Raw genomic sequence first — 54,767 nt, 5'->3', positions numbered from 1 at the left:
GTACGTGGGCGCGCGCGCCCCGCCCCGCCGCCCGCGCGCCCACGTACTGCGCTCCGTCCGCCCGTTCTTCTCGCCAAGTGCACCCGAACGGGCGGATTTCTTGCCAAGCGCACCCACGTCCCGGTGCACTGAACGAACCCGTTGTCAGGTGCACTCATCAAGTGCACCCGTGCCCCAGTGCACTTGCGTGCAAAACCCCGCTTTTCGGTGCACTTGAGGTGATTTTGCCGCCGGTCCGAGTGCACTTGACGCGATCGCCGGAGGTAGCGGGTGCACTTGGCGATGCCGAACCGCGCCGGCGGGTGCACCTGACGCGATTGCCGGGGCGCCGGGTGCACCCCCTGCTGCCCGCACGTCCTTCTCGCCCCTGCCGCGGCCGGACGGCCCGCTTGCCGAATGTCCCGATAATCAAACGGAAACCTCCGCGAAACGTGGGTAGGATGAGGAAATGGGACCACGACCGGGAGGAAGACATGGGACTTTTCGATAAGATCAAGAGCACCTTCGCCTCGTCAAACGGTACGATCACGCCGCCGGCGGCCACGTTCGCCACGCGTCCCGACACCGTCTACGCCCCGATCTCGGGCGTCCTCGTGAGCCTCAAGGAGGTCAACGACGAGGTCATCTCCGCGGGCCTGCTCGGCGACGGCTACGGCATCCTGCCCACCGGCGCGGGCGTGCTCTACGCGCCGGTCAGCGGGCGCATCGGCGCCACCACGGTGACCAACCACTCCATCGCCATCCGTACGGAGGAGGGCATGGAGGTCCTCATCCACATCGGCATCGGCACGGTCAACATGGGCGGCAAGGGGTTCACGCGGCTCGTCGAGGCAAACGACGAGGTGCGCGCCGGTCAGCCGCTCATGACCTTCAGCGTGGACGCCATCAAGCTCGCCGGCTACGACGAGGTCGTCGCGTGCGTCATCTCCAACCCGGACGCCTACGCGCGGATCGACCACGTGGGCGAGTCGGGCACGCTGCTCGGCGGCCGGCCGCTCGTCAAGATCGGCGACCCGCTGCTCGTGGCACGGAAGTAGCAGGGAAGGAAGCGGTCTTTCAGGCCCCGCGTGCTCCAGGGCGCGGGGCCTTGTCACGAAGGAGAGAGAGGAACCTGCATGGCACGCATCTTCATCAGCCCGTCCAAGTACGTCCAGGGTCCCGGCGAGCTCGCCAAGCTCGGTGACTACGTCAAGACCTACGGCACCCATGCGCTCGTGGTCATCTCCGCGGGCGGCCTGCGCCGCTCCGGCGACGTGATCTCTGCGAGCATGGGGGCGGCCGGCGTGGCGCTGACCTATGACAACTTCAACGGCGAGTGCTCCCAGGCTGAGATCGACCGCCTCGTGGGGGTCTACCGCGAGGCCGGCACCGACGTCGTGGTCGGCGTGGGCGGCGGCAAGATCTTCGACACCGCCAAGGCCGTGGCGGCCGCCGTCGACGCGCCGGTGGTCATCGTCCCCACGATCGCCGCGACCGACGCGCCGTGCTCCGCGCTCTCGGTGATCTACACCGACGAGGGCCAGTTCAAGGAGTACCAGTTCTTCAAGCAGAACCCCAACCTCGTGCTCATGGACACCGACGTCATCGCCAAGAGCCCGGTGCGCCTGACCGTCTCGGGCATGGGAGATGCGCTGGCCACCTACTTCGAGGCCCGCGCCTGTATGCGCTCCGACGCCACCACCTGCGCCGGCGGCCACGTCACGAGCGCCGCCATGGCGCTCGCGCGCCTCTGCTACGAGACGCTCATGTCCGACGGCCTCAAGGCCAAGCTTGCGCTTGAGGCGGGCGCCTGCACCGAGTCCGTGGAGAAGATCATCGAGGCCAACACGCTGCTCTCCGGCCTGGGCTTCGAGTCCGCGGGCCTGGCCGGCGCGCACGCCATCCACAACGGCATGACCGCGATGCCGGAGACCCACGCCTACTACCACGGCGAGAAGGTCGCCTTTGGCACGCTGACCCAGCTGGTGCTCGAGGACGCCGACGAGCTCTACGAGGTGCTCGACTTCTGCGTGGAGGTGGGCCTGCCGGTGACGTTTGCCCAGCTCGGCGTCGAGGACGCGAGCTACGAGCGCGTGCTCGAGGTGGCCCGGCTCGCCTGCGCGCCCTCCGACACCCTCGGCAACATGCCGTTCGAGGTCACGCCGGAGAAGGTCGCCGCGGCCATGCTCGCCGCCGACGCCTACGGCCGCGCCGCCCTGGCGGAGTAGCGGGATGCCCCCTGCCCGGGCCGTCGCGGCGGCCCGGGCGAGGGGGCCTGGGCGAGAAGTACCTGGCGAGAAGTGCGCGGACGAGAAGAACGTGACGAGAAGTACCTCGCGAGAAGAACCTTGTGCGCGGGCGAGAAGTACCTCGCGCGCGACGAAAGCGGGGCCGGCACCTGTGCGGTGCCGGCCCCGTCTGCGTGAACTCTGTGTGAGCGGAGGTTTCTGGCCGCTGCCTTACGCGTCCTTCTCGCCCTTGAGGGAGGCGTAGAACGTGGCGTGGTCGAAGGCATCCTTGATGGTCTGGCCGTTGACGAAGGGGAGCGCCAGGAACTCGTCGACGGTGGGAACGAGCTCGGAGCAGTCGACGAAGTGGTTCTTCTCGTTGCGGCGGCTCGTGTCCTGCGCGCGCCAGGACTCGTAGTTGCAGTCCGTGAGGTAGTAGACGTCAGATCCGATCTTCATGTAGACGGAGTGGTTGCAGTGCAGATACTCGGCGAGATCCTCGTAGTTGATGTCGAGTGCCTCGGCAGCCTTCTTACCCATGGCGGCTCCTTTCGTCGGCCAACCAAACGGACGTTAGGAAAGACTATAACCCGCAAGCGGGTCGGTTATGCGCGTGTTTGCCGAATGTTAGGCGAGCGTCGGTTGGCGGCGTTGCGGAAGATGCGCGTTGGCGTCGCGGGAGGGATTGGGCGGCGTCGGGAAAGGGTCCGGGCAGCACCGTGTCGGCATTGCGGGAGGTGCCAGGCGGTCGCGCGGAAGAGTTCCGGCGGTGACCTGCGCGCTATGCCTCGGCCAGGAGAATGCGCCCCAGCTCGCTCGGCGTGTCCGCTACCACGGGAGCGCCGTCGGCAAGCAGCGCCGCGCGCCCGCGGAACCCCCAGGCGCAGCCCACGCACGGGCAGCCCACGTTGGCGGCGGTCGCCACGTCCACCTCGGAGTCGCCCACGTAGACCATGCCGTTGCGCTCGGCGCCCATGTGCCGGAGCGCCTCCTCGACCATGTCCGGCGCGGGCTTCTTGCGGATGCCGCGCTCCTCGCACTCGCCGATTACGGCGTCGAAGGTCCCGGGGAACTGCCGTGCCACGAGCTCCTGCACCGCGAAGTCGGCCTTGTTGGAGACCACGGCAATGCGGACGCCGGCCGCCTTCAGGTGGGCAAGCAGCTCGGGGACGCCGGGGTAGGGCCCCGTGTGGTCCTCGCAGTGCGCACCGTAGTGGGCCTTGAACGACGCGAAGGTGGCGTCGACGACGTCGGCGGGGGTGTCGTCGGGCACGGCGCGCTCGATGAGCAGACGGATGCCGTTGCCCACGAATCGGCGCACCTCGTCGAGGGTGCGAGGGGGCAGGCCGTTCGCGGCTAGCGCCGCGTTGGTGGAGAGGTGCAGGTCCTCGAGGGTGTCGAGCAGGGTTCCGTCAAGGTCGAAGACGACCGTCTCAAAGGCTGGCATGGCTTTGCGCGTCCTTTCGTTCTTCTCGCCGTCTGCGAGGGTAGCACAGGGCGCGGGCGCCTGGTCCTGATGCGTGATTCGGCGCTCCCGTGCGCTGCGCCAAAAACGGCGCCCTTGCGCGCTGCGCCAAAATTCCGGGGAGTGTGCGTTTGGGCCGCGAGAAACATCGGGAGTGTGCGCGGTCCTGCGCACAGGGGCGACAAATCCGGCGCTGTTTCCGCGCACTCCCGACGATTCTCGCGCGGGGTGTGGGCCGCGGGGTGTGGGTGCGGGCCGCGCTCCGCCCACCAGGTTTCCGTCTGCTTTCCGGTTCTTCTCGCCATGCGTGCGTCCGTAGTACAATCGCCTGTACGTGCGACGCTGCGCTGTCTACGCCACGTCGCCGTCTCTGGCAGTCGCCGCCCGACCGACACGGGGCGGCCGAGACGAAAGGCATCTATGGACTCCCACACCATGCACACCCACACCTGCGGCGAGCTGCGCCGTGAGAACATCGGCCAGCAGGTGACGCTCACCGGCTGGGTCTGGCACCGTCGCGACCACGGCGGCCTCATCTTCGTGGACCTGCGCGACCGCGACGGCGTGACGCAGGTCTCCTTTGACCCGGAGCACTCCGGCGGCGAGGCCTTCCACACCGCCGAGACCATCCGTTCCGAGTGGCCGATCAAGGTCACCGGCACGGTTCGCGAGCGCCCGGAGGGCATGGAGAACCCCAAGCTCGCCACCGGCCAGATCGAGGTCCTCATCGACGCCATCGAGGTGCTCAACTCCTCCAAGACGCCGCCCTTCCAGATCGAGGACCGCCTCGACTGCGCCGAGGACGTGCGCCTGCGCTACCGCTACCTTGACATCCGCCGCCCGCGCATGATGGCCAACCTGAAGCTCCGCTCGGACTTCACCTTCGCCATCCGCGAGGCGCTGCACGGTCGCGACTTCATGGAGGTGGAGACGCCGGCCCTCTTCAAGTCCACCCCCGAGGGCGCGCGCGACTTCCTCGTGCCCTCGCGCACCCAGCCGGGCCACTTCTACGCCCTGCCGCAGTCCCCGCAGCTCCTGAAGCAGCTGCTCATGGTCGGCGGCGTGGAGCGCTACTACCAGGTGGCTAAGTGCTTCCGCGACGAGGACCTGCGCGCCGACCGCCAGCCCGAGTTCACGCAGGTGGACATCGAGATGAGCTTCGTGGACGAGGACGACGTCATGAGCGAGCTCGAGGACGTGCTCGCCGACGCCTTCGCGCGCGTGGGCGTCGAGATGCCCACCCCGCTGCGCCGCATCGAGTACTGGGACGCGATGGACACCTACGGCACCGACAAGCCGGACACGCGCCTGGGCATGGAGCTCCACGACGTGACCTCGATCTTCGCCGAGTCCAAGTTCAAGCTCTTCGCGGGTGCGGCGGCAACCGAGGGGCAGTACGTCAAGGCCATCAACGCCAAGGGCGCCGGCGCCTGGCCGCGCGCGCAGATCGACAAGCTCGCCGACGTTGCCGCCGGCTTCGGCGCCAAGGGCCTCGCGTGGATCGCCTTCCGCGAGGACGGCTCCGTGAACAGCCCCATCGTCAAGTTCTTCTCTGACGAGGAGATGGCCGCCCTGCGCGCCGAGATGGACGTGGAGCCCGGCGACCTCGTGATGTTTGCCGTGGCGGACCGCAAGCTCGCCGACGAGATCCTGGGCGGCATGCGCGTGCACATGGCGAACGCCCTGAACGTCCCGCGCGAGGGCCACGACTTCCTCTGGGTGGTCAACTTCCCGCTCTTCCACTGGGACGACGAGGCCAAGCGCTACGAGGCCGAGCACCAGCCCTTCACCCTGCCCACCGAGTCCGACGTCGAGAAGATCAAGGCCGACCCGCTGGCCGCGGGCTCGGCGACCTACGACTTCGTTATGGACGGCTACGAGGCCGGCGGCGGCGGCATGCGTATCCACAACGCCCAGATGCAGCTCGACATGCTCGAGCTCCTCGGCTACACCGTTGAGGACGCGCGCGAGAAGTTCGGGTTCCTGATGGACGCCCTCGAGTACGGCGCGCCCCCGATGGGCGGCTTTGCACTCGGCCTGGACCGCGTGTGCATGCTGCTGGCCGGCGAGGACTCCATCCGCGAGGTCATGGCTTTCCCCAAGACCTCGAGCGGCTCCGACCTCATGTCCGACGCCCCGAGCGAGGTCACGGGCAAGCAGCTCAAGGAGGTCGGCCTGCGCCTGCTGTAGCGCGGCCCGGCTTACTGACGGCCGTCCTGGCGCATCCGGGGTCCCGTGCACCCGGGTCTCGCGCTCCCGGCGTCCCGCACGGCGAGAAGAACCTGGGGGTGCCTGGTGAGAAACACTTTGCGGCGCCCGTAAGGCAAGACGAACCTGGCAGCCCGTCCCCTCTGGGGGCGGGCGCCTTTGTGTGGGCTGCCGGCCGGATGCCCTCCGTGCGGGTACCTCACTTAGGTGCACTCCTCAAGTGCACTCTGCCCGCCAGCTAAATTGCGTCAGGTGCACCGAAAAGCGCGTGTTTGCCGTTAGGTGCACCCCTCCTCGGGTGCACCTAACGAGGGTCCGTGACCCGCAGCCCGCGGTTCCGCACACGTGTGCCGCATCGACCCCGCCCCCCACCACGTTCTTCTCGCAAGGACTTTGTAAACCCTTGACAAGTCAAGCAAACGGCCTACCCTTGGGCAGGGAATGGTTGACATGGCAAGGAGATTGACATGGCCGATAACCCGACCGCGGGCGTCCGGCGCGGGCGCTCGCTCGAGGACTTCCACATGCGCCTCATGCGCGCCTTCCACGCGCAGCGCACCTACTTCAAGCCGCGCGTGGACGCGCTGGGGCTGGGCCCGGGGCAGGCCAAGGTGCTCGTGTACCTGGCGGTGAGGGGGCCGGCCAGCCAGCGCGAGGTGGCCGACTACTTTGAGTGCGACCCGGGGGCGGTCTCGCGCATGCTCGACACGATGGAGCGCGCGGGGCTGGTGACCTCGGCGCCCGGGCGTGACCGTCGCGTGCGCGAGGCGAGCGTCACCGAGCGCGGCCTCGCCGCGGCGGACGGCTGGGAGCTCTTCTGCGACGAGGAGCAGAAGGTCATGCTGAGGGGCTTCTCGCCGGCCGAGCGCGAGCAGTTCGCCGACCTGCTCGGTCGTGCCCGGGCGAACCTGCGCGCGGCGATCTCGGACCCTGGCCCCGCCTCGTCCGACCCTCATGGCGAGAAGAACCTCGCGCCCGACCCCGACAGCCAGAAGGGGGGCGATCGCTGATGGACGGCGTCCGCCTGATCGCACGCTACCTGGGAAGCTACCGGAAGGACTTCCTCCTCGCGGTGCTCTGCGTGGCCCTGGAGACCTCGCTCGAGCTGGTGATCCCGCTGCTCATGGCCAACGTGATCGACGACGGCATCATCGGGCGGGACCTGGGCGCGGTGGCCGTGAACGGTGCGCTGATGCTGGTGTTCGCCTTCGGCGCCCTCGCGCTGGGCTTCACCTACGCGCGCTTCTCGGCGCGGGCCGCGATGGGCCTGGGCGCCAACCTGCGCGAGGCCGAGTACGCCCACCTGCAGGAGTTCTCGTTCGCCAACCTCGACGACTTCGAGTCGTCCTCGCTCGTCACGCGCCTCACGACCGACGTGACGGTGATCCAGAACGCCCTCGTCTCGGGCACGCGCCCGCTCACGCGCGGCCCCTCGATCCTCATCCTGGGGCTCGTCTTCGCCGCGGTGATGTCGCCCGAGCTCGCGGTGGTGTTCTTCCTGGTGCTGCCGGTGCTTGCCGTGGCGATGTTTCTGGTGGTGCGGCACGTGGGGCCGCTCTATCGGCTGCTGCAGTCCGCGATGGACCGGCTGAACGACGCGCTGCAGGAGGACCTCGCCGCGATCCGCGTGATCAAGGCGTACGTGCGCGAGGGCCACGTGGCCGACCGCTTTGCCGAGGTCAACGAGAGCCTGGCCAAGACGGGCACGCGCACCTTCCGCACGGCGGTCCTCAACACCCCGATCTTCCAGGGGACGATGTACGTGACCTGCGTGGCCATCCTGTGGATCGGCGGGCAGATGATCCTTGCCGGCACCCTCATGGTGGGCACCTTCACCGGCTTCATGAGCTACATCTTCCAGATTGTGAACTCGCTCATGATGATCTCCAACGTGTTCCTTCTCCTGGCGCGCGCCGTCACGAGCGTGGAGCGCGTGGGCGAGGTGCTTGACGAGCAGCCCACGATCACCTCGCCGGAGGACGCGGTCACGGAGGTGAGCGACGGCTCGGTCAGCTTTGACCACGTGAGCTTCAGGTACGCGGCCGACGCCGAGCGCGACGTCCTGGAGGACGTGTGCCTGGACCTGGCGGCGGGCTCGACGGTGGGCGTCCTCGGCGGCACGGGCTCGGGCAAGTCGACGCTCGTGCAGCTGATCGCGCGCCTCTACGACGTGAGCGCGGGTTCCGTGCGCGTGGGCGGCCGCGACGTGCGCGCCTACGACCTCGCGGCCCTGCGCGACGCGGTGGGCGTGGTGCTGCAGAAGAACGTGCTGTTCAGCGGCACGGTGCGGGAGAACCTGGCCTGGGGCAACCCCGACGCCACCGACGAGCAGATGCTCGAGGCGTGCCGCCTGGCGCGCGCCGACGAGTTCCTGGACCGCATCGGCGGGCTCGACGGCGACCTCGGCCAGGGCGGCGCGGGCGTCTCCGGCGGCCAGAAGCAGCGCCTCTGCATCGCGCGCACGCTGCTCAAGCACCCGAAGGTCCTCATCTTCGACGACTCCACGAGCGCCGTGGACATGGCCACCGACGCGCAGATCCGCGAGAACCTCGCCGCGCTCACGGGCGTCACCAAGATCGTCATCGCGCAGCGCGTGGCCTCGGTCATGGACGCCGACAAGATCGTGGTGCTGGACGAGGGCCGGGTACACTCGCAGGGCACCCACGAGGAACTTCTCGCCAGCGACCCCATCTACCAGGAGATATACGAGTCCCAGATTGGATCTGGAATCAGCGGGGAGGTGGCCTAGATGCCCTCGCGCCAGTCTGCCGCGCCCGCGCGGCCCAAGAACCTGCTCTCGACGCTGCGGAGCCTGCTCGCCTACATGAGCCATGCCCGCTGGATGCTTCTTGTGGTGGCGGTGCTCGTCACGCTCTCGGGGCTCGCCAACCTGATGGGCACCTACATGATCAAGCCCGTGGTCAACGCCGTGGGCGCCGGGGACGCGGACGCCCTCGTGCGCGGAGTTGCCCTGACCGCGGTGATCTACGTGGTGGGCGTGGCCAGCGCGGCGGGCTACACGCAGACCATGGTGTGCGCGGCGCAGAAGGTGGTCTTTGACATCCGGCGCGACCTCTTCGCGCACATCGAGCGGCTGCCGCTCTCCTTCTTTGACCGCACGCGCCACGGCGACGTGATGAGCTACTTCACCAACGACGTGGACACGGTCTCCGAGGCGCTCAACAACAGCTTCGCCAACCTCGTCCAGGCGGCGGTGCAGATCGTGGGCACGCTCACGCTGCTCTTTGTGCTCGACTGGCGGCTCACGCTCATCACCGTTGCCTGCGACCTTGCGATCGCGCTCTACGTGCGCTTCTCGGGCGGCCGCTCTAGCAAGTATTTTGCGCGCCAGCAGGCCGAGCTCGCCGGGCTCGACGGCTACGTGGAGGAGATGATCTCCGGCCAGAAGGTCGTCAAGGTCTTCAACCATGAGGCGGCCAACCTCGCGCGCTTCCGCGAGCTCAACGGCCGGCTGCGCGAGGCGGGCACCTCCGCGCAGGCCTACGCCTCCACGATGGTGCCGGTGACGGTGTGCGTGGGATTTGTCAACTACGCCATCGTGACCATCGTGGGCGCGCTGCTGGCGCTTTCGGGGACGATGGACGTGGGGTCGCTCGCGAGCTACCTCGTCTTCGTGCGTCAGGCGGTGGCCCCGATCAATGCGTTCACGCAGCAGGGCAACTTCCTGCTCACGGCGCTCGCGGGCGCCGAGCGCATCTTCTCCGTGATGCGGCTCGAGCCCGAGGTGGACGAGGGTACGGTGGTCCTGGAGCACGCCAACGACGTGGAGGCCGCCCGCATGGCCGCGGGGGCGGCCGGCTGGGCTTGGAAGATTGACGGCGAGCACGTGCCGCTTCAGGGCGACGTGGTCTTCTACGACGTGGACTTTGGCTACGAGGAGGGGCAGACCGTGCTCAAGGGCCTCTCGCTCTACGCCAAGCCCGGGCAGAAGATCGCCTTCGTGGGGTCAACGGGTGCGGGCAAGACCACGATCACCAACCTGATCAACCGCTTCTACGAGGTGCGCTCCGGCGTCATCACCTACGACGGCATCGACGTGCGCGACATCGAGAAGGCGAGCCTGCGCCGCTCGCTGGGCATCGTGCTGCAGGACACGCACCTGTTCGCCGGGACCATCGCGGACAACATCCGCTTCGGCAAGCTCGACGCCACCGACGAGGAGGTGGTGGCCGCCGCCAAGATAGCCAACGCCGACGGCTTCATCCGGCGCCTGCCCAAGGGCTACGACACGCCGGTGGTGGCCGACGGCGCCAACCTCTCCCAGGGGCAGCGGCAGCTCTTGGCCATTGCGCGCGCGGCGGTGGCCGACCCGCCGGTGCTGATCCTGGACGAGGCCACCTCGAGCATCGACACCCGCACCGAGGCCCTCATCCAGCGCGGCATGGACGCCCTCATGGCGGGGCGCACGGTCTTCGTGATCGCGCACCGGCTCTCCACCGTGCGCAACGCCAACGCGATCATGGTGCTCGAGCACGGGCGAATCGTGGAGCGCGGCACGCACGAGGAGCTGCTGGCCCAGCGCGGCGAGTACTGGCAGCTCTGGACCGGCCAGCGCGAGCTCGACTAGCGGCGCGCGGCGGCGCGGGCGAGAAGGACCTGCAGGCCGCAGGTTCTTCTCGCCGTGCGATGGCCGCCGTCCGCCCGCTAGTAGCCGCGCTCGGCCTGGCGGCGGATGCGCGCGTACTCCATCACGAGCAGCACGAGCAGTATGGCCATCGAGACGAGCGAGCCCATGACCGCGCCGGCGAGGCCGGAGAAGTTGACGAGCAGCATCGAGACCGGCACCGCGAACACGATTGCGATCAGGTAGAGCTTGGAGACCTGTTCCTGCGCGCGCAGCACGGTGACGATCTGGTAGAGGAAGTCGATGCTCGCGCAGACGCCGCCCGTGGCCACCATCACGTAGACGAGCGGGCGGAACTGCTCGAAGTCCAGGCCGTACATGAAGCTCATGAGCGGGATGCCCACCGTGCCCATGACGAGCGCCATCGCCGCGGCGATAAGCGCGATTACGCCGACCATCGCCAGCACCAGAAGGTCGAAGCGACGGTGCTTCTCGGGGTCGTCCCAGATGCGGGCCAGGCGCACGAGCTGCGGCTTGTAGATGAACCCCGCGACCATGAGGATCGAGTGGGCGGGGAAGTACATGGCGTTGTAGTAGAGCTGGTTGTCGTAGGAGAGCGCGCCCTCCATGGCGAACTTGGGCACCGAGTCGATGAGGTTGTAGAGGAAGAGGGCCAGAAACAGCGGGAAGCAGTCGACGAAGAGCTCCTTCACGCCGCGCGCCGTCGCCGGCAGGCTGTGCTCCGTCTCGAAGTAGGCGAGCGGCACCGTGAGCAACACAAGCGAGACCACCGCGCCTGCGGCCAGGGCGAAGCTCGCCATAGGGAGGCTGCGCGTGAGCAGGAGCACCGCCGAGAAGAACAGCAGCCCCAGCACGCAGCGCACGGCCTGGGAGAGCCCGGCCAGGTAGAGCTTGTCCTTCTGCTGGAGGCGGCCCTCGTAGACGTCGGCCAGGCCGTCGGCGGCGCGGAAGACGAGCACGCCCATGCAGATGGCGAACATCGACGCGTCGTAGCCGCGCAGGTGGTACCACAGCCAGCCCACCACCAGCATGACGGCGCAGGTGATGAAGCGGTTGATCTGGTAGTCGAAGAAGGAGTGCATGTCGTCCAGGTCGGAGACCTGGTAGGTGCGCACGCCATAGTTGGCCACAAAGAGCAGCAGCATGCCCACCGTGTAGGCCATGGAGAACTGGCCGGCCTGCTCGGGGCCCACGAGCCAGGTGGCGACGAGCGTGAGCAGCGGGAAGAGCGTGCCCCACGCGGCCTGGCCGATGGTGTTGCAGACGTAGTCGCGCTTGGTCTGGTGCGCGAGGTACTGCTCGGTCTGCTCCGAGAGGCGGCCGCCGAAGATCGCGGAGATGAGGCGGTTCCACCAGTTGTTTATCACGCGGGGGAGAAACGCCTGCTGGCGGTCGGGCTGGGCGGCGTCGCGGCGCGGGGCGCGGGCGGCGGCGTTGGTTCCGGCGGCGGCCTTGTCGGCGCGGCCGCGCGCGCGGTTGCTGCCGCGCTGGCCGTGGCCGCCGGTGTGCCGGCTGCCGGTGTGCCGGCCGCCGTGCGCACGGCCTTTGGTCACCACGCCGTAGCGCGGCGTCTTGGGCGAGACGTGGGTGCCCGTCGCGGGACGGACCGGCGTGGCCTCGCGGCGCTTGAACGGGTTGCGCATGTGGCGAGAAGCTCCTCTCGACGTCCTTCTTCCTCTTGACGTCCTTCTCGCCCGATTGTAGCGCCGCGGGCGGACATGCGCGTCAGGTGCGGCTGGGGTGGGGGGTGCACCTGACGGGTGCACGTGCGGGGTGCACGTGGGGCCCAGGCTCGTCAGGTGCACCCGGGGTAGGGTGCACTTGGTCGCAAATCCCCACTTTTCGGTGCACTTGACGCGATTTCGAGGCCCTTTGGGGTGCACTTGAGGAGTGCACCTACGGAAGCCACGTGCTAGGTGCACCAGGTCGAGGCTGCAAGTCGCAGAAGATCCCTTGCGAGAAGAACGCTCGAGGCCGTTTTTCGCCGCACGCGGATTGCGCGAAAACGGCTGCAAGTGTGTGGGGGCGGCTGGGTAGAATCCCCGCACGCCGACGGCACGTAAGTCCCGCTCGCTGGGCCGCGCTCCCGAAGGGGGGTGAGCCCCATGGATACGTTGATAGCTTTCCTAAAGCTTGCTGGCGCACTGGTCAGCTTCGCCGCAGGTATCATCCGGTTCCTGTCCGCAGCGAGCGAGTTTTGCAACCGAGACGAGAAGGACCGCTAGCCCAGTGAACTAGCGGTCCATCCCCATCTCTAACGGGCGCGGCCCTGCCATCCCAAGCGAGCTGTGCCGTCGGTTACATGATACCCCACCGGTGCGTGCCCAATCATGTTGTTGTTGCGCTTTGTACCAGCCGTTGCACTCTGTACCAGCTGATTTTTGCGTTCAGGGTTTGTTGGGGAGGGCGATGGGAAGGAAGCAGGGTGCACCTGACGGGTGCACTTGAGGGGTTGAACGTCAGGTGCACCCGGGGTGGAGTGCACTTGATGGCAAATCCCGGCTTTTCGGTGCATTTGACGCGATTTCGGGGCCCTTTGGGGTGCACTTGAGGAGTGCACTTGAAGGAATGAGCGTCAGGAGCACCCGGGGCGGGGCGCGTAGCGTGAACAATGGGTTTCTCGCCGGGGACTTTTCAGGGGGCGGCTTCCCTGCGGGCATGCTCTTTCGGTATTGTAGAGGTACCGTACGCCAGCAAAAGGAGCAACGTTGGCCGAGAAAAACCTGAACGCTGAGAACGCTTCCGCTACCATGCCCGACCCCGTCGGCTCGGCCTCCCCGGCCGGCCCCGTCGGCGCCGCGACCACAGCCGGCGCCCCTACCCCCGCCTCGGACGCCGCGGCCGCCCGCGCCCTGCTCACGGGCGTCGACGTGCCGGAGTCCATCGCAGAGAACATGGCGCTCTTCCTGCGCCTGGTGCGCAAGGTGCTCGAGGAGTTCGACCCGTCGCTGCTCTCCACCTTCGACGTTCTTCTCGCCGACGCGATACGCGCCAGCGCGGACGAGTCCGCGGAGACGGACGAGGAGCGGGCCGCCTTCGCGGACCTGGAGCGGGTGCTCGAGGGGCTGGACGAGTCCCAGACCACCATGCTCATGCGCGCCTTCGTGTCCTACTTCCACCTGGCCAACATCTGCGAGGAGAACTATCGCGTGGCGTCGCTGCGCACCCGCGAGAGCACGGTGCCCACCTCCGACGCCGAGGACCCCATCAACGACATCACGGTGGCCTACCGCCAGCTCGTGGACGAGTGCGGTCGCGGCAAGGCCATCGCGCTGCTGAACCGCCTGGAGTTCCGCCCGGTCTTCACCGCCCACCCCACCGAGGCGCGCCGCAAGGCCGTCGAGGGCAAGATCCGCCGGATTGCGGGGCTTCTGGAGGAGCGCCCGCGCCTGGGCGGCGTGGCCCTGGCGGAGAACGAGCGGCGCCTCACGCAGGAGATCGACGCGCTGCTGCGCACCTCGCCGATCGCGCACAAGAAGCCGACGCCCGTCGAGGAGGCCGACACCATCATCGACATCTTCGACAACACGCTCTTTGACATGGTGCCGGACGTGTACCGTCGCTTCGACGACTGGGAGCTCGGCGACAAGGCCGGCACGGTGCCGCCCGTCTGCCCGGCGTTCTTCCACCCGGGCAGCTGGATCGGCTCGGACCGGGACGGCAACCCCAACGTCACCGCCAAGGTGAGCCGCCAGGTGGCCGAGAAGTTCCGCACCCACGTGCTGGAGCGCCTGGCTGACGCCACCTACACCACCGGGCGCAACCTCACGCTGGACGCCATCTCCACGCCGCCCTCGGACCAGCTCATGAGCCTCTGGAGCCACCAGGTGGAGATGAGCGAGAAGCTCACGGCGCGCGCCCTGGGCATCTCCGCGAGCGAGCTGCACCGCGCGGCCATGCTCGTGATCTCCGAGCGCCTGCGCGCCACCATCGAGCGCACGGCCGACGTCATGTACGCGAGCGCCGACGACTACATCGCCGACCTGCGCGTGGTCCAGTCCTCCCTGGCGCGCGCCGGCGCAACCCGCGCGGCCTACGGCCCGGTGCAGCGCCTCATCTGGCAGGCGCAGACCTTCGGCTTCCACCTGGTGGAGATGGAGTTCCGCCAGCATTCGCTGGTGCACTCCCGCGCGCTTGAGGACATCCGCGAGCACGGCCGGTGGGGCGAGCGCGGCGAGCTCCAGCCGATGACGCGCGAGGTGCTGGACACGTTTCGCGCCATCGCCCAGATCCAGCGGAGAAACGGCGTGGACGCGGCGCGGCGCTACATCATCTCCTTCACCAAGTCCGCGCAGGACGTGGCCAACGTCTACGAGCTCGCGCACCTGGCCTTCGCGCACGAGTGCGACGTGCCCACGCTGGACGTGATTCCGCTCTTCGAGCAGGTGGAGGACCTCGAGGGCGCGGTCGACACGCTCGACGCGATGATCCGCCTGCCCGAGGTCCAGCGCCGCCTGGGCCAGACCGGCCGGCGCCTCGAGGTGATGCTCGGCTACTCGGACTCCTCCAAGGACGCCGGCCCCACCTCGGCCACGCTCGTGCTGCACCGCGCCCAGGCGGAGATCGCGCGCTGGGCGGAGGACAACGGCATCGACCTCGTGCTCATGCACGGGCGCGGCGGCGCGGTGGGACGCGGCGGCGGCCCGGCAAACCGTGCGGTGCTCTCCCAGCCCAAGGGCTCGGTCAACTGCTGCTTCAAGCTCACCGAGCAGGGCGAGGTCATCTTTGCGCGCTACGGCGACCCCACGCTGGCCCGCCGCCACGTGGAGTCCGTGGTGGGCGCGACGCTGCTGCAGTCCGCGCCGTCCATCGAGTGGGTCAACACGGAGACCACCCAGAAGTACGCCGACCTCGCCGCCGAGCTGGACGCCGCCTCGCGCGAGCGCTACCTCGACCTACTGCACACCGACGGCTTCGCCGAGTGGTTCTCCACGGTGACGCCGCTCACCGAGGTGGGCCTCATGCCCATCGGCAGCCGCCCGGCCAAGCGCGGCCTGGGCGCCAAGTCCCTCGACGACCTGCGCACCATCCCGTGGATCTTCTCGTGGAGCCAGGCGCGCATCAACCTGGCCGCCTGGTACGGCCTCGGCACCGCCTGCGAGCGCGTGGGCGACCTTGACCGCCTGCGCGGCGCCTACAAGGAGTGGCCGCTCTTCACGACGTTCATCGACAACATTGAGATGTCGCTCTCCAAGGTGGACGAGCGGATCGCCCGGCTCTACCTGGGCCTTGCCGACCGCGAGGACCTCTCGAGCAAGGTGCTGGACGAGATGGCGCTCACCCGCCGCTGGGTGCTCGCCATCGTGGGCGACGAGTGGCCGCTGCAGCACCGTCGCGTGCTGGGGCCGGTCATCCGAATGCGCCTGCCGTTTGTGAACGTGCTGTCCGTGACCCAGGCGCTGGCGCTGCGTCGGCTGCGCACCGAGGGCGAGGGCCTCTCGCCCGCGGAGCACGAGCGGCTCATCTACCTGATCCTCTGCACCGTCTCCGGCGTCTCCGCGGGGCTGCAGAACACGGGGTGACGGCTGGCTGCGGGGTTGCGGCGGCGCGGCCTTGGCGGGGCTTCGGCGGCCTCGGCGGTGCCGCGGGGTCACGGCGGGGCGAGAAGGACCTCGTGCCTGTCGCTGCACCGCCGCGACCGCGGCCGGAAAACGCGGCCAGAGCTTCTGCGGACGGAAAGCGCCACGCCTGCGTGTTCCGTTCTCGCAGATGTTCTCGCAGATGCTCCCACAGATAGGGAAATGTGTAGCGGGCCTCGCCTTAGGGCGGGGCCCTTCTAGTTCCCCTGTGCGTCTACGTGCGCAAACGCATCTCGGGGACTGACGAACGGGCGAGAAGGACCTCGCTTCCGTCCTCTTGCGCACACAGATCCGCATCTGTGGAAGCAGCACACAGCTGGGCCCTTTTGCAGCGGGACCTTTTGCAGCGGGGCCCATTGGCGTCGGCCGGCCAAAACGCCAGGCCGCCAGCCAGCCGCACGGCCGCGACCGGCAAAGCCTATCGCTCGCCCTCGTACTCGACCGGGCCGACGGTGTCTATGCCCTGCATCAGAAACGAGATCGTCACGTTCAGGCCTCGGGCGATCTTCTCGATGGTGTCCAGCGTCGGCGAGACGCGGCCGTGCTCAATGTTCACGAGAAAGGACTTGTCCACCCCAATGGTGAGGGCAAACATCCGCAGCGAGAACTCGCGCTCCATGCGCAGGAGCCGCACTCGCTGTCCGAAGGCCTGTCTCGTAGAAATGCTCATGGTAGCAGCGTAGATACCTTTTTCTTGCGAGCGTCAGGCTATAGACGTACACTCGACTCCTAACGGCAAGAGGGAGTGAAGGGGAGTGCTCGCCATGGCAGTTGAAGAGAGCGGCGCCGCATCCGCCCAGGAGCCCGTCCTCGATGGCGAGAGGCCTGCGGCCGCCGCAGCCCGCCGTAAGGTTCCTGCGTCCAAGCGCATACGTCAGACCCCCGGTGGCCCCGTCCGTCTGACCCCCACGGAGATGCTCATCATTTCCTTCCTCCAGCGTCATGAGGGCTACCCGTGCTCAAAGTCTCAGATTGCCGCGGCGATCGGCCGCAACGAGAAGACCGTGGACCGGCTGCTCTCCCGTCTTCGCCACCACGAGCTCGTGACCTCCGAGGCAGCCTACGCGGAGAGCGGCGCCCAGCTTCCCAACATCTACCGGCTCACAAAGTGGGCAAAGACCGATGCGCGCTCAAGCGTGTGGGCTGGGGAGAAAAGCTGATACCCCCTCCCACCGATTGAGCGATGACTTGACGTATTTGATACCCCCTCCCATCAACAATTTACATAACCGCAGCCGTTTTTGATTAACGTTACCTGAAGTACGTTGGCGTCCCGGAAGGCATCCGCGCGCCAGCGGAAAGACATCAGGAAAGGTATCTGGAGGCTGTCTGCACGCGAACGAAGTCCGACCGCGCGGGTCGTTCGGGAGATGGAAATGACCGATAAGGAACTGCGACATCTGAGCCGGGCCGAGCTCCTTGAGATGCTCCTGACCCAGGCCGAGGAGAACGAGGGGCTGCGGCGTCGTCTTGACGAGGCCGAGCAGGCCCTCGCGGACCGCGCCATAGAGATTCAGCGCGCCGGCTCCCTGGCCGAGGCGTCGCTGCGTCTCAACAAGGTCTTCGCCGCCGCCGACCAGGCGGCCCAGCAGTACCTGGAGAACGTGCGCCGCTTGGCGCAGGAGGGGCGGCTCACGGCATGAGCTTGGCGACGAACATAGCCGCACCCATGCCCGTCGCGTCCGCCCGCCCGTCCCGTAGGGCATCCGGTGGCAAGCACTTCCGTGCCGCCGAGGTCGCCACGGGCGTCTCGTCCCCCGCGTCCAGCAAGAAGGACCTTACGGGCGAGAAGAACCCCGACGCCACGGGCCGCCTGCGCCGTCCGGCGCCGCGCGCCACGGCGGCTGTCGCCATGCCGATGCGGCAGGGTGCCGCCCGCCTGCGCCCCACGGCCGCCCAGCTGCGCGCCGAGCTCACCCGTGAGCGCCGCGTGCACCGCACCGTGGCCATCGCGCGCAGCACGGTCTACGCGCTCGTGGTGGTCGCGGCAGGCGCCGTGCTGGCGTCCACGCTCTTCCTCCCGGTCTTCCGTATCTACGGCACCTCGATGAACCCCACGTTCACCGAGGGCGACATCGTGGTGGCCACACGCGGGGGAGACCTCGCGCAGGGCGACCCGGTGGTCTTCTACTACGAGAACAAGGTCCTCGTGAAGCGATTCATAGCGCGCGCCGGCCAGTGGGTGGACATCGACGACGACGGCAACGTCTACGTCGACGGCCAGAGGCTGGACGAGCCGTACGTGGCCGAGCTGGCAAAGGGGCAGTGCGACATCAGCTTCCCCTACCAGGTGCCGGACGGCCGCATCTTCGTTCTTGGCGACAACCGCGCCACCTCGGTGGACTCACGAAGCACATCGGTGGGGTGCGTGTCTGAGGAGCAACTAGTGGGAAAGATCGTGTTCCGCGTGTGGCCGCTCTCCGGCCTCGGGACCGTCTAAGAGAGAGGTCGGTGAAGGATATGGGAAGACAGGGTACGCCGCGCACTGACGCATCGCGCGCGGGCCTCGCGCACCGCGTGGGCGCGTACGTCAGGGCCCATAGGCAGCACAGGCGGTGGCTCGCGCTGATGGGCGTGCTCGCGGCCGTGGTGGTTGTGGTCACGGCTGGCGCGCTCACCATGCCGGCGTCCACAATGACGGCGGACGTGGCCTCGCTGCCCGAGGGTGCCCAGGTGCCCGAGGGCTACAGCCAGCAGTACACGGCCAAGGACGAGCAGAACGGCGTCATTGTGACCGCCTACGCCCCCGAGGGCGTGGTCCCGGAGGGCGCGACGCTCACGGCTCAGCTCCTTGCGCAGGATAGTGACGAGTACGCAGCCGCCAGGCAGGCAGCCGGCGTCACCGACGAGGAGGGCGCCGGCTTTGCCGCGATGGACATCTCCTTCGTGGACGCCGAGGGCAACGAGGTCGAGCCCACGGGCGACGTGTACGTGAACATCGACGCTGCAGGCATCCTGCCCGAAGACGCCGATCCAGAGAGCGTGACCGTCCAGCACCTTGCCGAGGACGAGTCCGGCAACGTGGCGAGCGTTGACACCGTGGCCGACGCTGGCGACGCCGCCGAGGGCGTTGCCGGCGTGGCTACCGATGACGCGACTGCCGTGCGGGCAGCGTTCTCGACCGATGGGTTCTCCACCTTCACCATCACGTGGAGCGGCAACCGCAAGACCTACTTCAAACTGACCGTGCACTACGTGGACGAGAACGGCAACGAGATCCAGGGGACCCGCAACCAGAACGCCTCGATCTCGCAGAACCGGACGATCACGTTTGCCGACTACGCGGGCCAGATCCAGGGCTACACGTACCAGGCAGCCCACTACCAGGCCGTGGACGGCGCGGTCATCACGAGCGTGCGCGCCACGAGCAGCGGCAGCGGCTTGGGCGTCCAGCGCACGCTGACGTTCTACAACGGCAACCAGGTGGTGCCGACCGACAACAACACCGCGGGGGCGCTCAGCGATACCAAGGAACGCGACATCTACCTGGTGTACAAGCAGGACTCCACCACCCCCGGTGGTGGGGATGAAGGCGGAACTGTTACCGAGAGCGCTAAGGTGAGTACGGGCAAGACCGCCGTACTCCGCGAAGACGGCAACTATGACCTGACTCTTACCGTTTCCGGAGACCGCGGCACGAGCAGCAGCCCCGTGCCGGTCGACATCCTGTTCATCGTCGATCGTTCCGCCAGCATGAACTACAAGCTTGACGAGGATGAGGACGCAGGCAGGGGGGATCAGAGCCGCATGGACGCCGTCGAAGGCGCCGTCAGCTCGTTGGTGACGGCCGTCGAGGGCAACGACGGTATCGACGCGCACTACAGCGTCATCGGCTTCGCCGGCTCCAGGCCGTATAACGGCGGGAGTTACTACGACTACGGTACCGAGGTCGCGCAGGGGTGGACCGACAGTGGTCAAGACGCTATTTCGTCTGTTCAGAATCTTGATCTCGGTGGCGGCACGAACTACCAGCAGGCCATCCACACGGGCAAGGACCAACTTTCAACTGCATCAGGGCACCGGTCGAACGCGACCACCTACGTGATCTTCATCTCCGACGGCCTCCCGACGTATCGCGGCATCAACGTGACCAACAGCACAAACGGTAGCGACCGCAATCCAAACGGTACAGGTAACGGTCAGGATGACGACAAGGGCTATAACATCGCCGCTGCCGTCGAAGAGATCAAGGGCATGTCCTGCGACTACTTCTACGCGATCGGCATGGGCTCGGACTTCGGTCAAAATTCGTGGTGGCCTTATGAAGATAAGCAGGGCACGAAGAATCTGAAGCAGCTTGCGAACGCGGTGAGCGCCACTTCGAAGGGCGATGACAACGTGTTCTCTGCAAGCAGCACGGATGCCCTCGAAAACGCATTCGACAGGATCGCTGGCGACGTTTCATTCTTCGCCGCGAAGGACGTGGCGATCACCGACCCGCTGAGCAAGTATGCCGAGATCGTCCCAGGCGAGAACGGCCAGGTCATGTTCACGGTCAAGTTGGAGAAGCAGAACGAGAGCGGGGGCTACGAACAAGTTGACGAGGCCCAGACGGTGCAGAGCGGCTCGCCAGCCACGTTCACGACCCAGGCGCCGAACGACGAGGGGACGATGGTGGATACCACTTTCACCATCACGCCCAGCTTCGCCGACGGGACGATCACGGCCGTGCTGGCCGGTGAAGGCGGCGCATCCTACGAGCTCGCCCCGGGTTACCGCTACTCCATCAGCACGGTGATCACGCCCAGTCAGGCCGCGAAGGATGCCGGCATGGACAGTGACGCCGCCAAGCAGAACCCCGACGACAACACGGGCACGCACTCGGAGACCGACCCCAAGCAGCAGGGCTTCTGGTCGAACGACAACGACAACGCCAAGGTCACCTATACCGCCAACGGCGAGGAGGGCTCCGAGAACTTCCCCAAGCCCGTCATCCAGGTACCGGAGGTCAAGACGGGCAGCCTGACCATTAACAAGGAGATGAGTGGCCTCGACGAAGACGGAACTACGTCGAAGGACTTCACGTTCACAATTGAGGCGTCTAATCCCGATAACGTTGCAGGCAAGACTTTTGGCGATGCCGTGTTTGACTCGAACGGTCAGGCAACCGTAACCCTAGAGGCCACCTCGGGTCAGGCTGATGCGGACGGCTCAGTCACCATCGATGGTCTTCCCTTGGGTGCATATACGGTGAGCGAGATCTCGGACAGCGTGGCCATTGACGGCTATGTCTGGAAGGGAGTCTCCTATAACTTCGAGAATGGCGTCGTCACGCTTAGCGAGGAAGTCCCTAATCTGACGATTGTGGCAACCAACACCTACGCCAAGCTTGCTGACATCTTCATTGACAAGGTCGACGCGAGCTCGCCTACCACTCTGCTGGACGGCGCAAAGTTCCAGCTCAAGGACTTCAGTGGGCAGGTCGTAAAGCTCGTGAAGGAGGGCGACGTGTATGCGGTCGCCTCGGGCGATGCGGCCGGGGCGGTGGAAAGCTTTGTCGTAAACGGCGAGCTCCAGATCACAGGCCTTGACCCGTCCAAGACATACCTTCTTGCCGAGACCGACGCCCCCGAGGGCTACAACCCGCTGCCTGGCGAAATCACCATCAGCTGGGATGCGGCCGGGACCCTGAAAGCAAATCTTTCCGGCGGCAGCGACTCGCTTATTTCTAAAGTCGAGAGCCACAGCGGTCACATTTCCGTTCCCAACGAGACGGGAGCTGCCCTGCCTGATACCGGTGGTTCCGGTAACACCCCGCTCATCCTCGGTGGCTTGCTTCTCATGGCAGCTGCCGGATGTGGATACGGACTGAGGCGCAGCCGTGAGAGGAGGGGAGAGCGTAGCTAGGCCTCGTCCTCGCACGAGTCTGGCCCCGCGCCGGGCCCGTATCAAAGCAAGAAATCTGTTCGGAAGAAAGAAAGGAAGTTGAGCATGAAGTTCCAGAATTTGGCTAAGGGCTTCCTCGGCGCCGCCCTTGGCCTGACCCTCGCCTTTGGCATGGTCACCCCTGCATTCGCTGCGGACATCAATATCGGCAACGCCGTTGAGGGCCAGACCTACAGCGCCTACAAGCTGTTTGATGTCACCACCTCCACCAGCGGGGACAAGACCAACTACTCTTACACGCTCGACGCTAGCGAGACCGCTCTCAAGACCCTGCTCGAGAAAGCCGGTCTTACCTTCACCGCTTCCGGTGACGGTTCCGTCTACATGGTGACCGACGGTCTTGATGACGAGACTGACGCCGCCAGCCTGGCCAAGTACCTGAAGCAGAACATCGATCAGCTTGGCGATGCTGACGGCACTGCACCGGGTTCTGAGAGCGGTTCTGCCACCATCACCGATCTTGAAGAGGGCTACTACTTCGTGGATACCACGACCGGTACTATGTGCATCCTCAACACCACCGGTGCTACGGACATTGTGGAGAAGAACGAGACTCCGACCGTTGAGAAGAAGGTTACCAACGACGACAAGGACTCCGCGCAGGTCGGCGATACGGTGAACTTCGAGATCACCATCAACGCAAAGCCCGGTGCTGAGAACTACGTCCTGCACGACGACATGTCCGACGGCCTTACCCTGACCCAGGACTCCATCGTCGTTAAGGCTGGCGAGACCACGCTGACCAGCCCTGCTGACTACAGCATCGCCTACCCGACGGGCGAGGGTACTGATGGCTGCGACTTCGAGATCACCTTCACCAAGACGTATCTCGACAGCATCACCACTGACACCACCATTACCGTTACCTATAGCGCCGTTCTGAACGAGAACGCCGTCACGGGCACCGATCCCGAGACCAACAAGGCCATTCTCAACTACGGTGAGAACAACGACGTGACGACCACGCCGGCCGAGACCAAGACCTACACGTATGACTTCGATCTGACCAAGACCGACGAGAACGAGCAGCCTCTTACCGGTGCTGAGTTCTCGCTCTACAGCCAGGAGGAGGGCGGTACCGCTATCAACCTCGTTGACCTTGGCAATGGCAACTACCGCGTTGCTACCTCCACCGATCAGAACACGACCACTACGATTGTGGTGAACAGCGAGGGCAAGGCCACCGTTGACGGTCTCGCGGGCAAGAACTACTGGCTCGAGGAGACCAAGGCGCCCAACGGCTACAACATGCTGACCGAGCGCAAAGTCGTTACCTTCAACGACACTAACACTCCCGCGACCGATGATTTTGCTGCAGTCACTGTTGAGAACCACGCCGGTACCGAGCTCCCCTCCACTGGCGGAATGGGCACCACGGCTCTGTACGCTGTGGGCGCGGCTCTTGTCATTGGCGCTGGCGTGACGCTGGTCGTGCGTCGTCGCGCCTCGCACGAGGCCTAAGCCTCAAGGTTCTTCTCGCCAGCCTTTGAGCTAGGCGAGCGTTAACCCCGTCGTTCGGAGGGGAGGGAGGCCTCCCCTCCGGCGGCGTTGGGGATTTGGGATTCACAACGGCAAGGAGAGCCCTCCGAGCACCATGAGAAAGCCAAGCAAGAGAACGGTCTCAACCATCGCCCTGGTGGCGGTCTTTCTCGTAGGTCTCTCCCTGCTGCTGTACCCGACGGTCAGCGACTGGTGGAACTCCATGCACCAGTCGCGGGCGATTGCGAGCTACTCGGGCGAGGTCGCCGAGATGCAGGCGGAGCAGCGGCAGGAGCTTCTTGACCAGGCGGCCGCGTACAACGAGCGCCTGGTGGGCAAGCCCGACCGGTTCACCCTGAGCGACGAGGAACTGGAGGAGTACAACAGCCTGCTCAGCGTCGACGGAACCAACGTGATTGGCTACGTGGACATTGACAAGATTGACTGCCACCTGCCCATCTACCACGGCACCGACCCCGACGTGCTGCAGGTGGGCGTGGGGCACCTGGAGGGGAGCAGCCTCCCGGTTGGCGGGCCGAGCACGCACGCCGTGATCACCGGCCACAGAGGGCTGCCGAGCGCGCGGCTCTTCACGGACCTGGACCAGATGGAGGTGGGGGACACCTTCACCGTCTCCGTGCTGGACCAGACGCTGACCTATGAGGTGGACCAGATCAGGATCGTGGAGCCTACGGACCTGAGCGACCTGGCCATTGAGGAGGGACAGGACCTATGCACCCTGGTCACGTGCACGCCGTACGGCATCAATACGCACCGACTGCTGGTGCGGGGGCATCGCGTGGAGAACACCTCCACGGTGCGCGTGCCGGCCGACGCACTACAGGTGGACCCGACGCTCGTGGCGCCGCTGGTTGCGATTCCGCTGCTGGTGCTGCTCGCGGCGGGGGTGCTGTGGAAGACGCGGCGACGGCCGGGGGCTGGCGTCGGCGCCGTTGGACGGTCGGTCGGCGTGGGAGCGGGCCGCGGGCCTGGGAGCGGGCCCGGCGGCACGGGCTTCTCGCCAGGCGTGCGGGGAGGCTCGCAGGACGGCCGACAGGATGGGCCGAGACGAGGGTTTGCTCCGCCCGGCCGTGACGGCCGAGCGGCGGAACGGAAGAGGAACGGTGGCGGACACGCCCGCAGGTGAGGGCGAGAGAGGGAGGTACCTGAGATGAGGAAGAGAAGGGGGCTGCTCGCGCTTCTTGCCGGCGTGGTGGCGGTTGCGCTGTGCGGGCTTGCGACGGTTCCGGCGTTCGCGCACGAGGCGGTCGACCTGAGTCGGAAGGGCTCCGTCTCTGTGACGATGACGTACGAGGGCGACCCGGTGGGCGGGGGCTCGCTGGAGCTGTACCGCGTGGGCTCCGTGGCCGAGGATGACGGCAACTTCTCCTTTGAGCTGACGCCGGCGTTTGCGGGCAGCGGCGCCGCGCTTGATGACGTGACTTCGGCTGACCTGGCGACCTCGCTGGCCGAGTATGCGGAGACGCAGGGTGTGGCTGCCGATGGCACGTATCAGATTGCCGACGACGGGACGATGACGGCGCCCGGGCTGGAGCTGGGGCTGTACCTGGTGGTGCAGAGCGAGCCGGCCGAGGGCTACGAGCCGTGCGTGCCGTTTCTGGTGAGCGTGCCGATGAACGAGAACGGCGTGTACGTCTACGACGTGGACGCGACGCCGAAGGTGGAGCCGGGCGGGCTTGTGCCCGTGGAGCCTCCTGCCGAGGAGACGCCGACGCCGGGCACCTCCGCCGAGACGGAGACCGACCTGCCGACGACCGGCGACGCCACCAACTTTGTGCCCGTGATCGCGTGCGTGGGTGTCGGCGTGGTGCTTGTTGGCTGCGCGGTGGCGTTCCGCAAGCACGGCGGCAGCCAGTAGGCCTTGGCCTGTTGGACGATTGCGAGCGATTGGCTGTGAGGTACGTACGGTGAGCGGCCGTCTTGGCCGGGCTCTGATCGTGGTGGGGGCAGCGCTTCTGGTGGGGGCGCTGTCCCTCTTTGCGTGGGGCTCGTGGGACGACGCGCGTGCCCGGGACGCAGCGGCGGGCGTTGTGGAGGCGCTTGAGCCACTGCTGGGGACCGTTGACGCAGCCGAGGGTTGGGACATGGCCGCGGTGAGCGTCGACGGGCAGGACTACGTTGGCGTTCTTGCGATTCCCGCGCTGGGGCTGGAGCTGCCGGTGGCGAGCACGTGGTCGTACGAGCAGCTGGCCGACGGTCCTTGTCGCTACTTTGGGTCTGTGGCCGGGGGTGACCTGGTGATTGCCGGACGCAGCTACGACTCGCACTTTGGACGGATCGGCAGCCTGGGCGTGGGGGACGAGGTGTCGCTCACGTGCGCGGACGGGACGGTCTGCGTGTACGAGGTGGCCGAGATCGACTCCGTGGGAGCTGACGACATTGACGCGATGACGTCGGGCGAGTTTGCGCTGACCCTGTTTACGGACACGGGCGGCGGGCAGTCGCGCGTGGCGGTTCGTTGCGACCGGGTGGCGTGAGCGGCTCGATGGTGGCTGCGGGCGGCGCCTCGCTCCCCCGAATGCCCCGCGCATGCAGGCCTACAAACGGGGTACAATCGGTAACGAACAGGGGCTTTCGCCCTCCTGTTTAACGGTGAGTGGGCTTAGTCGCCCGGGTCTGCCGTCGGTCGGGGCGGCTGTTCCCATGTAAGAGCGACTAAGCCCACGAAAACCTTATCTAACGATTAAGATAAGGATGCTCAGCATCGCAAGGAGCGCGGTGCTGGATAGGACGAGCATCGTGAGCTTGGTCATGGGAACCCTCCAATCTTCCTGCGAGACTCGGAGGGCGCCTTTGCCCGCCACCCGGTTATTAAGCGGATGTAATATGGGTATCATCGCAGTACAGCAAGGTTTTACGACGGGCAGGCGTGGTCGGGGGACGCGCCTGCCCACCAGGGTTTGGTTGCCTTTGACGCTCACTGACCACCGCTCGCGCCGTTCACCCGCCCTTGCAGACTCCACTTCATGACAGACAAACGGCTCGCGGGTTCTTCTCGCCGGGCGTGATACACTACCTCCTGACAACGGGGGGCTGGCGCACGCCGGCTGAGATTGAGCCTAGGACGTCCCTGCGGGACACGCGGCTCTGACCCATAACCTGATCCGGGTAATGCCGGCGTAGGGAGAGACCACGCGCTTGCGCGGCACCTACGGAGGACGGGGTGCCGCGGCACCCAGAAGGGAGGGCGCGTGAACTGCTCGGTTGCCATTCAGTTCCTGCCCATGGACGCCACAACTGACGACGCCACCTGCGACGCGGTGGACGCCGTCATCGCCTACATCGACTCCACGGGGGTGGACTACTTTGTGGGCCCGTTTGAGACGGCCATCGAGGGCGACTACGAGACCTGCATGGAGATCCTCAAGAACTGCCAGCTCGTGGGCGCCAAGGCGGGGTGCAAGCACATGATGACCTACGCCAAGATCAACTTCCGTCCGGACGGCGACGTCATGTCCACGGAGCACAAGGTCGGCAAGTACCACCCCGGGGACCCCGAGTTTGCCCCGAAGAGCGCGGACGCGGCGGCGTAGCCCATGCCCGCGCCCAAGCCCAGACCTGCCTCCGGCCCCGCCCGCGCCCAGGCGCCCACGCGCGCCCGGCGCGTCCTGATGCCGCTCGCGGCGGTCGTCGCGCTGCTCGTGGCGTGGGAGGCCGTCGTCGACCTCGGGGTGGTGCCCAACTTCCTGCTGCCGACGCCGGCGCAGGTGGTCGCCGCGCTCGCCGAGGACGCCGCGCTTCTCGCCAGCCACTCGCTGACCACGCTCGCCGAGGCGGCGGTCGGCCTTGCCGCCGGCGTTGCGCTGGGGTTCGTCTTTGCCGTGCTCATGGACCGCTTCGAGGCCTTCTACCTGGCCTTCGAGCCGCTCATGACCATATCGCAGACCATCCCCACCGTCGCCATAGCGCCGCTTCTGGTGCTGTGGCTCGGCTACGGCGCGCTGCCCAAGGTCGTGCTCGTGGTGGTCTCGACGTTCTTCCCGATCACGGTGTCGCTCGCCTCGGGCTTCCGCTCGGTCGACCCGGACGTCGTGGACCTCATGCGCACGATGAACGCCTCGCGCTGGCAGGTCTTCTGGTACGCCAAGCTGCCGGCCGCGGCCGACCAGTTCTTCAGCGGCCTCAAGATCTCGGCGACCTACGCCATCGTGGGCGCCGTCATCGCCGAGTGGCTCGGCGGCAACGCGGGCCTGGGCGTCTACATGACGCGCGTGCGCAAGTCCTTCTCGTACGACCGCATGTTTGCCTCGATCATCATCATCTCCGTGCTCTCGCTGGGGCTCATGAAGCTCGTCGAGCTGCTCCAGCGGGCGTGCATGCCCTGGAAGAGGGCAGAAAGGAACAGCAATGAGCGATAAGAACCTCTCCCGCAGCATCAGCCGTCGTCAGTTCGTCGCCGTCGCCGGCGCCGCCGGTGCCACCGCGGCACTCGCGGGCTGCGGGACCACCGGCGACGACGCCGCCCAGGGTGACGCCCAGGGCGCCTCCGACAGCGCGAGCGGTGACAAGACCAAGATCTCCTTCGTGCTGGACTACACCCCCAACACCAACCACACCGGCATCTACGTGGCTCTCGACCAGGGCTACTTCGCCGAGGAAGGCCTCGAGGTCGAGATCGTGCAGCCGCCCGCGGACGGCGCCGACGCGCTCATCGGTGCGGGCGGGGCTCAGATGGGCGTCTCCTACCAGGACTACATCGCCAACAACCTGGCCTCCGACCAGCCGATGCCCTACTCCGCCGTGGCCGCCGTCATCCAGCACAACACCTCCGGCATCATGAGCCGCGCCGAGGACGGCATCACGCACCCGGCCGCCATGGAGGGCCACACCTACGCCACCTGGAACATGCCCGTCGAGCAGGCCACCGTGCGCCACTGCGTGGAGGCCGACGGCGGCGACTGGTCCAAGGTGGAGCTTGTGCCCTACGAGGTGGACGACGAGGTCAGTGGCCTGCGCGCCAACATGTTCGACACCGTGTGGGTCTACGAGGCCTGGGCCGTGCAGAACGCCGTGGTGCAGGACTTCCCGTACAACTACTTCAGCTTCATCTCCATCGACTCGGTCTTTGACTACTACACTCCGGTCATCGCCGCCAACGACGACTTCGCCAAGGAGAACCCCGACGCGGTGAAGGCCTTCCTGCGCGCGGTGAAGAAGGGCTACGAGTACGCCGTCGAGAACCCCGACGGCGCGGCGGACATCCTCTGCGCGCAGGTGCCCGAGCTGGACAGCGACCTCGTGCATCAGAGCCAGACCTATCTTGCCGGCAAGTACGTTGACGACGCCGAGAGCTGGGGCGTCATCGACCCGGACCGCTGGGCGGCCTTCTACCAGTGGCTGAACGACAACGACCTCGTTGAGAACAAGCTGGACGTCAACGCCGGCTACGACCTCTCCTTCCTGGAGTAGGCGTGGGCGCTGGCGAGAAGAACGGGCCCCCCGTGGCCGCGGGCGCGCAGGCGACTCCCGCGCTCGCGGCCGAGGGGCTCACCCTCTCGTGGGACGGCGAGCACGTCATCGTGCGCGACGTCGACGTGACCGTGGCGCCCGGCGAGGTCTGCTGCCTCGTGGGCCGCTCCGGCTGCGGAAAGACCACGATTCTGCACGCGCTCGCCGGCCTGACGACCCCCGTGGCCGGCCACGTCCTCCTGCATGGCGAGGACGTGACCGGCCGGCCGGGTCGCGTGAGCTACATGCTGCAGAAGGACCTCCTGCTGCCGAGCCGCCGCATCATCGACAACGTGTGCCTGCCGCTCGTGCTCGCGGGCATGAGGAGGGCCGACGCGCGCGAGAAGGCCGCCCCGCTCTTTGAGCGCTTCGGCCTCGCGGGCTGCGAGCTCAAGTGGCCGAGCGAGCTCTCCGGCGGCATGCGCCAGCGCGCGGCGTTCCTGCGCACCTATCTCATGGGCGCTGACGTGACGCTGCTCGATGAGCCCTTCTCGGCGCTTGACGCCCTCACGCGCACGGACGTGCGCCGCTGGTTCGTCGGCGTGGCGGCCGAGCTGGGGCTCTCCGCGCTCGTCATCACGCATGACGTGGACGAGGCCGTCTCGATGGCGAGCCGGATCTACGTGCTCACTGGAGCGCCTGCCGCGGGCGAGCCGAGCCATGTGGCGGGCATCGTGCCCGTGAACCGCGTTGCCAGCGAGAGCTTCGAGCTCACCGACGAGTACCTCGCCGCCAAGCGCCAGGTCATGGCGCTGCTGGGCTAGGCGGGGCGTCGGGCGGGACCCCGCTGGCGCGCGCTCGCCGCACCCGCACGCCCCCGCCCGGCCGCGCGGGCGCGTCACGCTTGCGTAAGGCCCGCGTAATGCTCGCGCAAGGCTCGCCCCCGGCGCCCGCCCGCGCACCCTCCCCGGACGTATCGTTGTGGTAAGGATGCGTTCAGGTGGGGGAGGTGGCGTGGGAGCTCGAGCCAAGACGCTGATCGCCGGCGTGGCCCTCATCGTCGCCGCGGTCGTGGTGGCGGGCGCCATCGCGCTCCTGTCCGGCGAGTCGGGCGGGGGCTCTCCGTCCCCCGAGCCTTCGACCGACCAGGCCGAGGAGCTCACCGTCGTCCGAGGGGTCATCGGCTCGGAGAAGGAGTCTCTCTTCGCCGACCCCGAGGCCCGGGCCATCTTCGCCCGCTACGGCCTCGACGTGCAGGTCACGACCTCGGGCTCCTGGGCCATGGCGGAGCGCCCCGGCATCGAGGAGGCGGACTTCGCCTCCCCCTCCTCGGAGATCGCCGCCGCGCACCTCGCCGACGTCCACGGGGACGAGGTCCTCTCCACCACCCGGCCCTTCTACTCGCCGCTCGCCCTGGCGACGGGCGACGCCGCCCTCGACGTCCTGTCGCAGAACGGCATCGCGGAGCAGCGCGACGGCGTGTGGTACCTCGACATGGCGGCCTACCTCGACGCCGTGGCGGAGGGCAGGCGCTGGACGGACCTCGTCGGGTCGGACGCGTACCCCTCGAGCCGAAACGTCATGGTCACCACGACCGACGTGCGCTCCTCGAACTCGGCGCTCATGTACCTGTGCCTCGCGAGCTACGTGCTCAACGGCAACGCGGTCGTGACGAGCGAGGACGCCGCCCGGCGGCAGGCCTCCGACTCGCTCGCCCGCCTCTTCCTCGACCAGGGGTACTCGCAGTCGTCCTCCTCGGGGCCGTGGGAATCCTTCCTCTCCAAGGGGCCCATGAACCAGCCGCTCACCCTCATCTACGAGAGCCAGTACCTCGAGGCGCAGATGAACGAGCCCGCCCGCGTGACCTCGTCTATGAGGATCTGCTACCCCTCGCCCACGATCTTCTCGGACCACGTGGTCGTGGCCTTCTCGGAGGCCGGCCAGCGGGTCCAGGACGTCCTCGAGAACGACGCCGACATGGCGCGCATCATCGCGCGGCACGGCTTCAGGCTCAACGGCGCCAACTCGGCCGCCTTCGCCGAGACGGTGAGCGGGGCGTCCCTCACCGGGTACGCGGAGGACGGGACCTTCATCGACGCCGCGCAGGCCCCCAGCTACGAGGTGGCCGACGCCATGCTCCAGACCATCGAGGCGCTCTACTAGCGCGAGGGGAGAAGAACCATGAGACCAGCACCCGCCCCGCGTCGCCGCGCCCTCGTCGTCCTTCTCGCCCTGCTCTGTGCCATCGCGAGCGCGCTCGCGCTACCCGCCTGCTCGGCGCCCGACGAGCTCGCCGATGACGCCCCCGCGACCCAGGGGGCGTCGGGCGGTGACGGCCCCTCCGTCGACGGCGCCACGCTTCGCGTGCTCGCCGGGTCCGAGGTCAAGGACATGGAGGGCATCCTCGAGGACGCCCAGGACGAGCTCGGCATCACGGTCGAACTCGAGTACATGGGCACGCTCGACGGCACGGAGGCCGTGATGGCGGGCGAGGGCGACTACGACGCCACGTGGTTCCCGTCAAACGCCTACATGTCGCTCTTCGACGAGAAGGGCTCGCTCGTGAGCCAGGAGACGTCGATCATGCGCACGCCCGTCGTGCTGGGCGTGCGGGCCGATCGCGCCGCCGAGCTGGGCTGGGACGAGCGGAGCCCGACGTGGGCCGAGGTCGTCGACGCCGCCGACTCGGGGGAGTTCCGCTACGGCATGTCGAGCCCGGTCTCGTCCAACAGCGGCTTCTCGGCGCTCGTGGAGCTCGCCACGGCGCTCTCGGGCACGGGTGCGGCCATCACCGCCGACGACGTCGAGACGGTGGCCGCGGACCTCACGCGCTTCGCGCAGGGACAGGCGCTCACGAGCGGCTCGTCGGGCTGGCTCATGGACGCCTACGGCAACGACCCCTCGGCGGTGGACGGCGTCTTCAACTACGAGTCCCTGGTCCTGGCGGACCCCGGCCTCGTCGAGGTGATCCCCCAGGACGGCGTCATCACCGCCGACTACCCGCTCACGCTGCTCTCGGGCCGTGGCGACCGGGCCGAGGCGGCCTACCGCGCGCTCGTGGACTACCTGCGGCGCGACGACGTCCAGCGGCGCATCGCCGACGAGACGCTGCGCCGGACCGACGCCACCACGGCCGACGACGCCACGGAGGCCTTCGAGATCCCCTTCCCCAACCGCCTCGAGACGGTGAGGGCGCTGCTCTCGAGCTGGGTCTCCGACGTGCGCAAGCCCGCCAACATGGTCTTCCAGATCGACACCTCGGGCTCGATGGAGGGTTCGCGGCTCGACGCCCTCAAGGCGGCGCTCGGCTCGCTCACGGACACGGGCGCCGAGGGGACGGGCTCGCTTCTGACCTTCCAGCCGCGCGAGACGGTGCACTTCGTGGAGTTCGCCACCTCGGTCAAGGACGAGCGCGACATCACGGTCGGCGAGGACGGGAACCTCTCCGACGTGGGCGACTACGTCCGGGGGCTCGTCGCGTCCGGCAGTACCGCGATCTACGGGACGCTCGAGCGTTCCCTCGAGCTTGCGGCACGGACCCGCTCCGACGCGAACGTGACCTCCGTCGTGCTCTTCTCGGACGGCGAGAACCTCGAGTCGCCGGACCTCGCCGCGTTCAGGTCATGGTACGAGGCCACGCCCGAGGTCCATGGCATCCCGGTGTACGCGATCTTGTTCGGCGAGGCGAGCAGGGACGAGATGGAGCAGCTCGCCGAGCTCACGGGTGGGCGCGTCTTCGACGCGGCGGACGGGGACCTCACCGCCGCCTTCAAGGAGATCCGCGGCTATCTGTAGACGAGGGCGGGTGCCGGGTCGGGCGAGGAGAGAGCGGGAGGGATCGATGCGGGGCGAGAGGGTCATGGCGATCGGGGTGTCCGTGGCGGTCCTCGCGGTCTTCTGCGGCGCCGCCCTTCTCGTCGCGGGCGTCGCTGCCCGCGTGGGGCTCATCGCGGCGGGCGCCCTCATGTCGGCTGGGTCGTGGCTGCTGCTCACCTCGCTCAACATGCCGAGCCACGTGGCTGCCATTGACCTTGAGGCGCTCGTGGGCGCCGACCCCGCCCTCAAGGAGTCTGCGGAGGCCGTGAACGAGATGGCGGCGCGCATCGAGGGAGCGTGCGCGGCGGACGAGCCCCGGGGCATCGCCGCCGAGGCCGAGCCCCTTCGCGCCCTCGTGGCGTCCATGGTCGAGCTCGTGGGCCTGCCCGAGCTCGCGTCCGCCGGGGCGGAGGAGGACCGTCGCCTCGTGCTCTCGCTCGCGACGACCTGGCTGCCGGGCGCCTGGGAGCAGCTCGTCACCAACGTGCGCTACCTCGGCTTCGGCGGGCGCGCGAGCTCTCGCGCGCGCCGCAACGTCACGGCGCTCGACGGGCAGTGCGCCGACGTGGCGGGCGCGCTCGACCTCGTGCGCGCGCGCATCGTGGAGGGCGCCTCCACCCAGATCGAGACCGGCGCCGACTACCTGAGGCAGCGCCTCGGGCACCGCCCGAGCGAGCTCGACGTGAGCTGACGTCCCGCGTGGCCCGACCGCCTCGCGGCCGCGGGCGCGCCTGCCGCCCGACCCCACCTGCCCCCATGAAAGGAGACCCCATGTCCGATGACCTTCTCAGCGCGCCCGATGACCGCTTCGACCTCGAGGCGACCCCGGCGCCCGAGCCGGTGCGCGTCGAGGGCGCGCTCTCGCAGGTGCCCGCCCCTGACGCCGCGGAGCTCCGGCGCCTGAGCGACAACGCCGGCTCCTGGGTCGCGCGCGTGGCGACTCTGCCGCCCCAGAGCCTCGAGTTCAAGCAGGAGGTCGACGCCATCTACGAGGTGGGCGCCGACGCCTTTCGCGAGACCAGCAGCACCTCGAGCCGCTTCCTCGAGCAGTCTCTGGCCACGTCCAGGTCCGGGGGAGCGCAGCAGGAGGTCTCCAGGAGCCTCGTCGACCTGCGCAACGAGGTCGACGAGCTCGCGCCGGGCGAGGACACCTTCGCCGAGCGCCTGCTGGGGGCGCTGCCCCTCGCGAGTCGCGTGAGGCGCTACTTCCGGCGCTACGAGTCCAACCAGGGCCAGCTCAACGCGATTCTGCTCGCGCTCGGCAAGGGGCAGGACCTGCTGCGCAAGGACAACGCTGCCCTCAACGTGGAGCGGCGCAGCCTCTGGGGCAACCTCGGGACCCTGAGGCGCGCCTACGAGCTGCTGACCGGCATCGACGACGCTCTCGTGGAGCGCATCGAGCGCGAGCGGGCCGCGGGCAACGCCGAGCTCGCCGCCTCGCTCGAGCGCGACGCGCTGTTCGCCGTGCGTCAGCGCCGCCAGGACGTGCAGACCCAGGCGGCGGTGACCATCCAGGCCTACCTCTCGATGGGAATCATCCAGCAGAACAACGACCAGCTGGTCCGAGGCGTCGAGCGCGCCAAGACCACCACGGTGACCGCGCTGCGCACCGCCGTGATCGTCGCGCAGTCGCTCGAGAACCAGAAGCTCGTGCTCGACCAGATCGACGCCGTCAACAGGACCACCGACGCCATGATCGACCGCACGAGCAAGCTGCTGCAGGAGAACTCCCTGCGCACGCAGCAGCAGGCCGTCTCGAGCGGCGTCTCGCCCGAGACGCTGAGGCGCGCATACGACGCGGTCTTCTCGACGCTCGACGGCATCGACAGGTTCCGCGAGCAGGCCAACGAGTCCTTCGCCAAGACGATTGACGTGCTGAGCGAGCAGCTTGAGCGGGCTCGCGACTACGCCGAGCGGATGAATCGCGACGGGGAGGGCGCCTCGCTGGAACCGGGGGAGTGACGCGACGGAGTGGGACACCGGGGACGGAGCGGTGACAATCCCTCCGTCCCCGTGTCACACCCGTGTCACAGGGTCGTGACGCCCGCCGCGGCGAGCTCGCCGCGCGCCTCGTCGCTCAGGTGGGGGTCGGTGATCACGCAGACGTCCTTCTTGCCCAGCGCAAGCGGGACGGTGCCGCGCCGGCCGAACTTCTCGCTCTCCGTGAGCACCACCACGCGCTCGGCGTGCTCCGCCATGTCGCGGACGGCCTGCGCGCGCATCTGGTCGCTGTTGGTGAACCCGGTGCGGGCGGAGAAGCCGTCCGTGCCGGCGAAGAGCAGGTCAACGTAGAAGCCCTCGACGCAGGACCGCACCATGGGCCCCACCATGACCTGCGAGTCCTTCTGGTAGATGCCGCCGATGAGCACGACCCTCACCGTGGGGTCGTCGCGCACGGACGAGGCGATGAAGGCGCTGTTGGTGATGACCGTGACCTCGCGTCTCTCGGCGGCGAGCTGCGCCACGAGCAGGGCGCAGCAGCTGCCGCTCTCCACCATGACGGTGTCCCCGTCGCGCACGAGCTCCGCGACGTGCCGGACGTCCTGTGCTCCGCGCTCACGGACGACTGTATCGGTCGCGGCAAGACCATCAAGGAGGGCGGCGCGGTCTACGACTTCATCTCAGGCCTCCAGGTGGGCATCGCCAACATGGCCGACTCCCTCGCGGCCATCAAGAAGCTCGTTTTTGACGAGAGGCGCATCACGCCGGCCGAGCTCGCCGACGCGCTGGAGACAGACTTCGCGGGCGAGAAGGGTGAGCAGATCCGCCAGATGCTCGTGAACGACGCCCCCAAGTACGGCAACGATGACGACTCCGTGGACCAGCTCGTAGTGGACGCCTACCAGTCCTACATCGACGAGATTGCCAAGTATCCCAACACGCGCCATGGCCGCGGCCCCATCGGCGGCATCCGCTACGCCGGCACCTCCTCGATCAGCGCCAACGTGGGGCAGGGAATGGGGACCATGGCCACGCCCGACGGCCGCCACGCCCACGAGCTGCTCGCCGAGGGCTGCAGCCCCGCGCACAACGCCGACACCCACGGTCCCACCGCCGTCTTCAAGTCCGTCTCGAAGCTTCCCACGGAGAAGATTACGGGCGGCGTGCTGCTCAACCAGAAGATGGCTCCCACGATGCTCGCCTCCGAGCGCAACAAGCAGAAGCTCGAGATGCTCATCTCAGCGTTTTTCGACCGCCTGCACGGCTATCACGTGCAGTACAACATCGTGAGCCGCGAGACCCTGCTTGACGCGCAGGCCCACCCCGAGAGGCACAAGGACCTGATCGTCCGCGTGGCCGGCTACTCCGCGTTCTTCAACGTGCTCTCCCGCGCCACCCAGGACGACATCATCGCCCGCACCGAGCAGACCCTGTAGCGTGCAAAAGGGACAGGCACTTTTGCACGCTTCCACACCCCAAGCGAAAGGAACCAGTCATGAAGCTCATCATCGACGACGCCGACGTCAATGCCATCAAGCGCCTGGTGGAGTACTACCCCGTTGACGGCGTGACCACCAACCCGTCGATCCTCGCCGCCTCCGGCCGCGCGCCCTTCGAGGTCCTGCATGAGATCCGCGACATGATCGGGCCCGAGATGGAGCTCCACGCGCAGGTCGTGGCCCGCGACGCCGAGGGCATGGTGGCAGACGGCAGGCGCATCGTGGCCGAGCTCGGCGCCCACACCTTCCCCAAGGTCCCGAGCGTCCCCGAGGGCTTCAAGGCCATCCGCATGCTCGCTGCCGAGGGAATCCGTACCACCGCCACGGCCATCTACACCCCGATGCAGGCCTTCCTCGCCGCCAAGGCAGGCGCCTCCTATGCCGCGCCCTACATCAACCGCATAGACAACATGGGCTATGACGGCGTGGGCGTTGCCATGGAGATCCACGACATCTTCCGCGCCAACGACCTCCCCTGCGAGGTGCTCGCCGCGAGCTTCAAGAACTCCCAGCAGATTCTCGAGCTCGCCCGCTACGGCGTCGGCGCCGTGACGGCCGCCTCCTCCGTGATCGAGGGCCTCGTCAAGAACGCCGCGATCGACGCTGCGGTGGACGCCTTCACCGCCGACTTCGAGGGTCTCGTTGGCGCCGGCAAGACGATGGCCGACCTGTAGGGGCGGGCGAGAAGAACCTCGGCCCCGGACCTCCACGCGCAATCGGGGATTTCCAACATCCGCGTTAGCGCGTGACAGAAGTTGAACTACCGAACGCGTAGCTTGGGAAACGCGGCCGTCTAGCCGCAGAATCCCGAGCTACGCGTTCTTCTCGCCATGCGCAATCCGAGATTCCGGCAAAGGGTCCTGCCCGGCCGCCCTGGCCCGCGACGTAAGCGTTGCGCAAGGGATGCCGGCCAAGCCAGCATTTCCCCTTGCTTCGGGCTAACGTTGTCTTGAGAGCGGGGGGGTACATGGAAGCGCACGAGGACGATACGTACGCGAGGCTCAAGGCGGCGATGGAGGAGGCGGAGGCGAGCGAGTCCCCCGTGGAGTCCGCCCGTGACCGCCGGCGCCGCTATCTGGCGATTTCCTTGATAGTTCTTGTTCCCCTGGCCGTGGTCAGCTATGTCGCGTGGGGACTCATCGGCCTGTTTACCTTGGGCAAGACGGACGAGGGGCCGATCGCGGTGGCGTATCGGCTCGTGGGCGTTCCGGGCTGGCTTGCCATCTTTTCCTTTGGCGTCGTGGCGGTGGCGCGGCAGCTGCGCGACGACTTCAAGGGCGTGGGCGAGCGCATCTTCGGGGCGGTCATCATCGCGCTCATGGTGTGTACCTGCTACGTCTTTGTGGGGCAGCCGCTGCTGGACATCCCGTACCTCTTCGACCCCGTGCGCGTCGAGCTGCACGATGTCGAGACGAGGGACGTGAGCGGCGAGAGCGGCGCGACGTACTACCTCAGCGGCGTCGACGAGTCCGGCAAGGAGTGGGAGTTCCGCATCAACAGCGATACGTTCCTCAGCTGGGACCGCGGCCGCACCACCGCCACCGTGACCGGCCTCCCCAACACCCAGGTGACGCTCGCCATCGAGTGACCCTCCCCGCGCCCTCCAGAGGGTGGAGGCCCTGAGCGACGGCCACCAGGAGTTCCTCACGCCGCTGCAGACAACCGTGACAGCAAAAGGCCGCCCCTCCGATTCTCTAAGCAAGGATCTTCCGCGAAGCGCAGTCCTTGCGTGAGAATCGGAGGGGCGGCCCCCGTTGCCGTAACGAAGTTTCCTACGCGAGCTTGAGGAACTCCTGGTAGCCGCGGTACGCCTCGTAGACGTCGGCCTTGCTCGTGGCCTCCCACGGCGCGTGCATGGAGAGCACGGGGACGCCGCAGTCGATGACGCTCATGCCGTAGGTGGCGAGGATGTAGGCGATCGTGCCGCCGCCGCCCGCGTCGACCTTGCCGAGCTCGGCGGTCTGCCAGGCGACGCCGCCCTCGTCCATGACGCGGCGGATGGTGGCCACGTACTCGGCGTCGGCGTCGTTGGAGCCGGACTTGCCGCGGCTGCCGGTGAACTTGTTGAACGTGAGGCCGTGGCCCAGGTACGCGGAGTTCTTCGGCTCGAAGACGCTCGCGAACGCCGGGTCGAAGCCGGCCGAGACGTCGCTCGAGAGCATGCTCGAGGCCGCGAGGCAGCGGCGCAGCGCGAGCGCGCCCGTCTCGCCGGCGAGCTCGAGGATCTCGGCCATGGTGTCCTCGAAGAAGTGGCTCGTCATGCCGGTGGCGCCCACCGAGCCGATCTCCTCCTTGTCGACGAGCAGGCAGACCGCGGTGCGCGCGGGCTCCTTGCAGTCGAGCTGGGCCACGAGGCTCGTGTAGGCGCAGACGCGGTCGTCCTGGCCGTAGCCCAAGATCATGGAGCGGTCCAGGCCCAGGTCGCGGGCCGCGCCGGCGGGCACGATCTCGAGCTCGGCGGAGAGGAGGTCCTCCTCCTCGATGCCGAGCTGCTCGCGCAGCAGGGCGACGACGCCGGCCTTGACGGGGCTCTTCTCGGCCTCATCGTCCTTCTCGGCGCCCTCCTCAACGACGATCGGGCGGTTGCCCACGAGCACGTCGAGCATCTCGCCCTCGATGACCTCGCTGGCCTTCTTGGTCATCTGCTGGCTTCCGAGGTGGGGGAGCAGGTCGGTGATGCAGAAGACGGGGTCGGCCTCGTCCTCGCCGATCACGACGTTGACCGTGGTGCCGTCCTTCTTGCAGACCACGCCGTGGATGGCGAGCGGCATCGTGACCCACTGGTACTTCTTGACGCCGCCGTAGTAGTGCGTGTCCAGCGTGACGAGCTCGTTGCGCTCCTCGATCGGGTCCTGCTTGACGTCGAGGCGCGGCGAGTCGATGTGCGCGCCGAGGATGTTGACGCCGCGCTCGAGCGGCTCGGTGCCCATGTGGACGAGCATGAGGCTCTTGCCGCGGTTGACGGCGTAGACCTTGTCGCCGGGCTTGAGCGGCTCGCCGGAGGCGATGCGGTCGGTCAGGCTGACGTAGCCGGCCTCCTCGGCCATGCGGACGCTCGCGGCGACGCACTCGCGCTCGGTCTTGTTGTCAGAGATGAAGGACTTGTAGCCCTCGCAGAGGTAGTGCAGCGCGTCGAGCTGCTCGGCGCTGTACTCCTTCCAGGCGTTCGGACGCTCCATGTGGGTGAGACTCCCTTTCTCGCGTGGCTTTTGCAACGGCACACGATTCTAGCGCATGGGTCCGGCGTGGGCTTGCTGGCGACGGGGCTGCGGCGTGCCGGGGATGGCGACGAGGGCGGGACGCTGCCCGGCGGCGGGGCGGCGGCGCCCGCGGCGCGCCGGGGCTAGTTGCCGGAGGTCGGCGTCGAGCTGCTGCCGCCATCCGGCGCAGGGGAGCCGGAGCCGCCTTCCGACCCCGTGGTGGGGGCGCCTGTCGAGCTGCCGGAGCCGGAGCTCCCGGCGTCGTCGCCCGTGGCGTGCCCGTCGTCCTGTGCGGACTGTGAGCCTTCGGTGCTTCCGTCAGCGCCCTGCCCGTGCTCCTGTCCGGGTACGGCGGGTGAGCTCGTGGCGTCGTCTTCGCCTGAGCCGCCGTTGCCGGACGTGGTGCTGCCCGTGGGGGTCGACGGTGCCGGGCTGGTCTGGGTCTGCGTGGGCCCCTCGGGATTGGCGGGGCTGGCGCTGCCCTGGGCGTCCGGTTCCTGGGCGGCGACGTCCTCCGGGGCCGCCGCCTGCGGGGCGGGGCCGATGCCGGACCCTTGCGTTGCCAGGCTCACCGCAAGCGCAAACACGAGCACCGCGGCCACGGCCACCGCCGTGGCGACGATCGCGGCGCGGCGACGGTTGCGCGCCTGCTCGCGGGCGCGCGCAGCGTAGCGCACCTCACGGGGCGCGATGGGCGTGCCGGACTCGGCGACCTCCTCGACGCTCGCGTTGCCGGAGACGGACCTGGCGCGGCGGGCGGAGACGGCCGTGCGGTCTGCCCCGGATTGCGCAGGGGCGGTCATGCGGCCTGCCGTCGGGCGCCTGGCGTTCCCACCGGTCTCGCCGCCTCCCGCCAGCCCGTCCTGACCAAGCTCGCGGAGCTTCTCGGCAGAGGAGTGGAGGAGGTTGCGATAGAGCTGCGTGGCCACCGACGACGCCACGGCACCGATGACGGCGCCGATGATCGACCCGGCGATGCCGATCTGCGCCGAGAGCGCAAAGGAGGTGGCGGCGGCAAGCCCGGTCGCCAGGATCTGCGAGACCGAGAAGTCGCCCAGCAGGCCCCGGCTCTGCTCTCCTGAGCCCCGCTCTTCCGGGTTCTTCTCGCCGTTCTTTCGGGTGCCTTGCGCCATGCGTCCTCGCCTCCTCCACCTCACCGTACCCACCACGCGGCAGCCCCTGCGCGCGGCTTGCGCGAACCCACGAAGACCTTACAAGCCCGCGGTCCAAAAAGGCCGTGCGGCATGTCATTTGCGGGCTGTAAGCGGTATGATAGGTGCGTCCTGAAACTCAGGCCTGACTATGTATGGAGGTCAACATGCTCGTCAACGCAACTGCCATGCTCAAGAGCGCCGAGAAGGGCCACTACGCCGTCGGCGCGTTCAACACCAACAACCTCGAGTGGGCGTCCTCGATTCTTGACGCCGCCGAGGAGCTCCAGTCCCCGCTCATCATTCAGTGCACGAGCGGTGCCGCCAAGTGGCAGATCAGCTACAAGGTCGTCGCTGACCTCGTGAAGCAGCTCCTTGAGGACAAGAACATCACCGTGCCGGTTGCCCTGCACCTTGACCACGGCACCTACGAGGACGCCTTCAAGTGCATCGAGGCCGGCTTCACCTCCGTCATGTACGACGGCTCCCACGAGCCCGACTTCGAGACCAACCTCAAGCGCACCGAGGAGGTCGTCAAGGCCGCCCACGCCAAGGGCATCTCCGTTGAGGCCGAGGTCGGTGGCATCGGCGGCGTCGAGGACGGCGTTGCCTCCAACGGCGAGCTCGCCGACCCGCAGCAGTGCAAGGCCATCGCCGACCTGGGCGTTGACTTCCTCGCCTGCGGCATCGGCAACATCCACGGCATCTACCCGGAGAACTGGGCTGGCCTGTCCTTCGACCGTCTCCAGGAGATCAAGGCCCTGACCGGCGACCTGCCGCTCGTCCTTCACGGCGGCACCGGCATCCCCGTTGACCAGATCCAGAAGGCCATCTCCCTTGGCATCTGCAAGATCAACGTCAACACCGACCTCCAGCTCGTCTTTGCCGAGGCCACTCGCAAGTACATCGAGGAGGGCAAGGACCAGCAGGGCAAGGGCTATGACCCGCGCAAGCTGCTCAAGCCTGGCCGTGACGCCATCAAGGCCCGCACCGAGGAGCTCATGAAGGAGTTCGGCTCCGAGGGCAAGGGCTGGGCGTAGCCTTTCCGCCACTCGCTCAACAGCGGTGACCCCCAGGGGCCCGGTTCCGGCAGCGCGCCGGGGCCGGGCCCTTTGCGTGGGCGAGGGCGCGCGGGGGCCGGGCCGGCGCGTCGGGAACCCGGCGAGAAGCCTCCGTTAGGAATCCGGGGACCTTTGGCTCCCGAGGCACTAACTAGCGCCCAAACCTAACCGTAGGGGCCCTTTGTGCGCTAAGACGCCGAGATTCCTAACGGATGCGCGGCTGCTCGCTGTCGGCGAGAGGCGCGCCCTGGCGCCCGGCCGCGGGCGGCGGCCCTGCTGCGGGCGGCGCGTGGGAACAAGACGACGTCTTTCTTGCCAGAAATGTCGCCTGGGTCCTACGAGGCAGAGTCGTAGGAGGTGGGCGACGGTTTTGACCAGCAATACGTCGTCTGGGTCCTACGGAACTGGGTTGTGGGAACCAGACGTCACTTCGGGTCTCGAAAATGTCGACAAGCCCCTACGGACCAGAATCTCACCCGACCGCCCTTCAGCCTTCTTTATCATTTCTTGCGCCTTTGTGCCGATGCGCTGCCCCTCGGCCCGCCTTGCGCGGACGGGCCTACCATTCCGGTCGAGTCCACATGCGGCGGGGAGGCTGGGATGACTGGGACAAACGCACTGCTCGAGGCCGTCGAGAAGAACGTGAGCCTGACGCCGGACGCGCCGGCGTTCGTCGAGGGCGAGACCGGTGTCGTGACGAGCTATCGGGAGCTGTGGGATGCCGCCTCGCACCTCGCGTCTGGGCTGGCCACGTGCGTGGATGGCGACGGCCCCGTGCTCGTGCTCGGTCACAAGGACGCCCTCACGGTGGCGGCGTTTCTCGCCTGCCTGATGAGCGGGCACGCCTACGTCCCCATTGACGTGGAGCTCCCGCCCGAGCGCGTGCGCAACATCGCCGACCAGATTCCCGGCGCCACGCTGCTCGCCACCTGTCCGGTGCGCGCGGAGCTTGCCGGCGTGCTTGCGGGATGCGTGCTGCTTGACGCGCGGAAGCTATCCGCAAGCGTCGCGCAAGCCCCCGTTCCCGATCGCAGCTCCTGGGTTCATGGCGAGCAGACCCAGTATGTGATCTTCACCTCCGGCTCAACCGGGCGCCCGAAGGGCATCGAGGTCACGGCGACCGACGTGGGCAACTTCATGCGGTGGCTCGTCGGCTTCCCCGTGGTGCGCGAGGGCGGGCGTACCTTCCTGGACCAGGCGCACTACTCCTTTGACCTCTCGGAGTACGAGCTCGTGGGCGCGCTTGCCACGGGCGGGTGCCTCCACGCGGTCTCGCCGGCGCTGCAACAGGACTTCCGCGCCCTCTTTGACGACCTTGCGTCCTCGGGCGTGGAGGTGTGGGTGTCCACGCCGTCCTTTGCCGACCTGTGCCTTGCCGACCCCTCCTTTGACGAGCGCCTCCTGCCGCAGGTGCGCCTGTTCCTCTTCTGCGGCGAGACGCTCCACCACGGCACGGCGCGTCGCCTCCGCGAGCGCTTCCCCCAGGCGACCATCGCCAACACCTACGGACCGACCGAGTCCACCGTGGCCGTGACCTACACCGAGATCGGCCCGGACGAGCTGGCAGATTCCGCCCCGCTTCCCGTTGGCCGCCCGCGCCCGGGCACGGAGCTTGCAATCTGCGACCACGAGACGGGCGCCGAGCTTCCGGCCGGCTCCGTGGGCGAGATCGTCATCCGCGGAGACACCGTGGCCAAGGGTTACTTCCGCAACCCCGAGAAGACCGCGGCGGCCTTCTTCGAGACCGCGCTCTTCGATGGCACGCCCTGTCGCGGCTACCGCACGGGCGACCTCGGCTCCCTCGACGTCACGGGGATGCTGCGCTGCGAGGGCCGGCTTGACTCCCTGGTGAAGGTCAACGGGTTCCGTGTGGAGCTCGGTGAGGTGGAGGGTGCACTCGCGGAGCTTGCCGGCGTGCAGGAGGCGGCGGTCGTCCCCGTTCGGCGCGGAAGTCGCGTGACGGGGCTCGGCGCCTTCGTCGTGCTTGACGCGGCGTCCGTGCCGACGGAGCTTGCCGGCGCGTCGCCCTTCGAGGTGGCCCGCGCCCTCAAGGCCGCCCTCGCGCGCACGCTGCCGACCTACATGGTTCCGCGCCAGGTGCGCGTGGTGGACGAGCTCCCCCTCACCGCAAACGAGAAGGTGGACCGCAAGGCGCTCGCTGCCCTTCTCGCCAGGCCCGCACGACGAGAGGGACGCGAGGGACGTACGGCACAAGGACAGCGAGACGGACGTGAGCGTGCATGACGCTCTTTGCGGACCCGAGCTTCTTCGTCCTGCTCGCCGTGGCGCTCGTACCGGCCGCGGTGCTCGGCCTCACCGGCCACAACCTGCGGCGCTACGCGCTTGCGCTCTCGGTGGGGTTTCTCGCCTGTGCGGTGTGCAACCAGCCGTGGCAGGCCGTCGCCGTGGTGGCGTTCCTGCTGGTTGAGCGGCTGGCGCTGAGGTGGCTCGCGCGGGACCCACAGGACGGTCGACGCTTTGTGGCGGCGACGGCGGTGGCGCTCGCGCCGCTTGTGATCTACAAGGTCTCGCTGGCGGCGGGCGGCTCGCTCTGGGGCTTCGTGGGCATCTCCTACGTCACGTTCAAGGCGGTGCAGGTGGTGATCGAGACCCACGACGGCCTCATCGCCCCTGATGAGCTGGGCCTTGAGGACTACCTTAGCTTCCTGCTCTTCTTCCCGCAGCTCTCCTCGGGCCCCATCGACCGCAGCCGTCGCTTCCTCGCCGACGCCCACCGCACCCCGGGACGCGACGAGTATGCCGGCCTTCTTGCCCGCGGCATCCTCCTGCTGCTTGCCGGCGCGCTCTATTACCTGGTCCTGGCGACACTGGCGCACCGCTACATGGCAAGCGTCCCCTGGGACGCGTCCGATCCGCTCGGCTCGCTTGCGACGCAGGTGGGCCAGGCCTGGCTCTACGCGCTCTACCTCTTCTTTGACTTTGCGGGCTACAGCCTCATGGCCATGGGCGCAAGCTACTGCCTGGGCATCCGGTGCCCGCGCAACTTCCGTGCGCCGTTTGCTGCGCGCGACCTGTTCGACTTCTGGAACCGTTGGAACATCACGCTCTCCACCTGGCTGCGCGACTTCGTCTTCATGCGCCTGACGCGGCTCATCATGCGCCGGCACCTCATCCGCGACCGCGTGCGCACCGCCCAGGTGGGGCTCATGGCCAACATGGTCGTGATGGGCCTCTGGCACGGGCTCACGGCCGACTACATCGTGTACGGAATCTACCACGGCGCTCTCCTGGCGCTGACGCAGGGCTTCCAGAAACGTTCCGCCTTCTACAAGCGCCATAGAAACGACCGCTGGTTCAGGGTGCTCTCGTGGTTCGTGACGCTTCAGCTGGTGGTGCTGGGCCTTGCGATCTTCTCGGGACAGCTTTCGACGCTCGTGAAAGGAGCTCTCAATGGCTAGGAAGAACGGTGCGGGACGGGACGACATGGTCAGGGGCGGCGCGGCAGGCGCGTCCGGCGCGGGCGAGAAGGACGTCGAGGCCCGCGTGCTCGACCTGCTGGAGGACGTCTGCGGCGACCCCGCGGTGCGCGACCACCTGGACGACGACCTCTTTGAGCTGGGGCTGCTCGACTCCATGGCGGCGATCGAGCTGCTCGTGGGGATCGAGGACGAGTTTGGCGTCTCCATCGCGCCCACCGAGGTGCCGCGTGCGGAGATGAACACGCCGCATAAGATCGCCGCGCAGGTCGCGAGGCGGGTGGCATGACGCGCCTGCGACCGGGGGCCGACGGGAAGCGAGGCGCAAGCCCGGCGGACGCGCGCGGGGAGCAAGGCGCAAGCCCGGCAGACGCGCGCGGGGAGCAGCCTGTCAGCCAGCCGGAAGGCAGCGCCGGTCACCGGCGGTCAGGTCCGGGCGTGCGGCTTCTGCTGGCCGTGTGCGCGGGAGTCGCCGTGCTGGGGGTGGTTCTTCTCGCCTTTGATGCATGGGTGCTTCCCGGAAACGGACCGGCAGATTCCACGAAGCTTTATGACTACGTCTACGCGGACGGCAAGTCGGAGAACGCCGACTTTGTGCTCAACAACATGTCGCCCGACGGCTATCTCTGCTTTGGCTCCTCGGAGTTCTACATCTCCAAGGACAAGGTGAGCATGTGCCCGCAGGCGGTCTTTGGCGAGAACGTGACCGGCGTGGACATGACCTATATAGGCGAGGGCTACGACCAGAGCCTCTGGCAGGCCATCGCGGCCGGGGCCTACGGGAGCCGCGTGGCCAACAAGAAGGTGATGATCGTGGTGTCGCCGCAGTGGTTCTTCAAGGGCGGCGGCGACCAGGACAAGTTCTACACCAAGTTCTCCTACTCGCTCTACCGGGCCTTCGCACAGAACCCGAACGTCTCGGACGAGACCAAGGCCTACGTGCGGCAGCGCTGCGCCGACCTGGGTGTGGACGAGGGCCAGCTTGCGGCCGCCTCCCGCAAAACTCCGCTCGACGCGATCAACGACGACGCGTACGCCCTGGCGGACTCGTGGCGCCTGCGGACCCAGGTGCCCAACATCGTGAGCCTGGCGCCCAGCAAGAGCGCGGCGCGGACGGCGGGGGTACCCACCGGCGAGCCGGACTGGGACGCCCTGCTTGACCAGGCGCGCTCCGAGGGCGCGGCGGCGTCCACGAGCAACGACTTCGGCGTCTACGACGCCTACTGGGAGAAGAACCACCAGTACATGCCCGAGCTCTTCGAGAACTTCCACGAGGCTGACACGGAGTACGCGGACCTCTCCTGCTTCCTGCGCGTGTGCCGGGAGGTGGGCCTGGAGCCGCTCGTGTGCATCCTGCCCGTGCACGGCCCGTGGTACGACATCGCCGACGTCTCGACCGGCGAGCGCGCGGCCTACTACGCCCGCATCCGCCAGATTTGCGACGACGCGGGCGCGGCCTACGCCGACTTCTCCAGCTGCGAGTACGAGAAGTACTTCCTCTGCGACACGGTGCACCCCGGCTGGGTGGGCTGGGTACGCATCGAGCGCGCGTTCTACGACTTCGTGAACGGCCAGGACGACGACTTCTTGGGCGGCGCGGGCTTCGGCGACGCACCGGGCCTTGCGGCAGAAGGCGGTGCGTAATGGGCGAGAAGAACGAGCGGCTGACGGGAGCCTTCCGTAAGCTGCGAGCGAGCGTGGCGGACGTGAGGCGTCAGCCGCCTGAGTGGCTGGTGCTAGCCGGTACGTTTCTGGCCGTGGTGGCGGGCGGGGCGCTGCTGGTGTGGTTCGTGGCGCTCTCGGGGCTCTCCGAGCCGGTCCAGTTTGTGTACGGCGGGTTCTGAGGTGACGGTTGGCTCATGACGGTCGGGTTTGGTCGGCTTTCGTCAGGTGGCGTGCGGCGTGTGCACGGAATGGCGCCCGGTGCCCTGCGCCATGCTGCAACGTGCCTTGCGGTGGCGCTCGTGTTCGCGCTCTGCGCGCCGGCTGCCGCACGCGCCGACGAGGCACTGCTCGCCGGTCCCGACGACCCGGGCGTCGAGGAGGACCTCGAGCAGGTGGGAGACCCCGAGGACGAGGGCGCGGCGCCGGTGGGCGAGGAGCCTCGCGGCTCCGAGCTCGCAGACGTTCTCGACGCCTACCTCGCCGAGAACGCGCCCGCCACGGGCGTGCCGGGCGTCGCCGTGGCCGTGGTCGACCCGGACGGCGTGCGCTACCAGGCAACGCTCGGCGACTGCCCGGACGCGCACGAGACGTTCCTTCTGGGCTCGCTCTCCAAGTCCGTGACGGCGGTCGCGGTGATGCAGCTGGTCGAGGAGGGTCGAATCGACCTCGACACGCCGGTCGTTAACTACGTGGGGACGGCCGCAGACCTGCCGGACGCGGTCACGGTGCGCTCCCTGCTCAACCAGACGAGCGGCTTTGGGTACTACGAGTCCCTTGCTGACGCGAGGGTGGGGGAGAGCGCCGGGTCCTTCTCGTATGCAAACGCCAACTACGACCTTCTGGGGAGGCTCGTCGAGGCAGTCTCCGGTCAGTCGCTTGACAGCTATCTGCAAGAGAGTGTGTTCGGGCCGCTGGGGATGGCGGACGCTTCGGCCGATCTTGCGGCCACGCCTACGGTTCCCGGCTACCGCTCGTGGTTTGGCGTGCCGGTGGCAGACGGCTTCCGGCACGAGGAGGGGGACGACGCCTGGGGCGGACCCGCCTCGGGTTACGTGAGCGCCAGCCTCGCCGACATGGAGGCCTACCTGCGGATGTACCTCAACAGTGGCGTTGTGGTGGGCGGCGCGGCGGCGGACGGGGGCGCACTGGCGGACGATGGCGCGCCGGCAGACGGCAGATCTGCGGGCGTCGCCGATTCCATCACCCCCACCGCCTCGGTGCTCTCGCCCGACGGCGTCCACCAGATGGTCTTCTCGCGCGTGCCCGACCCAGCGGGCGACACCTGGTACGGGATGGGCTGGACCACCTACACCTGGGGCGATGGCGAGCTCGTGATGTCGCACGACGGGCAGGTTGAGAACTACGTGGCACGCATGTGCGTGATTCCCGGAAGGAACCTGGGAGTCGTGGTGCTCGGCGACGCAAACGACGAGTTCGGTGGCAACGAGGCGTTCTTCTCGCTGGCGGACGACATTGTCTCCATTGCGGTCGGGGCCGAGCCTGCCGGGGTCGACGGCGCGGCGCGCCTGTCCGAGCACGTGAGCTACGATGTCCTCTACTTGGTGGCGGTCGTTGCGTGCGTGGTGCCGCTCGTCCGGGCGCGCCGCTGGCACGGTCGCCTGATCCCAGCCGTCATCCTGCATGTGGTGGCGCCGGCGTGGCTGCTCGGCGTGCCGATGGCCGCTACGGGCATGCGCTGGCAGGACTTCGCGGACTTCTACCCTGACCAGACGCTCGTGCTGGTTGTCTGCTGTGTGCTGCTCGTTGCGAGTGGAGCGGCCAAGCTCCTGGCCTGGCGAAGGCGGTCGACGGCGACTATCGCGGCGTCTCCGGCGGCGTGATTCCATCCCAATGCGAATACGGCGCGCACCTTCCGGACGGGTACGTACAATCAAAAAACGGGTACGTACACTATTTCGAAGGCGGCAAGACTCCACGGCGAGAAGAACCGCAGGTCAGAAGCTTGTTGCGTGAATATTAAAGTTGCAATAGTGTACGTACCCGTTGGGGTGAGTGTACGTACCCGCCGGGAGGGTGTACGTACCCGTTGGGGTGAGTGTACGTACCCGCCGGGAGGGTGTACGTACCCGTTGGGGTGAGTGTACGTACCCGTTGGGGTGAGTGTACGTACCTGCCGGGAGAGTGTACGTACCCGCTGGGGGCGCGTGAGGTGCGCCCCCGGACGTCCCCGCTAGATCGGGCGCGCGGTGCAGGGCCCCGCGCCCTCCGTGCCCGGGTCCTGCACGAGGTCAGCGAGCGTCTTGGAGTCAAGGTAGCCGGCCGTCACGCGGCCGAGGTCGCGCCAGACGCTGACGGTGGAGCAGGTCTCCAGCTGCGGGCAGAGGGTCTCGTTGGTGCAGTCGAGGCAGCTCACGGGCGCGAGCGAGCCCTCCGCCGCGCGCAGGATCTCCCCGAGCGTGTAGTCCTCGGGCGCGCGGGTGAGCTTGTAGCCGCCACCCTTGCCGCGCTGGCTCGTCACGTAGCCGGCCTTGTGCATGAGGGAGATGACCTGTTCGAGGTACTTGCGCGAGATGTTCTGGCGCTTGGCCACGTCCCCCAGCGAGACCCAGCCGTCGTGCGCGGCGAGGTCGGCCATCGCGCGCAGGGCGTACATGCCCTTGGTCGAGAACATTCCTGCCATCTCCGTCACCTCCTAGAGCGGGACGAGGGGACCTTCCCTCGGAACGAGGCAAAGGGACTGTCCCTTCGCATCATCGGTTCGCGAGCATCTCGTCAAGCGTACGCCAGGCGAGCTCGGCGCACTTCACGCGCGCCGGCATGTGGGCGATGTCGCGCAGCAGCACGCCGTCCTCGAGCTCGTCGAGCTTGGCCTCGTCGGTCTCCTCGCCGCGCACCATGCGCATGAACAGGGCGCAGAGCTCGCGCGCCTGCTCGGGCGTCTTGCCCACCATGAGGTCGCTCATGATGTCGGCGCTCGCCTGGCTGATGGCACAGCCGTGGCCGGTGAACGCGGCCTCCTCGATGGTGCCGTCGTCGGCGAAGCGCACGGAGAACGTCAGCTCGTCGCCGCAGGAGGGGTTCACGCCCTCGTGCGTGCAGTCGGCGTCCTCCATCTGGTACTTGTAGTCGGGGTGGGACACGTGGTCCATGAACTCGGCGTTGTAGAGGTCAGTTGCTGCCATGGAAGATCCCCCAGACCTGGGTCAGGCCGTCGACGAGGCGGTCCACGTCGGCGGCGTCGTTGTAGAAGGCGAGGCTGGCGCGGCAGCAGGCGAGGTTTTCCACGCCAAGCCACGCGAGCAGCGGCTGCGCGCAGTGGTGGCCGGCGCGGATGCAGACGCCCGAGGCATCGAGGATGCTCGCCACGTCGTGCGGGTGCACGCCGCGCACGTTGAAGCTCACGACGCCGTGGTGGCGCGCCGGGTCCGCCGAGCCGATCACGTCCACGAAGCCGAGCTCGCCGAGGCGCCCCATCGCGTAGGCCACGAGGGCCGCCTCGCGCTCGGCCACGGCGTCGTAGCCAACCGTCTGCGTGAGGTAGGTGAGCCCGACGCCCGTCGCATAGATGCCGGCGGCGTCCTGCGTGCCCGCCTCGAACTTCTCGGGCACCGGCGCCCAGGTGGCGTTCTGCTCGCGCACGGAGTCGATCATCTCGCCGCCGGTGAGCATGGGCTCCATCTGGTCGAGCAGCTCGTGGCGGCCCCAGAGCACGCCCACGCCCATCGGCCCGAGCGCCTTGTGGCCGGAGAAGGCCAGGAAGTCCGCACCGAGCTCGCCCACGTCCACGCGCAGGTGCGGCACGGACTGGGCGGCGTCCACCACCATCACGGCACCCACGGCGTGCGCGGCGTCGGCGAGGCGGCGTACGGGCAGCTCGCAGCCCATGACGTTGGAGACGTGCGCGGCCGCCACGATCTTGGTGCGCGGCCCGATCTTCCGGGCGACCTCGGCCTCAGTGAGCGTGCCGTCCCTCTCCGGGTAGAGGTAGACGAGGCGCGCCCCGGCGGCCCGGCAGGCCTGCTGCCAGGGGATGAGGTTGGAGTGGTGCTCCATCACGGTGATGGCCACCTCGTCTCCCGGCCCAAGCACGCACGGCGAGAAGGACTTGGCCACCAGGTTCAGGCTCTCGGAGGTGTTGCGCGTGAAGACCACGTCGCGCGCGTCCTGGGCGCCGATGAGGGCGGCCACCTGCGCACGTACGTTCGCGACGGCCTCCGTGGCCTCCACGGAGAGGCCGTAGAGCCCGCGCAGGGGGTTTGCGTTCATGGTCTCGTAGAAGTGACGCTGGGCGTCCAGCACGCACGCGGGACGCTGCGCGGTGGCGGCGCTGTCAAGGAACGAGAGGTCGGGTCGGGCCGCCAGCAGCGGGAAGTCGGCCTTGTAGGGGTTCTCGCGGATGTCCATCTCACGCCTCCTGAGTCAGCTGGGGGCAGGCCCCCTTCGACTCCTCCACGACGGCGCGTGCCTCGTCGCAGGGCGCCTCCATGGCGGCCTGCTCGTAGAGGGCGCGCACGAAGAGGGCCTCGGCGTCCTCGCGGGAGAGCCCGCGGCTGGCGAGAAACGCCAGCTGCTCGGGGCTCACCGAGCCGATGGTGGCGCCGTGGTTGCCCGCCACGTCGTCCTCGTCGCAGAGGATGACCGGCAGGGTCTTGTTGGTCACGTCGTCGCCGAGCACGAGCACCGTCTCGGCCTCGTTGCCCTGGGCGCCGCGGGCGCCGTGGACGAGGTCGATCGTGGTGCGCAGCGACTTGCGCGCCGCGTCCTCCAGCACGCCGGAGTAGGCGAGCTCGGAGCGGGTGTTGCGGCCGTGGTGGCGGACCACCTCGTTGACGTCCAGAAGCTCGGTGCCGCCGACGTGGTAGCGCTGCGCGAGGTCGATGCGGGCGCGGTCCCCGGCGAGGTCGCACGCGAGGCCCAGGGCCACGGTGCCGCCGCCGAGGGCGTACTGGCGCACCTCCACGCGCGCGTCGGCGTCGGCGTGGATGCCCACGCTCTCGAGGTGCTGCTCGCCCGCCCCGACCCCGATGAACTCGAAGATCCTCACGTGCGCGCCGCGCTCGGCGATCACGCGCAGGAGCGAGCCGGACGTCGGTGAGACATTGGGGACAGGTTCATTTGTCTCATCCGGGTTGGCTGGGGACGTGGGTGCCGGGTCAGTTGCCGATGAGACAAATGAACCTGTCCCCAATGTCTCACCAGCAGCGACCACGATCGTGGCCTCGGCGCCGGCGCGGACCATGACGCCCGTGTCGGCCACCTCGCCAGCCGCGGCGCTCACCGTGACCACGATCGGCTCCTCGCGCTTCTCGCCGCGCGGAACTTCCACGTAGCGAGCGCCGGCCGCCTGGGACTCCGCCCAGGAGCTGACGGCAGGCCCCATGCCGCACTCCACGCCCTCGAAGAGGCGCGGCAGCGCGAAGTAGACGTCGCCCTTGCGGTCGCGCGCGGGGACGGTGAGCGTCACGTCGTTCGTGCGCAGGCGGTTCCAGGTCTGGGCGGGCGCCACGTTGACGCGCTCGAGCGTGAGCGTGTCGACGCCCTGCGCCGCCTCGGCGCCCTCCGGCGCAGCCGCGCCGGCGACGCCCGCAGGCGTCAGGTTCTTCTCGCCGGGCATCATCCGATCGCCCCTTCCATCTCGAGCTTGATGAGGTTGTTCATCTCCACGGCGTACTCGAGCGGCAGCTCCTTGGAGACGGGGTTGGCAAAGCCGTTGACCACCAGCGTGCGCGCCTCGGCCTCGCTGCAGCCGCGGCTCATGAGGTAGAGGATCGTGTCGTCGGAGATGCGGCCGATGGTGGCCTCGTGGCCCACCTGCGCGGTGGCGTTGCGGACGTCCATCGCGGGGATGGTGTCCGAGCGGCTGATGTCGTCCAGCATGAGGGACTGGCAGCTCACGGAGCAGCGCGCGCGGTCGGCGCGGCGGCCCACCACCACGGAGCTGCGGAACGTGTTGACGCCGCCGTCCTTGGAGATGGACTTGGTGTCCACCGAGGCGGTGGTGTCCGCGCCGTTCATGATGACCTTGCAGCCGGTGTCCAGGTCCTGCGTGGCGCCGGCGAAGGTGATGCCGGTGAACTCGCAGCTGGAGCGCGCACCGGCGAGGATCGTGGTGGGGTAGAGGTAGCTCACGTGGCTGCCGAAGCTGCCGGAGACCCACTCCATTTTGGCGTCAGCGCCCACCGTCGCGCGCTTGGTGTTGAGGTTGTACATGTTCTTGGACCAGTTCTCGATCGTGGAGTAGCGCAGGCGCGCGCCGTCCTTCACGAAGAGCTCCACGGCGCCGGCGTGGAGGTTGGCCTCGTAGTACTTGGGCGCCGAGCAGCCCTCGATGAAGTGCAGGTCCGCGCCCGGCTCCACGATGATCAGCGTGTGCTCGAACTGGCCCGCGCCCGCGGCGTTGAGGCGGAAGTAGCTCTGCAGCGGGTAGGGCAGGGTCACGCCGGCCGGCACGTACACGAAGCTGCCGCCGCTCCAGACGGCGTAGTGCAGCGCCGCGAACTTGTGGTCGGTGGGCGGGATGAGCGTGCCGAAGTACTGGTGCACCACGGGCTCCCACTGCGGGTCGTGCAGCGCATCCTCGATGGTGGTGTAGACCACGCCCTGCTTGGCCACGTCCTCGCGCATGTTGTGGTAGACGATCTCGGAGTCGTACTGGGCGCCCACGCCGGCCAGGCTCTCGCGCTCGGCCTCGGGGATGCCCAGCCGCTCGAAGGTGTCCTTGATGTCGGCGGGCACGTCGTCCCAGCTCTTGGCCTGCTTGGTCTTGGGCGAGACGTACGTGGAGATGTGGTCCAGGTCAAGCCCCGCGATGCTCGGGCCCCAGTTGGGTGCCATCGGTCGGCGGTGGTACTCGTCGAGCGCGGCCAGGCGCATCTGGAGCATCCAGTCGGGCTCGTCCTTCTTGGCCGAGATGGCGCGGACTATGTCAGGGGTGAGGCCGTCGGCGTAGCGCTCGTAGCCCTCCTCGGACTTGGTGAAGTCGTAGAGGGAGCGGTCGACGTCGGCCACCTGCGTGCGGGTGCGGGCCTCGGGGGCCTGCGTGCTGGTGTCGCGGCGCTCGTCGCTCACTGGGCATCACCCGCGGCCGCGCCGTCCTTCTCGCCCAGCGCGCGCTCGAAGCGCTCGAAGCCGTTGGCGTCGATGTCGGAGATGAGGGAGGCGTCGCCCTCGGCCACCATGTGGCCGTGCACCATGACGTGCGTGCGGTCCACGGTGAGGCGCTCAAGGATGCGCGTGTTGTGCGTGATCACGATGAGCGCGCCGCCGCACTGCTCGCGGTAGGCCTCGATGCCGCGGGAGACGATGCCGAGCGCGTCGACGTCCAGGCCCGAGTCGGTCTCGTCCAGGATGGCGAGCTTGGGGCGCAGCAGCAGGAGCTGCAGCATCTCGATCTTCTTCTTCTCGCCGCCGGAGAAGCCCACGTTGAGCTCTCGCATGAGGAAGCCCTGGTCAAGCTCGAGCTGGTCGGCGATCTGCCCCACGCGCTCGCGGAACTTGCGCGCGGTGGTCTTGAGCTCGGGGCGCATCTGGCAGATCGTGCGCAGGAAGGAGTAGAGCGGCACGCCGGGAACCTCCACGGGCGCCTGGTAGGAGAGGAAGATGCCCGCGAGCGAGCGCTTGTCCGCGGAGAGCTCGGTCACGTCCTGCCCGTCAAAGGTGATGGTGCCGCCGGTCACGGCGTAGGCGGGGTCGCCCATGATGACGTGGCCGAGCGTGGACTTGCCGGCGCCGTTGGGGCCCATGAGGACGTGGCACTCCCCCTCGCCTACGGTGAGGTCGATGTCGTGGAGGATGGGCTTGTCCTCGGTGCCCGCACTGAGGTTGCTCACGCTGAGCAGTTGCGTTGCCATGTTGGTAGCCTTTCTTCTCGCTGCCCCGAGCATGCCGGGTGCCGCGCGGGTCTCTTGCGGTTTCCGGTCGGCGAGCGCGCGGTCTGCTTGCGGCCCCGCCGCCGACAGGTGGATTTCTGCCTAATTCATAGTAATGAGTGGGGAATTTCTAGCAAGCGTCGGGCGAGAAAAACCGCGGAGTGCCGACAATTCCTAGTGAGCGTGGGGTATTTTGCGCCGGCGCGGCCGACCCGCCTCGTCACGGCCGGCCCGCCTCGTTACGGCCGGCCCGTTCCAGCCAGTCCTCAACGGTCCGCCACGTCCCCGACGGTCCTGTCTCCGACTCCGCCGACCCCGCGGTCCCGCCC

General features: G+C 68.0%; 46 protein-coding genes. 33 read left to right on the top strand and 13 right to left on the bottom strand.

The genetic code is table 11. The features are described 5' to 3' along the window. Nucleotides 1-473 precede the first annotated feature (473 nt). Both H9X80_RS06760 and H9X80_RS06755 read left to right on the top strand, forming a co-directional pair. The gene (locus H9X80_RS06760; RefSeq protein WP_204793580.1) at nt 474-1,037 is read left to right on the top strand and encodes a PTS sugar transporter subunit IIA; all 564 of its coding nucleotides are present in this window, start codon (nt 474-476) and stop codon (nt 1,035-1,037) included. 78 nt (nt 1,038-1,115) lie between these two features. Further along, nucleotides 1,116-2,207 carry a glycerol dehydrogenase gene (locus tag H9X80_RS06755; RefSeq protein ID WP_204793579.1) on the top strand — a complete coding sequence of 364 codons (1,092 nt, stop codon included), beginning with the start codon at nt 1,116-1,118 and terminating at the stop codon, nt 2,205-2,207. A gap of 231 nt (nt 2,208-2,438) precedes the next feature. Here the strand turns inward: H9X80_RS06755 and H9X80_RS06750 are convergent, their stop codons facing one another. Together H9X80_RS06750 and H9X80_RS06745 are read right to left on the bottom strand one after the other, a co-directional pair. Then, nucleotides 2,439-2,747, bottom strand: coding sequence for a CDP-alcohol phosphatidyltransferase (locus H9X80_RS06750; protein ID WP_204793578.1), 309 nt, complete (start codon nt 2,745-2,747; stop codon nt 2,439-2,441). Nucleotides 2,748-2,988: 241 nt separating this feature from the next. Further along, entirely contained in the window at nt 2,989-3,654 is a 666-nt protein-coding gene (locus H9X80_RS06745) for an HAD family hydrolase (RefSeq protein WP_204793577.1), read from the bottom strand. 438 nt (nt 3,655-4,092) lie between these two features. Here H9X80_RS06745 and aspS point away from each other — a divergent pair, with 438 nt between their 5' ends. From aspS to H9X80_RS06725, 4 genes are all read left to right on the top strand, one after another. Next, entirely contained in the window at nt 4,093-5,862 is a 1,770-nt protein-coding gene (gene aspS / locus H9X80_RS06740; protein ID WP_204793576.1) for an aspartate--tRNA ligase, read from the top strand. 485 nt (nt 5,863-6,347) lie between these two features. Continuing rightward, nucleotides 6,348-6,890: a MarR family winged helix-turn-helix transcriptional regulator gene (locus H9X80_RS06735; RefSeq protein ID WP_204793575.1), complete on the top strand. Its 543-nt coding sequence runs from the start codon at nt 6,348-6,350 to the stop codon at nt 6,888-6,890. Beyond that, nucleotides 6,890-8,629, top strand: coding sequence for an ABC transporter ATP-binding protein (locus H9X80_RS06730; protein WP_204793574.1), 1,740 nt, complete (start codon nt 6,890-6,892; stop codon nt 8,627-8,629). The genes H9X80_RS06735 and H9X80_RS06730 overlap by 1 nt, the downstream gene beginning before the upstream one ends. Further along, nucleotides 8,630-10,468, top strand: a complete 1,839-nt coding sequence (locus tag H9X80_RS06725) for an ABC transporter ATP-binding protein (protein ID WP_204793573.1) — start codon at nt 8,630-8,632, stop codon at nt 10,466-10,468. It abuts the gene before it with no gap. Nucleotides 10,469-10,545: 77 nt separating this feature from the next. Here the strand turns inward: H9X80_RS06725 and H9X80_RS06720 are convergent, their stop codons facing one another. Then, nucleotides 10,546-12,129 carry a lipopolysaccharide biosynthesis protein gene (locus H9X80_RS06720; RefSeq protein ID WP_239471743.1) on the bottom strand — a complete coding sequence of 528 codons (1,584 nt, stop codon included), beginning with the start codon at nt 12,127-12,129 and terminating at the stop codon, nt 10,546-10,548. A gap of 1,107 nt (nt 12,130-13,236) precedes the next feature. On the opposite strand from H9X80_RS06720, the gene H9X80_RS06715 reads away from it, so the two are divergent. Then, the gene (locus H9X80_RS06715) at nt 13,237-16,008 is read left to right on the top strand and encodes a phosphoenolpyruvate carboxylase (protein ID WP_204793585.1); all 2,772 of its coding nucleotides are present in this window, start codon (nt 13,237-13,239) and stop codon (nt 16,006-16,008) included. Between the two features lie 475 nt (nt 16,009-16,483). On the opposite strand, the gene H9X80_RS06710 is transcribed toward H9X80_RS06715, so the two are convergent. Beyond that, nucleotides 16,484-16,735 carry a helix-turn-helix domain-containing protein gene (locus tag H9X80_RS06710; RefSeq protein WP_204793572.1) on the bottom strand — a complete coding sequence of 84 codons (252 nt, stop codon included), beginning with the start codon at nt 16,733-16,735 and terminating at the stop codon, nt 16,484-16,486. 94 nt (nt 16,736-16,829) lie between these two features. Between H9X80_RS06710 and H9X80_RS06705 the strand changes: the two genes are divergently transcribed. The 16 genes from H9X80_RS06705 (at nt 16,830) to H9X80_RS06630 (ending at nt 34,617) form a co-directional block, all read left to right on the top strand. Beyond that, nucleotides 16,830-17,225: a helix-turn-helix domain-containing protein gene (locus tag H9X80_RS06705; protein WP_204793571.1), complete on the top strand. Its 396-nt coding sequence runs from the start codon at nt 16,830-16,832 to the stop codon at nt 17,223-17,225. Nucleotides 17,226-17,441: 216 nt separating this feature from the next. Then, nucleotides 17,442-17,708, top strand: coding sequence for a hypothetical protein (locus H9X80_RS06700; protein ID WP_204793570.1), 267 nt, complete (start codon nt 17,442-17,444; stop codon nt 17,706-17,708). Then, the gene (gene lepB, locus H9X80_RS06695) at nt 17,705-18,505 is read left to right on the top strand and encodes a signal peptidase I (protein WP_239471739.1); all 801 of its coding nucleotides are present in this window, start codon (nt 17,705-17,707) and stop codon (nt 18,503-18,505) included. The genes H9X80_RS06700 and lepB overlap by 4 nt, the downstream gene beginning before the upstream one ends. A gap of 20 nt (nt 18,506-18,525) precedes the next feature. After that, nucleotides 18,526-21,912, top strand: coding sequence for a DUF7604 domain-containing protein (locus H9X80_RS06690; protein ID WP_239471754.1), 3,387 nt, complete (start codon nt 18,526-18,528; stop codon nt 21,910-21,912). An 84-nt stretch (nt 21,913-21,996) separates the two neighbouring features. Then, nucleotides 21,997-23,412, top strand: a complete 1,416-nt coding sequence (locus H9X80_RS06685) for a SpaH/EbpB family LPXTG-anchored major pilin (protein WP_204793568.1) — start codon at nt 21,997-21,999, stop codon at nt 23,410-23,412. A 133-nt stretch (nt 23,413-23,545) separates the two neighbouring features. Further along, nucleotides 23,546-24,577 carry a class C sortase gene (locus H9X80_RS06680; protein ID WP_204793567.1) on the top strand — a complete coding sequence of 344 codons (1,032 nt, stop codon included), beginning with the start codon at nt 23,546-23,548 and terminating at the stop codon, nt 24,575-24,577. A 24-nt stretch (nt 24,578-24,601) separates the two neighbouring features. Beyond that, nucleotides 24,602-25,309, top strand: a complete 708-nt coding sequence (locus tag H9X80_RS06675) for a hypothetical protein (RefSeq protein ID WP_204793566.1) — start codon at nt 24,602-24,604, stop codon at nt 25,307-25,309. A gap of 49 nt (nt 25,310-25,358) precedes the next feature. Further along, the gene (locus tag H9X80_RS06670; RefSeq protein ID WP_204793565.1) at nt 25,359-25,928 is read left to right on the top strand and encodes a sortase domain-containing protein; all 570 of its coding nucleotides are present in this window, start codon (nt 25,359-25,361) and stop codon (nt 25,926-25,928) included. Nucleotides 25,929-26,642: 714 nt separating this feature from the next. Next, nucleotides 26,643-26,984 (top strand): thiamine-binding protein, encoded by a 342-nt coding sequence (locus H9X80_RS06665; RefSeq protein ID WP_204793564.1) that lies wholly within the window; start codon nt 26,643-26,645, stop codon nt 26,982-26,984. Nucleotides 26,985-27,062: 78 nt separating this feature from the next. Beyond that, nucleotides 27,063-27,809 carry an ABC transporter permease gene (locus H9X80_RS06660; protein ID WP_428832973.1) on the top strand — a complete coding sequence of 249 codons (747 nt, stop codon included), beginning with the start codon at nt 27,063-27,065 and terminating at the stop codon, nt 27,807-27,809. After that, nucleotides 27,799-28,860 (top strand): ABC transporter substrate-binding protein, encoded by a 1,062-nt coding sequence (locus H9X80_RS06655; RefSeq protein ID WP_204793562.1) that lies wholly within the window; start codon nt 27,799-27,801, stop codon nt 28,858-28,860. Before H9X80_RS06660 ends, H9X80_RS06655 begins: the two co-directional genes overlap by 11 nt. 2 nt (nt 28,861-28,862) lie before the next feature. Continuing rightward, nucleotides 28,863-29,663: an ABC transporter ATP-binding protein gene (locus tag H9X80_RS06650; protein WP_342590885.1), complete on the top strand. Its 801-nt coding sequence runs from the start codon at nt 28,863-28,865 to the stop codon at nt 29,661-29,663. Nucleotides 29,664-29,853: 190 nt separating this feature from the next. Continuing rightward, complete coding sequence (locus H9X80_RS06645; RefSeq protein WP_204793561.1) at nt 29,854-31,002, top strand: hypothetical protein; 1,149 nt, start codon at nt 29,854-29,856, stop codon at nt 31,000-31,002. 18 nt (nt 31,003-31,020) lie between these two features. Continuing rightward, nucleotides 31,021-32,634: a vWA domain-containing protein gene (locus H9X80_RS06640; RefSeq protein ID WP_204793560.1), complete on the top strand. Its 1,614-nt coding sequence runs from the start codon at nt 31,021-31,023 to the stop codon at nt 32,632-32,634. Nucleotides 32,635-32,680: 46 nt separating this feature from the next. Then, complete coding sequence (locus H9X80_RS06635) at nt 32,681-33,346, top strand: hypothetical protein (RefSeq protein WP_204793559.1); 666 nt, start codon at nt 32,681-32,683, stop codon at nt 33,344-33,346. 80 nt (nt 33,347-33,426) lie between these two features. Beyond that, a complete protein-coding gene (locus H9X80_RS06630; protein ID WP_204793558.1) occupies nt 33,427-34,617 on the top strand; it encodes a toxic anion resistance protein in 1,191 nt (396 codons plus the stop codon). Nucleotides 34,618-34,682: 65 nt separating this feature from the next. Here H9X80_RS06630 and H9X80_RS06625 read toward each other — a convergent pair whose 3' ends face one another. Continuing rightward, nucleotides 34,683-35,174, bottom strand: a complete 492-nt coding sequence (locus tag H9X80_RS06625; protein WP_342590884.1) for a DeoR/GlpR family DNA-binding transcription regulator — start codon at nt 35,172-35,174, stop codon at nt 34,683-34,685. A gap of 12 nt (nt 35,175-35,186) precedes the next feature. On the opposite strand from H9X80_RS06625, the gene H9X80_RS06620 reads away from it, so the two are divergent. From H9X80_RS06620 to H9X80_RS06610, 3 genes are all read left to right on the top strand, one after another. After that, the gene (locus tag H9X80_RS06620) at nt 35,187-36,032 is read left to right on the top strand and encodes a pyruvate formate lyase family protein (RefSeq protein WP_241145777.1); all 846 of its coding nucleotides are present in this window, start codon (nt 35,187-35,189) and stop codon (nt 36,030-36,032) included. Nucleotides 36,033-36,091: 59 nt separating this feature from the next. Next, nucleotides 36,092-36,769 carry a transaldolase family protein gene (locus tag H9X80_RS06615; RefSeq protein ID WP_204793557.1) on the top strand — a complete coding sequence of 226 codons (678 nt, stop codon included), beginning with the start codon at nt 36,092-36,094 and terminating at the stop codon, nt 36,767-36,769. A gap of 293 nt (nt 36,770-37,062) precedes the next feature. After that, nucleotides 37,063-37,683, top strand: a complete 621-nt coding sequence (locus H9X80_RS06610) for a hypothetical protein (protein ID WP_204793556.1) — start codon at nt 37,063-37,065, stop codon at nt 37,681-37,683. Between the two features lie 184 nt (nt 37,684-37,867). On the opposite strand, the gene H9X80_RS06605 is transcribed toward H9X80_RS06610, so the two are convergent. Both H9X80_RS06605 and H9X80_RS06600 read right to left on the bottom strand, forming a co-directional pair. After that, entirely contained in the window at nt 37,868-39,274 is a 1,407-nt protein-coding gene (locus H9X80_RS06605) for an aminopeptidase (protein WP_204793555.1), read from the bottom strand. Nucleotides 39,275-39,438: 164 nt separating this feature from the next. After that, nucleotides 39,439-40,428, bottom strand: a complete 990-nt coding sequence (locus H9X80_RS06600) for a hypothetical protein (RefSeq protein ID WP_204793554.1) — start codon at nt 40,426-40,428, stop codon at nt 39,439-39,441. Between the two features lie 185 nt (nt 40,429-40,613). On the opposite strand from H9X80_RS06600, the gene fba reads away from it, so the two are divergent. From fba to H9X80_RS06565, 7 genes are all read left to right on the top strand, one after another. Next, entirely contained in the window at nt 40,614-41,486 is an 873-nt protein-coding gene (fba, locus tag H9X80_RS06595) for a class II fructose-1,6-bisphosphate aldolase (RefSeq protein ID WP_204793553.1), read from the top strand. A 621-nt stretch (nt 41,487-42,107) separates the two neighbouring features. Further along, nucleotides 42,108-43,751: an amino acid adenylation domain-containing protein gene (locus tag H9X80_RS06590; protein ID WP_204793552.1), complete on the top strand. Its 1,644-nt coding sequence runs from the start codon at nt 42,108-42,110 to the stop codon at nt 43,749-43,751. After that, the gene (gene dltB, locus H9X80_RS06585) at nt 43,748-44,926 is read left to right on the top strand and encodes a D-alanyl-lipoteichoic acid biosynthesis protein DltB (RefSeq protein ID WP_204793551.1); all 1,179 of its coding nucleotides are present in this window, start codon (nt 43,748-43,750) and stop codon (nt 44,924-44,926) included. Before H9X80_RS06590 ends, dltB begins: the two co-directional genes overlap by 4 nt. Then, nucleotides 44,919-45,233, top strand: coding sequence for a D-alanine--poly(phosphoribitol) ligase subunit DltC (gene dltC / locus H9X80_RS06580; RefSeq protein WP_239471736.1), 315 nt, complete (start codon nt 44,919-44,921; stop codon nt 45,231-45,233). Before dltB ends, dltC begins: the two co-directional genes overlap by 8 nt. Before the next feature lie 149 nt (nt 45,234-45,382). Continuing rightward, nucleotides 45,383-46,588 carry a D-alanyl-lipoteichoic acid biosynthesis protein DltD gene (gene dltD, locus H9X80_RS06575; RefSeq protein WP_428832972.1) on the top strand — a complete coding sequence of 402 codons (1,206 nt, stop codon included), beginning with the start codon at nt 45,383-45,385 and terminating at the stop codon, nt 46,586-46,588. After that, a complete protein-coding gene (locus tag H9X80_RS06570; RefSeq protein WP_204793549.1) occupies nt 46,588-46,788 on the top strand; it encodes a hypothetical protein in 201 nt (66 codons plus the stop codon). The genes dltD and H9X80_RS06570 overlap by 1 nt, the downstream gene beginning before the upstream one ends. A 111-nt stretch (nt 46,789-46,899) precedes the next feature. Continuing rightward, the gene (locus H9X80_RS06565) at nt 46,900-48,450 is read left to right on the top strand and encodes a serine hydrolase domain-containing protein (RefSeq protein WP_342590883.1); all 1,551 of its coding nucleotides are present in this window, start codon (nt 46,900-46,902) and stop codon (nt 48,448-48,450) included. Between the two features lie 350 nt (nt 48,451-48,800). Here the strand turns inward: H9X80_RS06565 and H9X80_RS06560 are convergent, their stop codons facing one another. The 6 genes from H9X80_RS06560 to sufC all read right to left on the bottom strand — a co-directional run bounded on the left by H9X80_RS06560 (nt 48,801) and on the right by sufC (nt 54,420). After that, nucleotides 48,801-49,250 carry an RrF2 family transcriptional regulator gene (locus tag H9X80_RS06560; RefSeq protein WP_204793547.1) on the bottom strand — a complete coding sequence of 150 codons (450 nt, stop codon included), beginning with the start codon at nt 49,248-49,250 and terminating at the stop codon, nt 48,801-48,803. 70 nt (nt 49,251-49,320) lie between these two features. Further along, nucleotides 49,321-49,752 carry a Fe-S cluster assembly sulfur transfer protein SufU gene (gene sufU, locus H9X80_RS06555; protein ID WP_204793546.1) on the bottom strand — a complete coding sequence of 144 codons (432 nt, stop codon included), beginning with the start codon at nt 49,750-49,752 and terminating at the stop codon, nt 49,321-49,323. Beyond that, the gene (locus H9X80_RS06550) at nt 49,739-50,974 is read right to left on the bottom strand and encodes an aminotransferase class V-fold PLP-dependent enzyme (protein WP_204793545.1); all 1,236 of its coding nucleotides are present in this window, start codon (nt 50,972-50,974) and stop codon (nt 49,739-49,741) included. The genes sufU and H9X80_RS06550 overlap by 14 nt, the downstream gene beginning before the upstream one ends. Before the next feature lies 1 nt (nt 50,975). Next, nucleotides 50,976-52,187 carry a SufB/SufD family protein gene (locus tag H9X80_RS06545; RefSeq protein ID WP_204793544.1) on the bottom strand — a complete coding sequence of 404 codons (1,212 nt, stop codon included), beginning with the start codon at nt 52,185-52,187 and terminating at the stop codon, nt 50,976-50,978. Beyond that, on the bottom strand, nt 52,184-53,638 hold the full coding sequence (sufB, locus tag H9X80_RS06540; protein ID WP_204793543.1) for a Fe-S cluster assembly protein SufB: 1,455 nt from the start codon (nt 53,636-53,638) through the stop codon (nt 52,184-52,186). The genes H9X80_RS06545 and sufB overlap by 4 nt, the downstream gene beginning before the upstream one ends. Then, the gene (sufC, locus tag H9X80_RS06535; protein ID WP_204793542.1) at nt 53,635-54,420 is read right to left on the bottom strand and encodes a Fe-S cluster assembly ATPase SufC; all 786 of its coding nucleotides are present in this window, start codon (nt 54,418-54,420) and stop codon (nt 53,635-53,637) included. The genes sufB and sufC overlap by 4 nt, the downstream gene beginning before the upstream one ends. Between the last annotated feature and the right edge of the window lie 347 nt (nt 54,421-54,767).

It is taken from the genome of Olsenella profusa (assembly GCF_016900315.1).
GTDB classification, from domain to species: domain Bacteria; phylum Actinomycetota; class Coriobacteriia; order Coriobacteriales; family Atopobiaceae; genus Thermophilibacter; species Thermophilibacter profusus_A.
Note: the sequence above shows the minus strand (reverse complement) of the source record. Positions and strands in the feature narration are given on the sequence as shown.

Coding starts and splice junctions, on each gene's coding strand:
- H9X80_RS06675 (WP_204793566.1), top strand. CDS start 24,602: ATGAGGAAGAGAAGGGGGCTGCTCGCGCTTCTTGCCGGCGTGGTGGCG.
- H9X80_RS06700 (WP_204793570.1), top strand. CDS start 17,442: ATGACCGATAAGGAACTGCGACATCTGAGCCGGGCCGAGCTCCTTGAG.
- H9X80_RS06640 (WP_204793560.1), top strand. CDS start 31,021: ATGAGACCAGCACCCGCCCCGCGTCGCCGCGCCCTCGTCGTCCTTCTC.
- H9X80_RS06600 (WP_204793554.1), bottom strand. CDS start 40,428: ATGGCGCAAGGCACCCGAAAGAACGGCGAGAAGAACCCGGAAGAGCGG.
- H9X80_RS06660 (WP_428832973.1), top strand. CDS start 27,063: ATGCCGCTCGCGGCGGTCGTCGCGCTGCTCGTGGCGTGGGAGGCCGTC.
- fba (WP_204793553.1), top strand. CDS start 40,614: ATGCTCGTCAACGCAACTGCCATGCTCAAGAGCGCCGAGAAGGGCCAC.
- H9X80_RS06635 (WP_204793559.1), top strand. CDS start 32,681: ATGCGGGGCGAGAGGGTCATGGCGATCGGGGTGTCCGTGGCGGTCCTC.
- H9X80_RS06720 (WP_239471743.1), bottom strand. CDS start 12,129: ATGCGCAACCCGTTCAAGCGCCGCGAGGCCACGCCGGTCCGTCCCGCG.
- H9X80_RS06750 (WP_204793578.1), bottom strand. CDS start 2,747: ATGGGTAAGAAGGCTGCCGAGGCACTCGACATCAACTACGAGGATCTC.
- H9X80_RS06655 (WP_204793562.1), top strand. CDS start 27,799: ATGAGCGATAAGAACCTCTCCCGCAGCATCAGCCGTCGTCAGTTCGTC.
- lepB (WP_239471739.1), top strand. CDS start 17,705: ATGAGCTTGGCGACGAACATAGCCGCACCCATGCCCGTCGCGTCCGCC.
- H9X80_RS06760 (WP_204793580.1), top strand. CDS start 474: ATGGGACTTTTCGATAAGATCAAGAGCACCTTCGCCTCGTCAAACGGT.
- H9X80_RS06605 (WP_204793555.1), bottom strand. CDS start 39,274: ATGGAGCGTCCGAACGCCTGGAAGGAGTACAGCGCCGAGCAGCTCGAC.
- H9X80_RS06610 (WP_204793556.1), top strand. CDS start 37,063: ATGGAAGCGCACGAGGACGATACGTACGCGAGGCTCAAGGCGGCGATG.
- sufC (WP_204793542.1), bottom strand. CDS start 54,420: ATGGCAACGCAACTGCTCAGCGTGAGCAACCTCAGTGCGGGCACCGAG.
- H9X80_RS06680 (WP_204793567.1), top strand. CDS start 23,546: ATGAGAAAGCCAAGCAAGAGAACGGTCTCAACCATCGCCCTGGTGGCG.
- H9X80_RS06570 (WP_204793549.1), top strand. CDS start 46,588: ATGGGCGAGAAGAACGAGCGGCTGACGGGAGCCTTCCGTAAGCTGCGA.
- H9X80_RS06685 (WP_204793568.1), top strand. CDS start 21,997: ATGAAGTTCCAGAATTTGGCTAAGGGCTTCCTCGGCGCCGCCCTTGGC.
- dltB (WP_204793551.1), top strand. CDS start 43,748: ATGACGCTCTTTGCGGACCCGAGCTTCTTCGTCCTGCTCGCCGTGGCG.
- H9X80_RS06755 (WP_204793579.1), top strand. CDS start 1,116: ATGGCACGCATCTTCATCAGCCCGTCCAAGTACGTCCAGGGTCCCGGC.
- dltC (WP_239471736.1), top strand. CDS start 44,919: ATGGCTAGGAAGAACGGTGCGGGACGGGACGACATGGTCAGGGGCGGC.
- H9X80_RS06710 (WP_204793572.1), bottom strand. CDS start 16,735: ATGAGCATTTCTACGAGACAGGCCTTCGGACAGCGAGTGCGGCTCCTG.
- H9X80_RS06735 (WP_204793575.1), top strand. CDS start 6,348: ATGGCCGATAACCCGACCGCGGGCGTCCGGCGCGGGCGCTCGCTCGAG.
- H9X80_RS06715 (WP_204793585.1), top strand. CDS start 13,237: ATGCCCGACCCCGTCGGCTCGGCCTCCCCGGCCGGCCCCGTCGGCGCC.
- H9X80_RS06730 (WP_204793574.1), top strand. CDS start 6,890: ATGGACGGCGTCCGCCTGATCGCACGCTACCTGGGAAGCTACCGGAAG.
- aspS (WP_204793576.1), top strand. CDS start 4,093: ATGGACTCCCACACCATGCACACCCACACCTGCGGCGAGCTGCGCCGT.
- H9X80_RS06630 (WP_204793558.1), top strand. CDS start 33,427: ATGTCCGATGACCTTCTCAGCGCGCCCGATGACCGCTTCGACCTCGAG.
- H9X80_RS06590 (WP_204793552.1), top strand. CDS start 42,108: ATGACTGGGACAAACGCACTGCTCGAGGCCGTCGAGAAGAACGTGAGC.
- sufU (WP_204793546.1), bottom strand. CDS start 49,752: ATGGCAGCAACTGACCTCTACAACGCCGAGTTCATGGACCACGTGTCC.
- H9X80_RS06725 (WP_204793573.1), top strand. CDS start 8,630: ATGCCCTCGCGCCAGTCTGCCGCGCCCGCGCGGCCCAAGAACCTGCTC.
- H9X80_RS06550 (WP_204793545.1), bottom strand. CDS start 50,974: ATGGACATCCGCGAGAACCCCTACAAGGCCGACTTCCCGCTGCTGGCG.
- H9X80_RS06690 (WP_239471754.1), top strand. CDS start 18,526: ATGGGAAGACAGGGTACGCCGCGCACTGACGCATCGCGCGCGGGCCTC.
- H9X80_RS06705 (WP_204793571.1), top strand. CDS start 16,830: ATGGCAGTTGAAGAGAGCGGCGCCGCATCCGCCCAGGAGCCCGTCCTC.
- H9X80_RS06560 (WP_204793547.1), bottom strand. CDS start 49,250: ATGGCAGGAATGTTCTCGACCAAGGGCATGTACGCCCTGCGCGCGATG.
- H9X80_RS06615 (WP_204793557.1), top strand. CDS start 36,092: ATGAAGCTCATCATCGACGACGCCGACGTCAATGCCATCAAGCGCCTG.
- H9X80_RS06545 (WP_204793544.1), bottom strand. CDS start 52,187: ATGATGCCCGGCGAGAAGAACCTGACGCCTGCGGGCGTCGCCGGCGCG.
- H9X80_RS06745 (WP_204793577.1), bottom strand. CDS start 3,654: ATGCCAGCCTTTGAGACGGTCGTCTTCGACCTTGACGGAACCCTGCTC.